Genomic DNA, 57671 nt, shown 5'->3' with positions numbered 1-57671 from the left:
AAGCGGACTGCGAAGTAGAACAACGGCATCAGCGCCAGCCCCTGAAGGCTGTAGCGGGCGGTCTCCCGGAACACCGCATCACGGTAGACCAGCGAGACCAGCAGCGCCGCCGCGGCGACGGCCAGCAGCGCCCATTGCGCCGCCGACATCCGCCCCGAGGCAGAGCGCTGCCGCACCGGGTTCATGACCAGCGCCAGAATGCAGCCATAGGCGATCGAGTCGATGCGGGTGTCCGAGGCGTAATAGGTGCGGTCGGAGAAGAACCCAGGCGCATGCACGAGATGGATGCGCCAGGCGAGGACGCCGAGGCAGACGAGCCCGAGCAGCGCGCCGATGGTGCGCGGCCGCAGCGCCGATCCGAGCAGCAGCGTCATCAGCAGGGGATAGACGATGTAGAAGTGCTCCTCGACCGCGAGCGACCAGAGAATGCCGGTGCCGTCGGGCACCGTATTGCCGGGATCGAAGAACAGACCGTAATAGTTGGCGAAATACAGCACCTGGGCCGCCAGGCCCTTGACGGTCATCCCGCCGTCCAGCAGGCCGGCGGCGGTGAGGCCGTAGGCGATCGCCAACGACAGCAGCAGAGGCGGCATCAGCCGGAACACGCGCCGCGCATAGAAGCTGGGAACGTCGAGCGCGCCGGTGCGCTGATGCTCGGCCAGCATCAGCGTGGAGATCAGGAAGCCGCTCAGGAAAAAGAAGATGGTGACGCCGAAGCCGCCGGGGACCAGGGCCTGAAGTCCGGAATGACCCAGGACCACGATCAGCACCGACAGCGCGCGGATGCCGTCGAGTGATGGAATGAGCGGGGATGCGCTGCCCGGGGCGTTCGTGCTGCGGGACGCTGCTGGCGCGGTCGCCTCGCCGCCAGGCGCCGTTATCGGCGGCACGGCGGAAGCGGCACGAAGGCGGCTGAGCTCGAGAATCTTGGCCATGCTGTCCAGACGGGGTCGGAGAAACACGTAGCTTCGTCGTCGTCGTGTCAGTGCCGCGGCGATCGGCCGCCGAGCGTCATCGCGTGTCTGCCGCGGCGTGGCTGGCCCGCCAGAGTTGCGCCCGCTCCGCGTTGATCCGGGCCGTGGCGGCGCGCTTGCCCAGGCGCAGGCAGGCATGCTGATAGGCGCGGAGGAAGCGGCGGAATTCGAGATCGTCGTAGCGCGGCAGGCCCGTCAGCCAGCTCCGGAAATAGCCCCACAGCATCGCGGTGCTGCCGATCAGGGCGGGATAGGCCGGCAGGTGATAGACCGCCACCGCGAGCTGATACAGCGGCGACGTTCCCATGAAGTACTGGCCGAAACCCTTGCGCAGCCGTCCGGTCCAGATGCCCTTGTGACTGGCGCCCTGCGGCCGCAGATGGATGAAGCGCAGCGCTTCGGTGTCGATGCTCTCGGCGATCCAGCCGAGCATGCGGCAGCGGTGGCAGTCGATGCCGTCCCACATGACCTGGCGCACGAAGCCGCCGATCTCCTGGAAGCAGGCGACGCGGTAGAACTTGGTCATCCCGACCGACATCTCGTCGCCGCAGACCTCCGGCTCCAAGGCGCCGGTCTGCGGGTGGACGAACCACGGCTTGCCCGAGGTGGTCCCGACCCGCGGATCGCTCTCCATCCGCTCCATCAGCAGCTCGAAGTAGCGCGCGGGCAGATCGAGGTCCATGTCGAGCTTGCAGAGATAGTCGAAATCCTCCAGCCGCACGCTCTCCAGGCCGGCATAGAATGCCTCGATCACGCCGGGTCCGACCTTGCGTCCGCCGCGGTCGGCGCGGCGGATCACGCGCAGATAGGGCAGGCGCTGGGCGTACTCGTCGAGAATGGCCGGGGTGTCATCGGTCGATCCGTCATCCACCACGATCCACAGCGCCGGCGGCGCCGATTGCGCAGCGACGCTGTCGAGAGTCCGGCGGAGATATTGGGCCTCGTCCCGGCAGGGCGAGATGAGCAGGTAGCGGCGCGATGGCGTCACGTATCAAATCCCTTGCCGAAGGCGGAAGATTGGGACGAAGCTCTGCCGAGCAGGGCGTCGCCGGCCGCCTTTCAATAAATTAAATCGTGAATTAATATTATGTCATGGCGCGTGTCAAAGTCATGGTGTTTTTAAATCGGCGCCCGTTTTGGCTGTGTGACCGGTCCTGCGAGAGGTTCCCATGGATGACATCGGCCTCGTGATCCCCGGCTGCACCCAGGCTTCGTCCCGGCCGGTCGCGCGCGTGACGCGCCGGATCGACGCCGCCTGCATCCGGGCGCTGTTCACGGCAGCGCTTGCCCTGCTGTTCCTTCGCGGCGTTGCCGCGGCCGCCGAGCCGACCGCGTCCACCGGGCCGTCACTGGCCGGCAATCTGCTGCCGGTGGAGCGTCTCGCCGCCTGGAATCCCGGGCTGATGTCAGCCGGCGGTATTCCGAACCGGACCATCATTTACCGCACGCTGTCTCCGAGTGGGAGAGACGACAGCAGCGCGATTCAGGCTGCCTTGACCGCTGCACCCGCCGGCCAGGTGGTGATGCTCGGCCCCGGGACGTTCATCGTCAACGAGCCGCTCCTGATCAGCCGGCCAGTGACGCTGCGCGGCGCCGGCGCAGGCGCGACCAGGCTGGTGAAAACCAACGGTGCGCGGGCACGAACGCCGGTCGTGATTGCCGGCACCAAGGGAATCCTGACGCCGGTCGACCCGAGCTCGTACAGCTACGACGCCAAGCCTGTCATCATCGTCGGACCTTCGCGCTGGAACAATGGCCCCGACAGCAGCGCGTCGCAGGACCTGTTGGCGGACGGCGATCAGGGGACGTCGACCGTCGCCCTCGCCAGTGCCGCGGCCTTGAAGCCGGGCGATTTCGTTCTGCTCGACGAGGTCTCAGGCGCATCGTGGCAGGCGACGCCGGCGGGTTTTCCAGCGGGAGCGAAGGTCTGGCAAGGCGACCGCGTCGCCTGGAACATGCACTATCCGGTTCAGCCGGGCGACGACAATGCCGGTGCCAATGCCGGAGGTCCCTATGACCAGGCTCCCGGCGTGTTGCCGAAGTCGATGTCGTGGTTTGCCCGGACCGACCGGGCGACCGCCGAGATCAAGGAGATCGCCTCGGTGACCGGCAGCACGGTGACATTCACCTCGCCGCTCACGATCAGCTATCGCCGGGATCACCAAGCGCAGCTCACGCCTTATAGCACCGACCCGAACAGCGGTCGCCACGCCGCCAACAATCGCGACATCCACGTTGCCAAGGTGGGCGTCGAAGATCTGAGCATCGTCGGCGGGGCGGACGGCGCGTTGCGGTTCGAAGCCGCTGCTTATTCCTGGGCCAGATCCGTCGAGGTGACGCAATGGCTCGGCGAGGGCGTGGCGATCGACAATTCGTTCCGGGTCGAGCTCCGCGACTCCTACATCCACGCCGGCTCGTGGCCGCAGCCGGGCGGCGCCGGATACGCGATCAGCCTGGCGACGGGCTCCTCGGAGGTCCTGATCGAGAACAACATCCTCGTCGACGTCTGCAAGAACATGGTGTTCCGGTCGTCCGGCGCCGGCAGCGTCGTCGGCTATAACTATGCCGACGACTCGTTCGATTTCGACAATCCCGGCTGGGTCGAGGTCGGCATCAACGCGTCGCACATGGCCGGCGCCCATCACGTCCTGTTCGAAGGCAATCTGTCCCACAATGCCGACAGCGACTACACCCATGGCAACGCGATCTATCTGACCTTCTTCCGCAACCATCTCACCGGCCAACGCCAGCGCTTCGTCGATCGTTCGGGCGTTCGAGCCGTCGGTCTCGCCTATGGCTCGTGGTGGGATTCGTTCGCCGGCAATGTGCTGGGCCGACCTGGACGCATGAGCGGTTGGAGCTACGACGATCCATCGATGCGGGCCGGAACGGCGGTTTGGGGGCAGGGCGGTGTCGGCAACGTCTGGGTGCTTGGCTACGACCCGGAGCGATGGACCATGGCGCCTGATCCGAAGACGCTGACCACGGTGATCCGCGGCGGCAATTTCGACTATCTCACCGGCAAGGTGGTCTGGACGGACGCTCTCGCGGCGCAGCCGCTGCCGGCGTCGCTGTATCTGAGAGCCAAGCCCGGCTTTTTCGGCAGTCATCCGTGGCCCTGGGTGGACCCAACCGGGGATACCAAGCTGCATACGTTACCGGCCAAGGCGAGATTCGATGCGGGCGCGCCATTCGCGGCGGCGCCGGGATCAACGCAATAGCGCTGGCGTGACGCTTCAACGGGCCTCCCGTCAGGTGCGGACGCCGAGCCGTGGCCGCCAAGCCGGCCGTGTACGGCTCCAACGAGCCGACCGCCTGTTCGCCGGCTGAGCGGCGGGCATGCTCTGTTGCGACCTCCGCCAGTATCGCGCGGCCTCGACCGTGACGAGCACGAATACCACCCAGGTCACGTCGAACGCGCGCAGCCACAGGGTTTCGAGCAGGTTATAGAGCATGACGAACAGCGCGACGGATAGCAGGATCCACGCCCGCTTGTAGTCGTGCTTCATCACGCGGCCGATGACGTGAACGGTGGCCGCCAGAAACACGAGGAGAAAGGCAAAACCGACATAGCCCAGTTCCAGCATCGCATCGTAGTAGCCGTTGTGGGAGTTCGGCATGGCCTTCACCCAGCCGGGTGCATCGGTGATGCTTGGTGCGTCGGCACCGACCAGCCAGAAGCTCTGATAGCCCCATCCCAGGAGCGGCCTCTTCGCGATCTCCAAGTTAGAGAAGGCCCATATGGTGGTTCGGCCGGTGAAGCTGGAATCACCCGTCAGCAGATAGGCGATGCGGCTGGTCGTGAAGCCCGCGAGCTCGCCGACCACGAAGTAGCCGAGGATGATCGCCACCAGGATCAGAAGCGGTGCAACCCGCAGCGTTCTCGCAAGCGCCAGCGTCAGGATGGCCAGGATCGGGGCGACCAGAGCGAGGCCGAGCGCGGTCTTCGAGCTCGAGAAGAAGATCAGGACGATGGCACCGACGGCAACGACGATCCCGAGCGCGCGGCGCGTTCCGGGATAGAGCAACTCGTGAACCGAGAGCAGGAACGCAATGGCGGCAAACTCGCCCAGCAGGTTCTTGCCCGAGAAGTAGCCCTGGTAACCGATGTCGACCAGCGCGTTGCCGTACTGCGCGTAGGTCGCGTAACCGCCGGGGATCAGCAGAACATTGAGGATCACCCCTGCTGCAAAGCAGAGGAACACGCCGCGCAGGATGTCGGCGCTCGGCCTCGATAGCAGGGCGGGCAGCACGATGGCGGTGAGGACCATCGCTTCCTGGACGAAACGGACGAAGGCGAATTCGGGTTTGAATGCCCACGCGATGCTGGCGCCGGCCAATCCAAAATAGACGCAGAGACTGATGATGTTGGGCGCAGCGGCAAGCCGCTCGCCGCGGGCGAGGCGTTGCATCGCAACGACGATGGCGATGGCCGCGAGGACAGGCCAGAAGATCCGGTTCTCGATCCGGCTCTCGAGCAGGCCCTGGAGCCCGGGCGACGGCGGGAAGCCAAAATAGATCAGCGGCTGAATGAGGGACGAGTAGGCGAAGGCGAGGACCGGAATCAGCGCACAGACATCGAACGTCCCCGCGGAGGCGCGCGGCCCGGCCGACATCGACGTCGTCGCTGAAATTCTCGGCATCGATCTCACCAGGATATTCGAACGGCGCGGCCCCGGCAGCCGCCGGGAATACCGTCCGTGAACATTATCCGGAGATGCAATTAAATAAAAGGACTTCGACGTGCGCCGGGAAGATATTGCTGCAGCCGCGCCGCAAATCTGCCCTGGCATTTACAAATAAACCGTATTAAATAAATGGTATGATTTAAAATTAAATAGTGGCTTTTGGGTCGCACGTTATTCGGTCGGGGAGGTGCGGCAGGGATCCGCAACCCGGAATCCTCGTGCGGCGGGCAGATTGAGGGAGAGCGGCGGATGCTGACCACGCATGAATTGCAGGAGCCGGGATCCCCCCTTTATCGCGTGGGGCGCTCCGGGGCGGGTCGCGATCGGCCGGAGGTCGATGCTGCCGCCCTGGCCGACGCCGCGATTCCCGACGACCTCGCGCGCGACGTCTATTGCGTCCTCGGAATACCGGTCGATGCCATCGGCATGCGCGGCGTACTGCGCCGCATCCGCGACGCTGCCCGACGCAGGACCCGGCTTCTCATCTCGACTCCCAATCTCAACTTCCTGGTCGCCAGCCAGTCGAACAGGAGCTTCAGGGAGTCGCTGATCCTGAGCGATCTTTGCACGGTGGACGGCATGCCGGTGGTCTGGATCGCTAGGCTGCTTGGGATTCCGATCAAGAGCCGGACGGCCGGCGCCGATATCTTCGACGCGCTGAAGTCGGAGGCCGCGCCGGCAAACGCGCTGAAGCTCTTTCTTTTCGGTGGCCCGGAGGGGGCCGCCGAACGGGCCGCCCGGACGCTGAACGGCCAGTCGGCGGGATTGCAGTGCGTGGGCTGGTTGAACCCCGGCTATTTGTCGGCCGAGGAGTTGAGCCGGGATCACATCATCGACGAGATCAATGCCAGCGGGGCGGACTTCCTGGTTGCCTCGCTCAGCAGCGTGAAGGGACAATCATGGCTGCAGCGCAATCATGAGTGCCTCGAGATTCCAGTTCGCGCCCACCTCGGCGCCGCGCTCAACTTCCAGGCCGGGACGGTGAAGCGCGCACCGGCGATCCTGCGCCAATCAGGCTTCGAGTGGCTGTGGCGCATCAAGGAGGAGCCCTATCTCTGGCGCCGCTATTGGAACGATGGCACGGCGATGCTCGGCCTCATGCTCACCCACGTGTTGCCGTTCGTGGTGTGGACCTGGTGGATGCGCCGCACGCATGAGCGGGGTGAGGCGCTGACCATCACGCAGGACTATGGGACGCGCGCGGTCACGCTCAGCCTGTCGGGGCCCGCCGATGCGCGCCACGTAGACCGGGCCATTCCGGTGTTCCGCGCCGCTTCGGCGTCCCGCAAGCCGGTCACGATCGATTTCTCGAACGTCTGCGCCATGGATGCGCGCTTCCTCGGATTGCTGCTGATGCTGAGGAAGCAATTGGAAGCCCAGGGCTGTACCGCGACCTTCGTGGGCGTTTCGCCGCTGATGGCCCGCATCTTCCGCTTCGGCGGTCTGGACCAGCAATGAGAGGGGGAGGCCTGTCATCGGTCGCATCACGGCTTCAGCAGTCGGTGGTTCGATGATCGCCGCCGCGACGCTTGCCCGCGTTGCGAAGGATTGCCTGAGCCGTCAGTCCGACCGGCGCCCATCGGCTGACCGTCGCCCATGGAGCGACGTGTATTCGGAGATTGAGCGGTGAGCGCAGCAGGCCAGAAGAGGCGCGAGCTTCTGATCGACTTCTATCGAAGCTGCGCGATGTTGTTCGTATTCTATCATCACACGGCCAACGTCTTTCCGGACTCCGTCGATCTGTTCACGAAATTCAACCCCTTCGCCGAACTGTTCGTCGTGATCTCGGGGTTCATGGTCGGGTACGTCTATCTGCACAAGGAGAGGCACGGAGAGCTCCTCGCCCGCGGCTTGAAGGTGCTCGCCGCCTATTTCGTCATCTCGGTGCCGGTCGCGGTCGGCATGGCTGTTCTGGGGAACAAGCGAGAGCCGGTGGGGCAGGCGATTTTCGACGTGCTGACGTTTCAGTCCGAGCCGACCGCCATCACAATCCTCAAGTTCTACGGGCTGATGTTCCTGCTGCTGCCGGTGATCCTGCCGATGTTCAAGCGCGGCAGGCTCCTGGTGCTCGCGTCGTCGGCTGCGATCTTCGTGGCCTCCACCTGGTTCAGCAACACGAGCACGGCAGCCAAGCTCGAGAGTCCCGCCATCATTCTGTTGCTGTTCTCGCTCCAGGCGCAGATGTTCTTCGTGATCGGTATCTGGCTCGGAGATCTCCATCGGTCCAACCGCTTGATCGGACCCGCGTTCTATACGGCGCTGGCGGGGATCTTCACCTTCGGGCTGCTGCTCGATTACAGCCTCGGCTTTCCCAGCAACGGCGAAAAATACCCCTATCGGTTCGACAAGCTCCTCAACCTGCTTTGGACATTGCCGCTGCTGTTGGCGCTGCTGTGGGCGGTGTTCGCGCGCACCCGGCGATCGCCGGCGGTCTCGCTCATCCTCAACGTCGGCCAGAACTCGCTGATCGCGTTCCTCGGGTCGGAGGTGGTGCGGCAATCGGTCAAGCTCGCGCTCCTCCTGGGCGGCGTCCACCCGCAGGTTTACGGCCAGACCGTGATGGGCCTGTTCGATGTCGTCCTGGTCACCGCGGTGCTTTGGCTCTACCGGGCGCACTGGCTGAACCGCCAGACAATGCTGCACCCGCTCAGCGGGCCGTAGCCGCATCTTTCGCCTGAAAGTGTTGCCCTGATGCGCTTGTTCGAATCCTCCCGGGCGGCTTAGCTCATCGCTAACCAATGGCCGCTAGCCTCTCGAAACGCCCGAGGAGGCATGAACTGATGTGGGTGATCGCGCTTCATTTTACAGCCGGGGTGGTTGCCGGGACGATGTTCACGGTTCGCACGCTGCTGGCGCTCGCCGCGATCGTCTTCATGGAGTGCATCGCGGCGTCGATCATCAGCGGGCTGCCGGCCGTGCTCTATGCCGGCGCCGGTCTGATTGCAGTCCAGGTGGGCTATCTCTCGGGCGTCTATGTCCGCAGCGCTCTGGAGCGTGCCGGCATCGCCCATCCCTCCATTCGCCCCGAGCACCAGCGCTGACCGTCGATCGATTTCCGTTGCCGGCCGCGGCCCATGGCGCGCACCGGCCGGCGCGCGCTGATCGACCTACTCGGCCATCACGCTCCCGTAACGGGCGTAATATTTGTGGTTGTAGTAGTCGCCGAAATGATTGGCGTAGCGCTTCAGCGCCTTCATGTTCGTCTTGTTGAGCACGACGCCGAACAGAGCATCGTAGACGTTGGGAGCCGTGTTCAGCGCGTGCTCGACCACCTCGGCCGGCGTGCGCCCCCATTCCACGACGAGGACGAAGCTGTCGAGCAGCGCGGAGATGGCGCGCGCGTCGACAACGGGCGCGAGCGGCGGAAGATCGACGATGACGTAGTCATAGGCTGCCCGCAGCTGCTCGAACAGCTTGCGCATCTGCTCGTTGCCGAGGATGTCGCTGGTGTCGCGCTGCATGGCACCCGTTCCCGGCAGGAAATCCAGGCGCGTCAGCGGGTCGGTCCAGACTGCGTCTGCGAGCTGGCATCCTCCCAGGACGATGTCGGCGATCCCAGTGCTGGCATCGGGGGCCAGCATGGCGGAAAGCGACGGATTCCTGAGGTCGCAATCGACCACGATCACACGCTTGCCTGAATTTGCGATGAGCTGAGCCAGCGACGCGGCGATGATCGACTTGCCTTCGTTGGGCAGGGCGGACGTCAGTCCGAAGACCTTCCGCGACGTCGGGCTTGGATCCTGGTCGATGGCGACTTTCAACGAGCGGATGGATTCGGCGAAGCGCGATGTGGGCATGGCGGATGCGGCCCAGCAGGTTCCGGGGCCTCTCGTCACCATTCGCGGGCTGGAATCGGGTTCGACCTTGGAAACGGCGTTGACTGTCGCCTTCTTGGTGAACCGGTCGACCTCGCCTCGTTTGAGCAGAGGGACGACCGAGAGGCAGGGCAGGCGCAGGCGATCCTCGACCTGGTCGGTCGTCCGAAAGCTGCGGTCCTTGACTTCTGCGAGCAGGCCGAGGCCGCCGCCGAGCGCCAGGCCCCCGAACAGGCCGAGCGCCATCAGCACGATGGACTTCGGCTTGATCTTCTTCTTCGGCGGCGTGGCCGCTGAGATCACCCGCGCCTTCGCAATCGGGAAGGAGCCCTGCTGGACTGAGCCCATGTAGCGCTGAAGAAAGGTGTCGTAGAGCGTGCGATAGCTCTTGGCGCTGGTCTCCAGCTCGCGGAGGCTGAGCTCGGCCGCCCTGGTATCCTGCGACCGGACAACGGCCTGTGCAAGCTGCTTCTCGATCTCCTGCTGCTGCTGCTTGGACTCCTCGTAATCGTGCTTGGCGACGTCGGCAAGGCGCCGCACCTCGTCGACGATAGCCTGGCGGATGCTCTTCATCGTCGCGCGAATATTGACGACCGCGATATGATCCTTGCCATATTTGGCGGAATACTCGTACTCGCGCTTGGCGTTATCGAGGTATTGCTGACGCAAGCTGTTGATGATGAGCGTGCTGTTCGAATTGCTCAAGGAGAGACCGTCGGGCGGATTGACATTGCCGCTGAGCTCTGCCGGGGAGAAGTCGGAGACCGCGGCTACGCGGTCGATCGTCATATCGGCACTGCTCGTCGCGAGCATGTCGTCGAACCGATTGAGCCGGGTCATCAGCGAGGCGGTACGCGTGCGCACTGCCACCAGACGGTTGGTGAGCTCGGTGACCTGCTGCTGGTCCATGAACCTGCCGTCGGCCGAGACGATGTTGTACCGGCTTTTCAGCTCGTTCACGGAACGTTCGGTCGCGGTCGCGTCGTTGCCGAGATCCTGCAGGCGGTCGTGAAGCCAGGCGGTGATTGTGCGGTGCTCGTTCGCGTCCGCCTTCAACTGCTGATCGAAATACTCCTTGACGATGGCGTTGGCGATCATCGCCGCCCGATTGGGGTCGCTGGCGCTGAAATCGACCTCGACGACCGTGCTCGTGCCAATTCTGAAGGCGTTCATTCTGCGCTGGAATTCGTCGAGGAGATCGTCCATCGAGGGCGCGTTCGGCTGCGGCGCCGAACCCACGAGACGGCGAACCGCATCAACCGCACCATGCAGCGGGCTGGCTTTGCCGTTGAAGTCGGGATCGTCCGCCAGATTGAGCTTGTCGATGACCGCTGTCGCGATCGACTTCGATTTGAGAATCTCGATCTGCGATTCCATGTCGAGCGGCGGCTCGTCCTGAACGGGCGGTTGCGGCTGGACGACTGCGGCCTTCGAGGTGGTGCCCAGCATGATCTTGACGTCGGCCGAGTAGGTGGGCGGCAGGATTTTCAGCAGGGCGAAGCTCGCCAGGAGCGAAAGCACGGTGGTGATCGCAATCACCAGATAGTGCCGGCGCAGGAATCCCAGCGCCATGTCGAACGGTCCGGGTCCGCTACGTTCCCAACCTTGCTCCTGTGGGGAGGGGTAGGTAACCGTGCTCGCGTTGGGATTGTGCAGCATGTTTGTGGGGCTTTTCAGTTGCGCTTCGGACGTCAGAGCCGCCCGGTTTGCCTGCGAGAACGAGGATCTTGTTTTATAACCATTAAATGATCTGGGAGTGCCGCGCGATTTAATTTATATTAAATCTGATTTTGCTCAGCAAGTGGCTCTGCAAAATTAAATGTCGCCGGCGTGCAGGACATGCCTTGCGCCTGCGGCGGCCTTCTCGGCCGGCCAATGCCGGCGCCGCGGTCGGCCGCATACCGGTATTTGGCTGCCGCGTAACGGCTTGTAACAGTCGCTCCCGGCCCATTGCCAAGCTACGGGTTTTGGGCATCAGTCCTGGCGATGAGCATGCCTGCGGCCACGCTTTTGATGGTGGAGGACGACCCGGAGATCAGCCGGCTCGTCAGCGATTTCATGCGCCGGGAAGGGTTCGAGATCGAGGTCGCCGCCACGGCGCCGGCGATGGATGCCGTGCTGCGGCGGCTGCGGCCCGATCTCATCATTCTCGACCTGATGCTGCCGGGAGAGGACGGGCTTTCGATCTGCCGCCGGCTGCGGCAGAGCGACGACATTCCCATCCTGATGCTGTCGGCCAAGAGCGACGAGATCGATCGCGTGGTCGGGCTGGAGCTCGGCGCCGATGATTACATGGTCAAGCCGTTCGGGCCGCGCGAGCTATTGGCCCGCGTTCGGGCGCTGCTGCGGCGCACCCAGGCGAGCCCACCGCGTGACGCGAGCCGGCGTTTCGGTTTCGACCGGTTCGTACTCGACGTCGATGCCCGCAGCATCGAGATCGTGGATGCGCAGGCCGCGCCGATCCAGCTGACCTCGGCGGAGTTCGACCTGCTCGCCTGCTTCGTGCAGCGGCCACGGCGGGTGTTGAGCCGCGACCAGATCCTGGACTGGACGCGCGGCCGCTCCGCCGAGCCGTTCGACCGCACCGTCGACATGCTGATCTCGCGGCTGCGGCGCAAGCTCGATGCCGCAAGCCCGGGAACGAACCTGATCACCACCGTCCGCAACGGCGGATACCTGTTCACGGCGACGGTGAGGCCGGTGGCGTGATGATGCGGCTGACGCTTGCGATGCGTATCGGCCTCATCGTCATCATTGGTCTGCTCGCGATCTGGATCGTCACCCTGGCGCGATTCTACCGCGCCCGGACCGCGGACCTCGAAGGCGCGACGCCGCCGCCGACGCGGCTGGCCGCGCTCGCCGAACTGATCGAACGAACACCCGGGGCTGAGCGGGGCAGGGTCGTCGATGCCGTGTCCTCTGACCGCTTCGAGGTCCGGCTGGTCGGACCCGACGCGGCGGTCCGCCTTCCGCGCACCGAGCCCGCGCCGGTCCGGTCCGGATTGCGCGACGCCTATGCCGGTGCGCTCGGTGCGCGCCCGCTGACAATCACCTTTGTGCCGGAGCCGGAGGGACGGTGGTTGCCCAGGCTCGCGCGGACGCCGCAGAATGCCCTGGAGTTTCGCATTGGCCTGAACGGCGGCGATGTTCTCGTCGTGGACTCGCGCGCGTCGCTGGTGCTGACCCAGCAGGGGCTGCCGATCGGCTTCGGCGCGGGCCTGTTCGGTACGCTGGTCGCGCTGTTTGCGCTCCTGATCATGCAGCGTGAGACGCGGCCGCTGGCGCGCTTGGCGGCCGCCGTCGACCGGGTCGACCCCGGCGGGGCGGCGGTGCCGCTGCCGGACGTTCGCCGCAATGCGCCCGAGGTTCGCGCCGTGGTGACGGCGTTCGGGCGACTGCAGGACCGGCTTGCCGATCTGATGCAGGCGCGCATGGCGCTGGTCGGCGGCATTGCTCACGACGTTCGCACCTTTGCCACGCGGCTGCGGCTGCGCGTCGACCAGATCCCGGATGACGCCGAGCGGCAGCGCGCCGTGATCGATATCTCCGACATGATCCGCCTGCTCGACGACGCGCTGCTTGCGAGCCGGGCGGGTGCCGGCGAACTGCCGCAGGAGCTCGTTGCCTTCGACGAACTGGTGCGCGCGGAGGTCGAGGATCGCCGCGCGCATCAGGCGCGGGTGCGCTTCGACCATGCAGGCGACGGGCGCGAGCAGCTGATGCTGGGCGACCGCGTCGCGCTGCGTCGTATCGTCGCCAACATCATCGACAACGCGCTCAAATATGGCGAGGCGGCGCATGTCTCGCTGCAACGCCAGCCGGAGCACGCCGTGCTGACGGTCGACGACGAAGGGCCGGGGATTCCCCGCGACCAGCGCAAGGCCATGCTGGAGCCGTTCACGCGCCTGGACACGTCGCGCAATCGCGGCACCGGCGGAGCCGGGCTCGGACTGGCGGTGGTGCGGACGCTGGTGGAGGCCCATCGCGGCAGCATCGCGATCACCGACGCGCCGCGCGGCGCCCGCATCGTCGTGCGGCTGCCGCTGTTTCTCGACGGGCCCGGCGACGTGCATTCCGATCTGACGTGATCGACGGCAGCGTCGCGATCGGGGCGCTGTCCTTAAGTGGTGGCGGCCCGTCATTCTTCTCGTAAAAGTTGAGATGACGACGTAGCCGGCGGGAACGATGCGGCGGCCTCGTCTTCGCCTGACGCGATGTCGACGATGCGCCCGCTTGATGATCGCGTGGAGATTGTGATAGGTATTCGATGCATCCTCATTGCATCGCCACGCGGATTGAACTGGGCGTGGCGCCGATTTTGTAAACCCATAGTACCGAATGTCATTCAACCGCACGGGCCGCGCGGACCGCGGACCTGTGCGCCGATGGACGACGTCGTTCCGGCTCGCCCGGGCGAGAACGTCCGAGGTCAGGGCAGGATCATCGACATGGCAGCAACAAAGACCCGCGTGGCGATATTGGGCGGCGGCATCGGCGCGTTGAGCGCGGCCTTCGCCTTGAGCGAGATCGATCCGCGCGGCGAGCGCTACGAGATCACTCTCTATCAGCTCGGTTGGCGTCTCGGGGGCAAGACCGCCAGCGGACGCAACGCCAAGCAGGGCCAGCGCATCGAGGAGCACGGACTGCATATCTGGGCCGGCTTCTACGAGAATGCCTTCACCATCCTGCGTGCCGCGCTGAAGGCACTCGATGCACCGCCGAGCGATCCGATCAGGACGATCGATGATGCGTTCAAGCGGCAGAACGAGATCTTCTACGCCGAGTATACCGACGGCCAATGGCTGCCCTGGCCGTTCTGGTTTCAGCCGGATGTCGATGAATCGGTCTATCCCGGCAGGGATAGCCTGTGGGCGCCCGCCGACAACATCGTGCCACCGCTCTCGACCCTGCTGCTGCGGACCATCGCGAGCATCATCTTCAACCTGAACTACTATATCGAGGACTGGCCGGGCGACCAGAATGCCGAGCTGGCGAAGGCGATCGCCGCCATGCCCGCCGAGCGGCGGGCCCGGCTGGCGGCCGTCTCGCCTGATGGCAAGGGCCATCCGCTGCTGCTGCTGGCCCACCGCGTCGGCGAGAAGCTGCACAGTGACGTCGAAGCGATCCGCCGCGATGCCCAGGGCGACATGGCGGCGCTGCTCCATGCGTTTCGCGGCATCGCCAAGGAGCACCAGACGATCGACGGCCTCGAGGAAGGCCTGCGCCGGCTGTTGATCCTCGCCAATCTCGGCATCTGCATGCTGCTCGGCATCATCGAGAACGACTGCCTGACGGACGGGCTGGAGGTTCTCGACAGATACGAATTCCGAAGCTTTCTGGCGCAGCAGGATGAAGAGGCCGCCAACAACGCCATCGTGACCGCTCTCTACGAATACATCTTCGCCTTTCGCAACGGCTCCCGCGAGCCGTCGCAGCAGCAGGTGTCGGCCTGCTCGGCCGTTCAGGGACTGCTGCGGCTGTTCTTCACCTACAAGGGGGCGTTCTTCTATAAATCCGTCGTCGGAATGGGGGATACGATCTGCACGCCGATCTACCAGCTCCTGGCGCGGCGCGGCGTGAACTTCAAGTTCTTTCACAAGGTCACGAGTCTCGAGCCGACCAAGGACGGCAACAAAATCGCGACCATCCACATCGACAAGCAGGTCGAGTTCGTCGATGGCAGATATGATCCGCTGGTCCTGGTGAAGGACTACTGGTGCTGGCCGTCCGAGCCCAAATGGCAGGAGATCGAGAATGGCGAGTACTACGCGCTGAAGGGCTACAATTTCGAGAACGCCTATGGTCCCCCCAACCCGCCGCAGCCGCCCCCGGCGGCCCGGCTCAGCCTGCAGCTCGGCGAGGATTTCGACCAGGTGGTCCTCGGCATCTCGGTCGGCGCGCTCGATGAGATCTGCCGGCCATTGACGCAGCAGAAGCCGGCCTGGGCCGACATGGTCGGCAATCTCCCAACCGTGCGCACGATGGCGCTGCAACTCTGGCTCGATTGCGCGGTCGGAGATCTCGGAGGTCCCTATGTGGCGCCTGGACCGTCGCTCGAGACGATGGGACCGATCGTCACCACCTGCAAGCCGCCGCTCGACACCTATTCCGACATGTCGCAATTGCTGCCGGCCGAGGACTGGCCGGCGCCGGGGCCACGCTCGATCGCTTATTACTGCGCCATCATGAGTGACGACAGCGCGCCGAACGACGAGCAGCTTGCCGCGGACTATGTGAAGAACGCATCCAAGGACTGGATGACGTCCTGGCTCGATACGCTGTGGACCAACATCGGCAGCGGCAGCACGTTCCGCTGGGATCTCCTGCACGCGCCGAGCGACATCAGCGGATCGGCGCGGCTCGACTTCCAGTTCTGGCGTGCCAACATCAATCCGAGCGAGCGCTATGTGCTGAGCCTGCCGGGCACGCTGCGGCATCGCATGGAGCCCGGCAAGTCCGGCTACGACAATCTCTTCCTCGCCGGCGACTGGACCCGTGTGCCCGAGATCAACGCCGGATGCGTGGAGGTCGCGGCGATGTCCGGCCTTGCCGCTGCCTCGGCGCTGTCGGGCGTCTACATTCCGATCGTCTCGACCAGCCCCGAGCCGTACATCACCAACGCCTACGTCAACTACGCCGGATGGATCACGCTTCCGCCAGCGCCCTATATCTGCAACGACTCGACCTTCTACGGCTTCGCCGTACCGGCCGACCTCGGCGCGTGCCAGCGTTTCCTCGACCGCTCCTTCAACCGCGTCGCGGGCCGCGACCAGTTCCGCGTGATGCTGGACATGGCCTTCGTCAACGTCATCCAGGTGCGCAAGAGCCAGGCGGCCACGCCGCCGTTCGCGGAGCAGGGCACGATGTCCGAGACCGATGTCGGGCTGTGGCTCCTGGTCGGCAGCTATGAGCGCGGCGCGGTGCTGCCGAAAACGATCGGCTTCGTGCCGGCCTATCTGTTCGTCGACAATGCCTGGTCGGTGGTTGCGGGGCAGGAGGTCTGGGGCTTTCCCAAATATCACGCGACCATCGTTCAGCCGATCAGCGCGCCATCGAACGATCCGTTCGACGTCTCGGGACTGGTGATTGCCAGCTACGGGCCGGAGGCCCATGCCTCCCAGCAGCGCATCATCCGAATCGAAGGCACGGCGGGATCGACCCCGACCGCGGCGGCCTCTCCGGCGGATGCATTCCGGCAGCTCTGTGCCGGGGCCGACCAAGAGCGAATGAAGCAGCTCACGACCGGGCCGGGCATGGCGTCGTTCCTGGGCGGCGTCTGGGGCCTGCCTATCCCCGTGTTCTATCTCAAGCAGGCGCGGTCGGCGGACAGTCTCACCGCGGCGAGCTACAAGACGCTGTTGAACGGCGCGCTCGACCTGACGGGGCTGCGCGGCTGGCAATTGCAGTCGGGCAACTGGTCGATCGAGATGAGCGCGCTCGATAGCCTGCCGTTCATTCGCGATCTCGGGCTCGGCACGCCCGTCGACGGCAAGCTCGTGCTGACCGCGACCACGCGCATCTGGGCCGAGATCGATTTCACCGTCGCCAGGGCCTGCCCCATGGCCTGAGCAGGTCGTCACGCCGATTGTCGCCTCGGCGCGTCATCGTCGATGGCGGCGAGTCGCGCCGCCGCGCGGCGCAGGAACGCCGACGCGCCCTGCGCCTCGGCGACCGTGACGGCCTCGCGTAGCGCGGCCGTCACCTGGCCCGGTGCGGTGTCGGGGAGGGCGGCCAGGATCTCGGCGCGCCGCCGATGCAGCGGCGACAGGAAATAGCCGTCGCCATAGCGCCGCGCGGCGTCGATCGCCGCGTCGATCGTCTGCATCGCTTCGGCCGTCTTGCCGACGATCAGTTGCAGACCGGCGACCTCGCCGAGATAGAAGCAGGAGAAATGCATCATGCCGAGCGTCTGGAACGCCGGCAACGCCTCAGATGCCGCCGCCAGCGCCTCGTCTGGAGTCCTGCCGAGATGGCCGCGGGCATGCGCCTGCAGGCTGCCCGCCACCAGCTGATAGAGCGGATAGCCATGGTCACGGCAGATGCGCAGGGCCTCCTCGGTGGCGAGGAGGACATCCTCGTAGTCGCCGCGTGCGAGCTGATAGAAGGCGAGCCACGACAGCGCCCAGGCGAGGTCGAACGGACGTCCGAGCCGGCGCGCATGTGCGATGAGATCGCTGGCGACGGCGGCCGCGCCGGCATCGTCGCCCATCGCATGCAGCACCTGCAGCAGCGAGGCCTGGCCGGCGACCAGCGGATCCTGAGAGGACAGTTGCGGCAGCCGCGCGCCGTCCGATGCCTGATAGAGCTGCACCGCGGCGGCCAGCAGCCGGCGCGCGGCGGGGAGGTCGCCTCTGGCGAAGAGAATGTAGCCCAACGCAACGCCGCTCTCGATGCGATGCTCGGGAAGGCCGGTCTGCTCGCCGATTCCCAGGCACAGATGCGCCATCTCCTCGGCACCATCGAGATCGCCCGCGATGATCAGGAAACTGCAGATGCCGCGCAGCACGGCGAACAGGCCGGCGGTGTTGCCGAGTGCGTCGCAAATCGCCCGTGCTTCGGACAGCGCCTTGCCGACCTCGGGCACGGTGTAGCCGCGCGAGGCAGCGAGGCTGACGGCAAGCCCGATCAGGAGCTCGAGCTCCAAGTCGGCGCGCTCGCCGTCGGCGGATTGATGACGCAGCAGGTCGAGCGCCGTTTGCAGATGTCGCGCCGCTTCGACATGCGCGGCGCGCGAGGCGGCGCGCCGGCCCGCGTCCGCCCATAGCGGGATGGCTTCGGCGATCGCGCCACTCTCGGTGAAATGATAGGCCAGCAACTCCGGCTCGGTGTCCCGCGTCTCGGGAAAGCGATCGCGCAGCACCGCGGCGATCCTGCCGTGCAATGTCTGGCGTTCGCGCCGGAGCAGGGACTCGTAGGCGGCGTCGCGGATCAACGCGTGCTTGAACGTGTAGAGGCTGTCGGGCGGCGCGCCGCTGCTCTCCACGAGGCCGGACTTGACGAGCTGATCCAGGCTCTCGCCGAGCCTGGCTTCGGGCTCCGCCACGATGGCCGACAACAGATCGTAGCTGAAGCGGCGGCCGATGGCGGCACCGAGATTGGCAATCCGGCGCGCCGGCCCCAATCGGTCGAGCCGCGCAACCAGGGAGTCCTGCAGCGAGGCGGGAATGGCCACGCTCGCATGGCCGTCCCGTGCGGGCGCCGCGGAGGCTTCGACGACGTACTTCGCCAGCTCCTCCAGGAACAGCGGAATGCCTTCGCCACGGTTGACGATCTGGCGTAGCGTCGCTGCCGGCAGCGCGGCCGAAGCGGCCACATGGGTGCAGATCCGCTCGGCGTCGCCGTGACTCAATCGCCCGAGCGGGAGCCGCGTGACCTTCGGGCTCGCGGCCCAGGGCGGCTCATATTCGAGCCGGGCCGTGACCACGATCAGCCAGCGGCGTTGTGCGGCGCGCTGGATCGCCCGATCGAGCAGCTCGAGCGTGGTCGTGTCGCTCCAATGCGCGTCTTCCAGCACCAGCAGCGCAGGCCCGGTCGGCACCATCATGTCGATCAGCCGGAGCAGCGTCTCCCGCGTGACCTCCGAGCGCTTCTCGACGGTCATCGTCTGCAGCGGATTGTCCGGTTCGGGCGCGACGCCAAGGACGTCGGCGAGCACGGCGCGCGCGGTGGTGTCGGTGACGCCGTGCGCGTTCATGAAGCGATCGAGCTTGTCGCGACGCGTCGCTGCGCCGTCGGTGCGGTCGAAGCCGGCGATGAGCGCGAGCTGTTCCGAGATCGGATACAGCACGCTGTCACAACGGGTGGGGCTGCAGTGCCAGATCATCTGCAGCTGGGAGACGTCGGCCACGCGCCGCCGCAGCTCCTCGACCAGCCGCGACTTGCCGATGCCCGGCTCGCCATGGAGCAGCACCACCTGTCCGCTGCCGAACCGCGCCGCCGCCCAGCAATCGAACAGACGCGCCAGCTCCTGGTCGCGTCCGACCAGGGGGGAGCTTTCGCCGCGAATGCGGGCGTGAAAACGGCTCGCGACGGCGGCTTCTTCCAGCACCTCGAACGCCTCGACCGGTGCGGCGAATCCCTTCAGCGCGAACGTGCCGAGATCGCGGAAGTCGAACATGCCGCGCGCGATGCGCTCGGTCGTCCGGGCCACGACGATGCTGTCGGGGGCGGCGATCGATTGCAGCCGCGCCGCGAGATTCGGCGTCTCGCCGACGATGTCGACCGGGCGGCCGTCGGCGCGGGGCATGAGGTCGCTGACCACGACGAGGCCGGTGGCAATGCCGATGCGCAGACGCAGTGGTTGGCCTTGCGCGGCATCGAGCCGGCCGACGGCGTCGCGCAGCGCGATGGCGGCGCGGATCGCGGTGGCCGCATCGTCTTCCCCCGCACGCGGATAGCCGAAATAAGCGAGCACGCCGTCGCCGGCATATTGCGTGATGGCGCCGCCATGGCGGCCGATGACGTTTTCGCAGGTCGTCAGGAAGGCGTCGATGACGCTGGTCATATCTTCCGGATCGAGCCTGACGGTGAGCGAGACGGAGCCGACGAGATCGCAGATCAGCGCCGTCACCTGCCGCCGCTCGGCGCGATGCATGCCGAGCAGGCGCGAACTCGTCGTCGTATCGGATGACGGCTGTCGCAACACCCCGCCACACCCGCCGCAGACATCCGAGCCCGGTGGATTGGGCCGGCCACAGGTTTCACAATCCATCTGCGTTCGGGCTCCCGGACACGGCTACGGAATGCGAATGAGCGCGAAGCGCGGAGCTGGCGATGCGGGCGCGATCGCGGCGCCCGTATCGACCGACGTCGCGCGCCGAGCGCGAAGCATCGGTTTGCGGTACTGGCATTTCGCGTGCGACCAGGACCGGCTGATCATATTCAACTCATAGCGCATTCGTGGCAGGGTAGCAACGGTGCCGCCATACTCGCGATGGCTCCGGGGAGCGGGGACGATATCGGACGGCTCCCCCGGGTGTCCTCGATGCTGGCGGGACCGTTCAAGCCTGCGACGATTTGACATCAATGTGAAACATCAGGTCGCCTCCCTTGCGGACAGGCGCGCGTGATCGCGCGATCCCGCGGCGGGCGACCCGTCCGGGTGATGCATCGTGAAGCCCTCGCGACGCGTGAGGGCGCAGGGAAGGCCGGACCTCGACTGAGGCCCGTGGCCCGCCTGCGAAAAAAATGCAGGCGGCAGGTACCACAGGTCAGCCGGAAACCCGGCCCTCCCTGCGCGATGGCTGAACGGCTGCTTCGCGTTCTCCCTGGTGCGCCGGGCTTTCTGGCCACCATCCCCACGCGAAGCGAAGCCTCAACGTGAGTTGATATCAGCATCGGGATATCAGGACCGCGCGACTTGACCGTGCGTGGCGAATTGTTCGTCGGCGCGAGCAACCCGCGCTGCAATCCACCACGCCCACCGCTCCTCGCCTCGCGTCTCGTGACGACCGCGATACGCCCCTCAGCTCGAGACGGGATGCGGGAATAGAACCATGATTTCCGGAAAAACGAAAGAGAAATATTTTCGGCGCGGGGACTGGACAGGCCAAATCAGCTTGATCGCGCAGCGGAAATCAGTTTCCCGGCGCACTGAGCATCCAGCGGTTGCGCCGCCCGTCCGAACTCGGGATTTGCTGGTCCGACGCTGACACGTCGTCCTGGACTGACAAAGAGGATGACCGAGGCGCTTGGCCGCGCCGCACCGTCACGGCCAGTCGGCGAAGTTGAGCATGGTCCGTGACTGGCCTTTGGTCCGCTGCGACGAAACACCCTTGCGCCAGGCGCCCGGTGATTGACCGGTGTGCCTGACGAAGAAGCGGTTGAAATAGGCGCTGTCCTTGAAGCCGAGCGCGAAGGCGATCTGCTTGATCGTCGCGGTGGTGGTTTCGAGCCGGGTCGCCGCCTCCTGAATGACGCGCTGCTGAATCAGCGCGCTCGGTGACCGCTGCAGCACCCGGGTGCACAGCGCGTGCAGGCGATCCGGCGTGACGCCGAGCAGCGCAGCGTAGTCGGCGACCCGCAACTGCTGATGAAAGCGTTCCTCGACGAGCCGGCGAAAGCGGCTCAGGATCTCGGCGCTGGAGCCTTGTGCCTCGCCGGCGCTCTCGTCGGCAAACAGCCGCCAGAAGCGCAGCACGCACAGGGTCAGCTCCGATGACATGATCGAGGCCGCGCCGCGCCGTGAGGGATTTTCGATCTCCGCTGCAATCGCCGCCATCGAGCGCGCGATGACCGCGGCGAACTCAGCCGTGACGGAGAAGGCCAGGACGGCCTCGGTGCCTGCGAGGTCGAGATAGGCGGGCTCGGCCGAGGAGGGCAGGTGGCGGTGCCAGAGCCCGGAGCGCAGCCGCAGGAGATGCCCGGCGGAACCTGCCGCGACGTCGAGATGCTCGGCCCCTCCCGCCGGTACCCAGACCAGCGCCGCACCGGCCCAGATCTGGATTTCTTCTTCGGCGAAGCGCACCGAGGCCGTTCCGGCGGTCAGGCAGAGCAGGTGGACGAACGGCCGCGCGGCATCCGAGCGCAGGGCCCAGCGCCGTGCCTCGAAATGCGAGGGGATGGCTTCGGCCCCGAGCGCTGCCGGGGTGCCACGGGCCGCCGGCGGCAGCGTCCGAGGCGCGGCGTTACGCGCGGTCGTCGCCCCAGAAAAGTGCACTCTTTTACCGGAACTGTCCATTGCGCCACCCAAGCCTGCGGTGTTTCCCTCGTCAAGTCCCGACGACCGCAAACAAAAAACCGCGGACGACGCCGGGGCAGAGGAACGTCACCGATTCACCCGCGCGGTCCGCGCGCGTGAACATGGGAGGAGGACAGAGAGATGACTTCGACCAACCGTCGTCAGGTGTTGCGGATCGCGGGGGCGGCGATCGCAGCCGGCTTTGCCGTATCGGCCGCCCAGGCCCAGCAGGACAAGATCCGCATCGGTTATGCGATCTCGAAGACCGGCCCCTATGCCGGCGGCGCCGGCATCACCACGCTGCCCAACTATCAGCTCTGGGTGAAGGACGTGAACGCGGCCGGCGGCATCAAGCTCGGCGACAAGCGGCTGCCGATCGAGATCGTCGAATATGACGACCGCAGCTCGTCGGAAGAGGCGGTGAAGGCGATCGAGCGCCTCGCCAACCAGGACAAGGTCGACTTCATCCTGCCGCCCTGGGGCACCGGTCTCAACCTTGCGGTCGGTCCGACCTTGAACCGGCTCGGCTATCCGCATCTCGCGGTGACGTCGGTGACCGACAAGGCGCCAGAACTCGCCAAGCGCTGGGCCAATGCCACCTTCTGGCTCGGCACGTCGGCGCAGATCTCCAATGGGCTCGCCGAACTGCTCGGCAAGCTGAAGAGCGAAGGCAAGATCGGCGGCACCGTCGCGATGGTCAGCGTGGCCGACCAGTTCGGCATCGAGCTGGCCGCCGCCGGGCGCGAGGCCTTCAAGAAGGCCGGACTGACCGTCGCCTACGACAAGACCTATCCGATGGGCTCGCAGGACCTGCAGCCGCTGCTCAAGGATGCGATCGCGAGCAAAGCCGATGCCTTCGTCGCCTTCAGCTATCCGCCGGATACGATCGGGCTGACCGAGCAGGCGCAACTGCTCAAGTACAATCCGAAGGTCTTCTATGTCGGCGTCGGCACGGCGTTCCCGCTGTTCAAGGGCAAGTTCGGCGCGGGCAGCGACGGCGTGATGGGCATCGGCGGCTGGAACGCCGACTCGCCCGCGCTCAAGGACTATCTCGCCCGCCACAAGGCGGCGACCGGGCAGGAGCCGGATCGCTGGGCGAGCCCGATCACCTATACCAGCCTGCAGGTGCTGCAGCAGGCGATCGAGAAGGTCGGCAAGGTCGACCGTGCCGCGGTCGCCAAGGAGATCCGCGAGGGCTCTTTCGACACCATCATCGGCAAGGTGAAGCTGAAGGACGGCCTGCTGCAGGAGGTCTGGAGCGTCGGCCAGTGGCAGAACGGCGAGTTCTACGCCGTGGCGCCGGCCTCGCTGCCCGGCGCACGCGCCGCGGTCGTGCCGAAGCCCGAGTGGAAATAGCCGGAACGAGGTCGTGAGCTTGCGGACGCGCGTCAAGGCGCGCGCGTCCGCGGGCCTCGCGCAAGAGGCACCATCCCATGCTGCTGTTCGACATCCTGCTGCCCGGTCTGGTGCTGGGGGGCATGTATGCCCTGATCGCGCTCGGCCTGACGCTGCAATATGGCGTGGCGCGCATCATGAACCTGTCCTATGGCGAGTCGCTGGTCGCGGCCGCGTTCGGCACGCTGTCGCTCTATTCCGGGCTGCAACTGAGTCCGCTGCTGGCGCTGCTGCTCGCGATGCCCGCCGCGGGACTGCTGAACTGGCTGCTCTACAGGCTGTTGCTGCAGCGCCTGATCCGCCGCGGCAAGGACGCCGGCGCCCAGGAGGTCGACAGTATCCTCGTCACCTTCGGCGTGCTGTTCGTGATCCAGGGCATCATGCTGGTCGCTTTCGGCGGGCAGTACTACAGCTATAGCTATCTCTCCATTCCCGTCACAGTGCTCGGCTCGACGCTCGCGGTGAACCGGCTGGTCGCGCTTGGTTTCGCCGCACTGATCGGCACCGGCGTCTATCTCGCGCTGACGCGGACAAGGATCGGCACGGCCGTGCGCGCCGTCGCGGTCGATGCCAATGCCGCGCGGCTGGTCGGCATCGATGTCGCTTGGCTCGCAGGACTGGCGTTTGCGTTCGGCGGTGGACTGGTCGCGGCCGGCGGCGTGCTCGTCAGCATGTTCCTCACCTTCAATGCCTCGATGGGCGTCGTATTCACGATGAAGGCGCTGGTGGTCGTGATCATGGGGGGCGTCGGCAACGTCATGGGCGCGCTCGCTGCAGGGCTGCTGCTCGGCGTCGTCGAGACCGCGGTGGCCCGGCTGGTCGATCCCGGGCTGACCTTGGCCGCGACGTTTGCGATGTTTCTCGCCGTGCTGCTGATCCGGCCGACCGGACTGTTCGGAAAGGCGGCGTCGTGATCAGCCCCGGCAAGATTCTGGCCTGGTGCATCGGGCTCGTCGGCGTTGCCGCGGCGGTCACGCTGCCGCTCTATGCCAACGGCTACTATCTCGCGCTCGGCATCAGCATTCTCTATTTCACCGTGCTGGCAACCGCCTGGGCCATGTTCTCCGGGCCGACCCGCTACGTCTCGCTGGCGACGGCTGCGTTCTTCGGCATCGGCGCCTATACGGCGGCGGTGACCGGCGAGACGCTGAGCTGGCCGCTGCAACTGATGACCGCTGCGGGTGTCGGCGCTGTCGTCGCGGCCATCACCGGCCTGTCGACGCTGCGGCTGTCCGGCATCTACTTCATCATCTTCTCGTTCGGCCTGGCCGAGCTGATCCGCCAGCTCGTGATCTGGTACGAGGTCAACATCCACAAATCGGTCGGCCGCTATCTGTTCAGCGACATCACCCAGGAGATGCTGTACTGGCAACTCTGCGCGCTGACGGCGCTGGTCTTCCTCGCCGGCTTTCTGCTGACGCGCTCGCGCTATGGCCTCGCGCTGCGCGCGATCGGCGCCGACGAGACCGCCGCGCGCCATTCCGGCATCGATGCGACCGCGGTGAAGCTCGGGGTCTTCATCCTCAGCGCGGTGTTCATGTCGGTGACCGGCGCGATCATGGCGCCGCGCTGGACCTATATCGATCCGGCGATCGCGTTCAACCCGATGATCTCGTTCCAGGTCGTGATCATGGCGCTGCTCGGCGGTGCCGGCTCGCTGATCGGCCCGGTGCTCGGCGTCATCCCGCTTGTGCTGCTGTTCGAGGTGCTGACAGCCGCGCTGCCCAACCATTTCAGCATCGTGCTCGGCCTCATCTTCATCGGCATCGTGATGGTGCTGCCGAGGGGCGTGATCGGGTTGGTCGATCGGGTCTGGCGGCGCGAGCCCAAGGTGGTCGGCGCCAAACCGGAGCAGGGCGGAACGCTGCTCACGGCCGAGACTGTCGGCAAATCCTTCGGCGGCCTGCGCGCCGTCGACCAGGTCAGCCTGGACGTCCGCGCCGGCGAGATCCTCGGCGTCATCGGCCCCAACGGCTCGGGCAAGACGACGCTGCTCAACATGCTCTCGGGCGCGCTCGTGCCCTCGGCCGGCACGATCCGCTTCGGCGGCACCGTCATCAGCGGCCTCGCGGCGCACCGGATCGCGCGGCTCGGGCTTGCCCGCACCTTCCAGTTGGTGCGGGTGATGCCGGACCTGACGGTCGCCGAGAATGTCGCGGCGGCGGCGTTGTTCCGCACGCGCCAGACCGGTGCGGCCGCAGAATCGATCCATGAGCTGCTCGCCCTGGTCGGCCTCGATGGCATGGCGGAGATGCCGGCGGGCGATCTCACTTACATCGACCAGAAGCGGCTGGAGCTCGCCCGCGCGCTGGCGCTGCATCCGCGGCTTGTGCTGCTCGACGAATGGCTGGCTGGGCTCAATCCGACCGAGCTGGAGACCGGCATCAGGCTGATCGCCTCGCTGCGCGACCGCGGCATCACCATCGTGATGGTCGAGCATGTGATGGATGCGATCCGCGCGCTGTGCGACCGCTGCGTCGTCATGAGCGCGGGCGTCGTGATCGCGCGCGGCACGCCGGACGAGGTGCTCGCCGATCCCGCGGTGATCACAGCCTATCTCGGAGAGCCCGATGCTTGAGATCAAGCGGCTGTCGCACGCCTATGGCAAGCACCAGGCGCTCACCGATGTCGCGCTCGAGGTCGCGCGCGGCGAGATCGTCGCCATCCTCGGCGCCAATGGCGCCGGCAAGTCGACGTTGCTGAAGGCGATCGCGGGACTGATCCAGCCGTCGCCCGGAGCCGTGATCCGGCTCGGCGGGACGGACATCGGCTCGCTCGCGCCGCATCTGATCGTCGAGCGCGGCATCGCGCTGGTGCCGGAAGGCCGCGGCGTGTTCGGCGATCTCACCGTCGCCGAGAACCTCCAGCTCGGCGCTTATCCTTCGCGCGCCCGCGACGGCGAGGCCGCGCGGCTGGCGCACGTGCTCGCGCTGTTTCCGCGTCTTACCGAGCGCATGGGGCAGGCGGTGCGCACCATGAGCGGCGGCGAGCAGCAGATGGTCGCGATCGGCCGCGCGCTGATGTCGCGGCCCGATCTGCTGCTGCTCGACGAGCCGTCGCTCGGCCTGTCGCCGCTCTTGAGCCGCGAGGTGTTCCGGGCGCTGAGGACGATCCGCGGCGACGGCGTCGGCATCCTGATGGTCGAGCAGAACGCCCGCGCCAGCCTCGACATCGCCGACCGCGTCTACCTGATCGAGCAGGGACGCAATGCCGGCGAGGGGCCGGCGCCCGAGATGAAGAACAATCCCGACATCCAGCGCGCCTATCTCGGCCAGTCGCGCGCCCCGGCTTCCGCAACCGCAACAACCCCATCGACCTAGGAGCGCCCATGAACGCGATCAATCTCCTGATTGGCGGCAAGGACCAGTCCGCCACCAATCAGCGCACCTTCCAGCGGCTCAATCCGATCAGCGGCGAGATCGCAACCATCGTTGCGGCGGCGTCGATCGATGACGCGCTGCGCGCCGCCGATGCCGCCGCGGCGGCGTTTCCGGCGTGGTCCCGGCTCGGCCCGGGCGAGCGCCGCAAGCGGCTCAATGCGGCTGCGGATGCGCTGGCGCGCAACGCCCCGGAGTTCATCGCGCTGATGATGGCCGAGACCGGCGCCACCGCGGGCTGGGCCGGCTTCAACGTGCATCTCGCCGAGGGCATGCTGCGCGAGGCCGCGGCGATGACGACGCAGATCGCGGGCGAGGTGATCCCGACCGACGTGCCCGACAACATTGCGCTGGCGCATCGCCAGCCGGTCGGCGTCGTACTCGGCATCGCGCCGTGGAACGCGCCGGTCATCCTCGGTGTCCGCTCGGTGGCGATGCCGCTCGCCTGCGGCAACACCGTGGTGCTGAAGGCCTCGGAGATGAGTCCGGGCGTGCACCGGCTGATCGGCGCGTGCCTGGCCGAAGGCGGTCTCGGTGACGGCGTCGTCAACGTCGTGACCAACGCGCCCGAGGATGCGCAGGCCGTGGTCGAGGCGCTGATCGCCCATCCCGCGATCCGGCGCGTCAACTTCACCGGCTCGACCCGCGTCGGCCGTCTCATCGCCATGGCCTGTGCCAGGCAATTGAAGCGCGCGCTGCTCGAGCTCGGCGGCAAGGCGCCGCTGGTCATTCTCGACGATGCCGATCTCGACGCCGCGGTGAATGCCGCCGCGTTCGGCGCCTTCATGAACCAGGGCCAGATCTGCATGTCGACCGAGCGCATCGTGGTCGACGACAAGGTGGCGGATGAATTCGTCGCAAAGTTCGCCGCCAAGGCCAACAGCCTGCCTTACGGAGATCCGCGCAAGGGCGATGTGGTGCTGGGCTCGCTGGTCAGCGCCGCCGCCTGCGACCGTGTCGGCGGCCTGATCGAGGACGCGGTGGCCAAGGGTGCCGTGTTGGCCGCCGGCGGCCGCGGCAGCGGGACGATCATGCCCGCGACCATCGTCGATCACGTCACGCCGGCGATGCGCATCTATGGCGAGGAGAGCTTCGGTCCCGTCGTCACCATCGTGCGCGTCAGCGGCGTCGACGAGGCCGTGCGCGTCGCCAACGACACCGAATATGGCCTGTCGTCGGCGGTGTTCGGCCGCGACATCGCCCGCGCGCTCGCTGTCGCCAAGCGAATCGAGTCCGGCATCTGCCACGTCAACGCGCCGACGGTGCATGACGAGCCGCAGATGCCGTTCGGCGGCGTCAAGGCCTCCGGCTATGGCCGCTTCGGTGGCAAGGCCGCGATCGACGAGTTCACCGAGCTGCGCTGGATCACGGTGCAGACTGGCGAACGGCACTATCCATTCTGAGACGGCGTTTGCGGCCCGGCCCTGGCGCATCGTCGGATGCAGCCAGAGCCGGTCGTATTCCGCGCGGCCACGCGGAAGCGATTCCATATGTATCCGGGCATCGCGCGGTGCGAGGTGCGATCGAAATTCACGTTGCAGCTCCGCTGGTTGCGGCGGACAGGCGCGCTACCTTAAAGAAATTCCAACGGCTTTAGACCGATTCAGTTTGCTGCGGCCCTTCTCTTGCCGGACGTTCGGCTCATCACGTGCAACGTCGATGACGAAGGGTGGGTTCGGGCGCATGCGGCTGTGGGTTCAGGTTCACACGTGGACGTCGCTGATCAGCATGATCTTTCTGCTGATGCTGTGCCTGACCGGGCTTCCGCTGATCTTCCATGAGGAGATCGATCATCTCTTCGAGGATGAGATCGCCGCGCCGGCGATGCCGGCCGACACGCCGCTGTTGCCGCTCGACCGCCTGATCGCGGCGGCCAAGCAGCAGTTGCCGGAGCAGCATGCGCTGTTCGTGAGCCTGAAGCAGGCGGAGCCGCTGATCGTGGTCGCGATGTCGCCGACCGCCATTCCGGTGCCTGGGCAGTTTCATCGGCTCACCGTGGATGCGCGCACCGGCGTCGTTCTCGGCGAGGAAGCGCCGCATCAGGACGTCATGGACGTGATCCTGCGCATCCACCGCGACATGTTCACCGGCCTGCCGGGCGAGCTCTTTCTCGGACTGATGGGACTGGTGTTCTCAGCGTCCATCGTCTCGGGCGTCGTCGTATACTGGCCGTTCATGCGTCGCCTGCAGTTCGGCACGGTGCGGGATCGCTCGGCGCGGCTCAAATGGCTCGACCTGCACAATCTGCTCGGTATCGTCACGGTGAGCTGGGCGCTCGCGGTCGGCTTGACCGGCACCATCAACACGCTGGCGGTGCCGCTGTTCGACCTCTGGCGCGCGAAGACCATGCCGGCACTGCTCGCGCCCTATCAGGGCAAGCCGCTGGCGGAAGCGAAATCGGTCGAGGCCGCCGTTGGCGCCGTCCGCACCGCGTTTCCGGACCGGCTGGTGACGTCCATCACCTTGCCGACGACGACGCGGTTCGGCAGCCCGCAGCATCTGATGATCTGGACCAAGGGCCGCACGCCGTTTACTGCGCGCATGTTCAAGCCGGTCCTGGTCGACGCCCAGGACAGCAGCAAGATGGTCGCGCCCGAGCTCGCCTGGTATCTCACCGCGTTGCAGGTATCGCGGCCGCTGCATTTCGGTGACTATGGCGGGTTGCCGCTGAAGATCATCTGGGCCGTTCTCGATCTCATCACGATCGTCGTGCTGTGCAGCGGACTCTATCTGTGGGCCGCCAAGCGGCGGGGCTTCCGCAGGAAGGTGTCCGGCGTCGTGACATCGGCAGCGCCTGCGGTGGTGTCGCCATGAGCTCCTCCGCGGCATCGGCGAGGCCATCTGCCCGCGCCGCGCAACTCTCGACCTGGCAGGTGTTTCGTGCGCCGCTGCTGATCGGTCTGGTTGCCGCAGCCGGGCTCGCCTTCGGACTGTTCGGCGACGGGCTCTGGGACGCGCTGTGCTGGCTCGGACTGTCGATTCCGATTCTGCTGTCGCTCGCCTACGGCACGAGACGGAGCCGCGGCGCGAAGGCCGAAGCGCAAGGCGCTCGGGCCGGGACGCAGGATAGGCCGCTCTGAGCGCTGACGTCCGCCGCCGGCCGGCGGAAGATAGCCCGCATCATTGATCTCGATCCGCGCTGCTGGACTACGCGCTCGGCTCGACGGCAACGACGCGCTCGGCCAGCCAACGATCCCACGCATCTCTTGTCTTACGTGTCTTCTCTCGCGCGACGCGTCATCGCGATGGCAGCACGCTGCGTCGGCGGTGCGTGATCGGTCTCGCACAGCGAGCGCCGACGCGAGCGGCGTCGCTCCGGCCTGGAAACAAGCAGATACAAATGTCTCGATGCCTTCTCCGATCTGCGCGTGGCGCGGCGGAGATGTGGCGCATTTGAAAGCAAAGATTGATTCAAAAGTGGCAATGTGATTAGTTGTCATCGTACGATTGATCGAAATTGTTTCGATGAGTTCGAGGCGATCGGTGTCGTGAGTTGCATCAGCCGACGCGATCGCATCGCTCTTCCCCGCGACATGCGCTTCTTTTGAAGGCTTCAAAGAAGCGGAGGGAAAAGAATCTCGTAGTAGCGACAATCTGTTGAGTCGATCGATTCGGCGAAGCTGTCGCTCGTTAGACGAGTTCTACGTCGCGCGGCGCCATCCTCAAATACCTGTGTGTTAGGACCACCGACGAGCCGAGTTGGAACTTGGAATGATCGGGGTGTCAGGATGGTCTGTCGCATTTGGGATAAAGACATTGGATTGACGATGTCGTTGGGACTTGTGAGCTCATTGGCGCTCACGCTGAATGTCGGAGGCGTTCAATCGGCCTTCGCGCAGACCAAGCTCCCCGATGTGACCGTCGACGCGCCGAAGCCGAAAGTCCGGCAGACCGCCTCGAGACCGCAGACGACCGCAACGCGGACCGCTCAGCAGCGCCGCGTCGCTCCGCGCAACCTGCCGCCGACCGCCCCGGTGGCCTACGTGACGCCGTCGACGGGAACGGTCGGCGCGCCGCCGTCGCCCTATGCCGGCGGCCAGGTCGCGAGCGGCGGAGGCCTCGGACTCCTCGGCAACCGCGGCGTCATGAACACGCCCTTCAACCAGACGAGCTTCACCTCGCAGCTGATCCAGAACCAGCAGGCGCGCACGATCCGCGACGTGCTGATCAATGATCCCTCGGTGCGCACGATCCAAGCCGCCGGCGGCGGCGCCGACAGCCTGTTCATCCGCGGCTTCTACTACGACAGCGGCGACTACGCCCTGAATGGCCTCGCCGGCATCGCGCCGTATTATTCGACGGGCGCCAATTTCATCGAACGGGTCGAATTGCTGAAGGGGCCGGCGGCTCTGCTCAACGGCATGACGGTCGGCGGCACTGGCGCCTCAAGCGGCGGCGCGGTCGGCGGTAGCGTCAATCTCGTCACCAAGCACGCGCTCGACACCGACATCACGCAGCTAACGGCGACCTATGCGTCCAAGACGCAATTCGGCGAGCAGATCGACGTCGGCCGCCGCTATGGCGAGCACAAGGAGTGGGGCGTACGGCTGAACAGCAAGTATTCGAACGGCGATACCCCCTGGAACCGGCAGACCGACGAGTTCGGCAACGCCCATCTCGCCGTCGACTATCATGGCGAGAATGTCCGAATCGACGCCGATGTCGGCTATCAGGCGGACAAGCTGAATCCGCCGCTGCGATTCTTCGGCGTGGGTACTGCTGTCACCAGCATTCCATCGCCACCGTCGTCCGGCACCAATTTCCAGGTGCCGTGGGCGTATTATGCGCCGACCGATTTCTTCTCGACGGTGAAAGGCGAAGTCGATCTCAACGATCGTATCACCGCCTATGCCGGATTCGGCTATCACGACAGCAACATCAACTACCGTTATCCGTCGCCGGTGCTCTCGAGCAACGCTGGCTTGTTGTCCGGGACTCCTGGAACGGGAAGCGAGACGTACAAGACGTACGCCGGGGAGGCTGGCCTGCGCATGACCGCCGATACCGGCCCGATCAACCATGCCGTCAATGTCGGCTACTCCATCACCGACCGCACCTATACCCAGCAGGTGGTCTCCGGCAAGATGCCCAACTGGAGCCTTTACAGCGAGCCGACCAACATCGCGTTGCCAAGCTTTCCGACGCTCCAGGCCAATCAGACCGTCGGCGCAAATCTCTGGAGCATCGGCGTCTCCGACACGATGTCGCTGCTGAACAAGCGGATTCAACTGACCGTCGGTGTGCGCAGACAAACTGCGGGAACGGAAGTCACGAATCTCGTTACTCCAGCATCGAGCCGCCCGTTCGAGGACACCTCGGTGTGGACGCCAGCCTATGCGCTCGTGGTCAAGCCCGTCGAGTTTGTGTCGCTGTATGCCAACTACATCGAAGGCCTGCAGACCCCGACCGTCGTTGCCGCCGGCTATGCCAACAGCGGCACGGTCTTCCCGCCAGGGCAGACCAAGCAGGTCGAGACCGGCATCAAGGTCGACTTCGGCCGAATCACGACCACGGTCAGCGCATTCGATATCTCACGCCCGAGCGTGATTACCACGAGTTCAGGGGGAGTGCTGACTCAAGAGCTGAATGGCCGGCAGCGAAATACGGGCGCCGAGTTCAACGTATTCGGCGAGGTCACTCCGACGCTGCGGCTGTTGGGGGGCGTGGCGTATATTCACGGCGTACAGGAGAAGACTTCGGGCGGCCTGACGGACGGCAAGCGGGCGATCGGCGTGCCCGAGCTCACAGTGAATCTCGGCGCCGAGTGGGATACACCGTTCGTGCGGGATCTGACGCTGACGGGGCGAGTCGTCTACACCGGTGCACAATATGTCGACGCGGCCAACAAACTCTCGCTGCCGGATTGGACACGCGTCGATCTGGGCGCCCGCTACACCTTCACCTCGCCCTGGAACGGCAAGCCGATCGTGCTGCGGGCGAGCGTCGAGAATGTATTCGACAAGGCGTATTGGGCGTCGGCCTATAGCGGTGTGATCACCCTGGGGGCGCCGCGCACCTATCTCGTTTCCACGACGTTCAATTTCTAGGACGTCGATACGCGTTGGCGATGATGAGGCCGCCGCACGGCCATTGTGCGGCGGCCTTGTTAGTCTGAGCGATGCGGACGGCGTTCAATTCCAATCTGATAAGGATTTGCGTAACTCATCGATCGCGTTGAGGCGTGATCATATCCGCGGTGACAACGCGATCGGGTCAGCAAATCATCTCGTTGGAGCCGATGCATCCTGATGTTGAATCGTCACCTACGTGTCACCTTGGAGAGATTAAAAACTTCGATCGGCGGTATCCTTTTGACTGTCATTATCAACTGCATTACTCGTAGTTCATCAACGTCGTTTGTTAGTAGGAGTAGCCGGGCATGATGGTCTTCGACAGAGAGGACGTCACCTTCACCGTCGTCGTGAATCACGAAGAACAATATTCGATCTGGCCGACGTTCAAGGACATCCCGAACGGGTGGACGGCCGTCGGCGTGACCGGGAGCAAGAAGGAGTGTCTGGACCATATCGAACAGGTGTGGACCGACATGCGGCCGCTCTCGCTGCGGAAATTCATGCAGGAGAACGCCCAGGCCTCTGCCGAATCCTGAAGCGAAGGAGGCTGGCTGCCATGCGGCTGATCTGTTTGCCCTATGCCGGCGGCAGCGCCATGGTCTATGCGCGCTGGAGGAGAGCTCTTCCGTCCTGGATCGAAATCGTGCCGCTGGAGCTGCCCGGACGGGGCGCGCGGATGGACGAGCCGCTGCAAACGGACGCGGCAGCATTGGCCGATCAGCTCGCGTCCGAACTGATCGGGACGCCGTTGGCGGAGCCTTACGTCCTGTTCGGGCACAGCCTCGGCGGCTTGCTCGCCTTCGAGCTGGCGCACAGGCTGCTCGCGCTCGGCGCGCCAAAGCCGCAGATGCTGCTCGTGTCCGGAACGGAGGCGCCGGCCGTGCGCGACGGCAGCCGCTGGCGCGAGCCGCTCGGTGACGACGCATTGCGCGAGGAGCTTCTCAGGCTGAACGGCACGCCGCCGGAGGCGTTGCAGAGCATGGAGATCATGCGCGGCACGCTGCCGATCCTGCGAGCCGATTTCCTGATGTGCGGAAACTACGTCTATCGGCGGCGCCGGCCCTTGCCGTGTCCGCTGCACGTGTTCGGCGGAGATCTCGACGAGACGCGTGCCGAGGCACTGGAGGCGTGGCGGGCCGAGACCTCCGGCGCGTTCGGTCGCGACATGCTGCCGGGCGACCACTTCTTCATCCATAGCCGACAGGCGGATCTGCTGAAGCTCGTTGCCGCATTGCTGGCACGTCGGGCATGGCCGGGACTCGCCGTTGCTCGCGCGGGGCCTTGAGCGGCGTGCCGAAAGCACGACCCAGCCGGAAAAGCCGGCCGGTGAAGAAACTTCGATGCTGAAATCGACGGGAGACGGGGAGAAGTCATGTTCGCAATACAATCTAAAATAGAACAAGAATCGCTACCGTTCCTTCTGCGGGCCAGCCGCACGCAGCAGCCGCTGATGGAGGCCGTCAGCGAGGTCCGCGACATGATCGAGCGCCAGCTCTATGCGTGCGGCGGAATTCTCTTCCGTGGCTTCCATCTCGACGGCGCCGAGGCGTTCAGGAGCTTCGCCGCGAGCTTCGGCCATCCGCTGCTGTCCTATGAATTCGGCTCGACGCCCCGATCGCAGGTCAGCGCCGGCGTCTACACCTCGACCGAATATCCGCCGCACCAGAGCATCCCGCTGCACAACGAGCAGGCCTATACGCGCGACTGGCCGATGAAGATCTGGTTCTATTGCGAGCAGGCGGCACAGCAGGGCGGTGAGACGCCGGTCGCCGACAGCCGGTCGATCCATCGCGACATGCCGGCCGCGATCCGTAACCGCTTCGCCGAGCGGGGCGTCATGTATGTCCGCAACTACGGCAGTGGACTCGATGTCGACTGGCGACAGGTGTTCGGCACGGAGTCGAAGGCCGAGGTCGAGGCCTATTGCGCCTCCCATGCAATCGCCTGCGAATGGAAGGATGGCGACGAGCTACGGACGCGGCAGGTCTGCCAGGGGACGGCGGTGCATCCCGTGACCGGGGACATGGTGTGGTTCAATCAGGCGCATCTGTTCCACGTCTCCAGCCTCGCGCCCGAGGTTCGGGAAAGTCTTCTCGACATCGTCGGCGATCCGCTCGAGCTGCCGCGCAATGCGTTCTACGGCGACGGCGCGCCGATCGAGGACGAGACGCTGGCCACGGTCAGAGCCGTGCTCGACCGGCACAAGATCGTCTTTCCCTGGCAGACCGGCGACGTCGTCATGCTCGACAACATGCTGACGGCGCACGCGCGCGAGCCATTCAAGGGGCCGCGCAGGGTGATCGTCGCGATGGCGCAAGCCCATCGCGTCAATTGAGCCTGCGGCATCGATCCTCACGTTGTCATCGGACCTTTGGAAAATGCCGACACAGACCCTCGTCGAACGACTCCGCGAGCATGCCGCCTCGCGCGCCGGCCATCCGGCACTGCGCTTCATCGAAGGCGACGATGTCGTCGACGAATTGACATTCGCTGCGTTGGACCGGCGCATCCGCGCGCTTGCGGCGCATCTGCAGGAGCGCGCGCGTGCCGGCGAGCGCGCCGTGATTCTGCTGCCGAACGGTCCGGACTATGCCGTCGCATTCTACGCGTGCCTCTATGCCGGGGTCATTGCCGTGCCGGCCTATCCGCCGGAGACCGGCAAGGAGCGCTACGCCAGCCGCCTCGATGGCATCCTGCGCGATGCGGCGCCACGACTCATTCTCACCCAGGCGCGGCTTCGCGACGCCGTCGTCGCTTCGGTCGGCGAGACCGATGCTCATGTTATTGCCGTCGACGAGGTGCCGGTCGATGCCGCCGCATCCTGGCGCGAGACGGACTTGCACGGCGATGCGATCGCCTTCCTCCAATATACGTCGGGTTCGACGTCGCAGCCGAAGGGAGTCTGCGTCACTCACCGGAACCTGGTCGCCAATGAGATCGCAATCGAAGCGGCGCTCGGCGGGACCAGGGACGACGTCTTCGTCAGCTGGCTGCCGCTCTATCACGACATGGGATTGATGGGCGGATTGCTGAATCCGCTGTTCACGGGCTTCACGGCGGTGCTGATGTCGCCGCGCAATTTCCTCGAGCAGCCGCGACGCTGGCTCGACGCCATCCATCGCCACGGCGGCACCTGCAGCGGCGGGCCGGACTTCGCGTTCGCGCTCTGTGCGGACCGGATCTCGGACGAAGCGATCGCGCGCCTGGACCTCAGCCGATGGCGGTTCGCGTTCTCCGGCTCGGAGTTCGTGCGCCGCGCGACGCTGGATCGATTTGCCGCGCGCTTCCGGCCGGCGGGCCTCGATCCTCGCGCGCTGACGCCGTGCTACGGCCTGGCCGAGGCGACCTTGCTGGTGACGGCGGGCGACCGCGCGAGCCGGGCGGTTTGTCACACGCTCGATCCCGCGGCGCTCGCGGGTGGCCGCGTTGCGGAGGCCGGCGAGGGCACGGACCTGATGGCGTGCGGCGCCGTGGCAGACGGCCATGCCGTGCGCATCATGAGGGTCGATGCGTCCGCCGACGCCGGGACGAACGAGGTCGGCGAAATCTGGGTCGCAGGTCCGAGCGTCGCGCAGGGCTATTGGAACAATCCCGAGGCGACGCAGCAGACATTCGTCCTTCGCGATGGCGCGCGCTGGCTGCGGACGGGCGATCTCGGCTTCGTCCGCGACGGCGATCTCGTCGTCACCGGCAGGCTCAAGGATCTGCTGATCGTCCGCGGCCAGAACATCTATCCGTTCGATCTGGAGCAGGCCGTCGAGACCGAGGTGGCCTCGGTGCGGAAGGGACGTGTCGCGGCCTTCCCGGTCGAGATCGATGGCGTCGAAGGCATCGGCGTCGCCGCCGAGTTCGGCAGGGCGGTACTGCGGCGAACGCCGGCCGACGTGCTGATCAAGGCGATCGGCGATTCGGTCATGCGGCAGACGCAGGAATATCCGGCGGTGGTCGTGCTGCTGAACCCGCAAGGCATGCCGCTGACCACCAGCGGCAAGCTGCAGCGGTCCGCCTGCCGCGCCAGGTGGGCGCAGGGCACGCTCGACAGCTTCATGGTGTTCGAACGGCGACGCGAGGCGACGGACCCCTCGCCGTCACCGGAGCTTGCGACGGCGACCGAACGCCGTCTTGCGCTGATCTGGCGGGATGTGCTGCGGCGCGCGACCGTCGACCGCAACGACGACTTTTTCATGCTCGGCGGCAATTCGGTCGCGGCCGCTCAGATCGCGGCGATGGTGCGCGAGCAGTTCGGGGTCGAGCTCGCGCTGCGCGGCTTCTTCGATGCGCCGACGCTCGTCGCGCTCGCAGCGCTCATCGATGCGGCCGGCGCGGACGCGAAAGTGCTCCCGCCGCTGCAGCCCGCACCAGCGGGGCTGCGCGAGCTGCTGTCACCCGCGCAGGAGCGGCTGTGGTTTCTCTGGAGCATGGATCCGGCCGGCACGGCCTACACCATCGCTTGCACGGTTCATTTCGACGGCCCGCTCGATCAAGCACGGCTGGTGCAGGCGCTGACCGAAATCGTCGCCCGCCACGAGACGCTGCGCACCACCTTCTCTGCCCCGGATGGCCGCGTCGTGCAGGTCATCCATGCGTCGCCGGACATTCCCGTCGCGGTCGAGGATCTGCGGCGCAGCCCGGCGGCGGAGCGCGCGTCGCGCGTCGCGGCGCGAACACGCGAGGAGCTGGCGCGGCCGTTCGATCTCGTCAATGGCCCGCTGCTGCGCGCCGTGCTGATGCAGCTCGCGGACGACCGCCACGAACTGCTGCTGTCGGCGCATCACATCGTCGCCGACGGGCTCTCGCTCGACGTGCTGCTGGCCGAGATCGCCGCGCTTTATGACGGGCTCCGGCGCGGGGCAGGGGCGCTGCCGCCGCCGTCCGCGATCCAATATGCCGACTACGCCGCATGGCAGCGGGATTGGCTCTCCGGCCCCGAGGCCGCGCAGCAGCTCTCCTACTGGCGCGAGCGGCTCGGTGATGCGGATACGCCGCTTGCATTGCCGTTCGACCGGCCGCGGCCGCCCGTACAGAGCTATCGCGGCGACACCATCCACGTGGAGATCGCGCCAGATCTGGTGCTGAGGCTCCGCGCGCTCGCCAGGGAGCATCGCGTCAGCATGTTCATGCTGCTGCTCGCCGCCTATCAGCTGCTGCTGTTCCGCTACTCCGGTCGCTCCGACCTGCGCGTCGGTGTGCCCGTCGCCGGGCGCCGCCAGGCCGAGCTGGCGTCGCTGATCGGCTGCTTCGTCAATACGCTGGTGCTGCGCGCCGACGTGACCGACGGCATGAGCTTCGCCGAGCTGCTGGCGCGGGCGAAGGAGGAGGTCATTTCCGGGCTGGCGCATCAGGATCTGCCGTTCGACCGTCTCGTCGACGCGCTGAAGCCGACTCGCTCCGGCGGCCACAATCCGCTGTTCCAGGTCAAGTTCAACTACATGGCCGCGCCTGCCGGACTTGCGCTCGGCGACGGCCTGCACGCCCAGCCGCGCATCGTCGATCTCGCCGGCTCGCATTTCGATCTCGCGCTCGACATCGTCGACGGCCCGACGGGCATGAATGCGAGCCTGAATTTCGCAACCGATCTGTTCGACGTGACGACGGTCGCGCGGATCGGGAACCAGCTCGTCGATTTCCTGCGGCAGATCGCGGCCGCCACCGACCGGCCGCTGCGCGACTTCGCGATCGCGCGCGGCGTCGAGCAGACCGTCGTGGCGGAGGCGACGAGCTTCCCCGCGACCGACATCCTCGATCTGATCGGTGTTGCGCTCGCGCGCCGCGATGATCGGATCGCGCTGCGCCAGGGACGGGACACCGTCAGCGCAGCCGAGCTCGTGCGCTGGTCGGACCACATCGCGGGTGTGCTCGTCGCGGCCGGCATCACGCGCGAGGCGCCGGTGGCGCTGTGGATCGAGCGGTCGCCGGCCTTCGTCGCGGCGCTGCTCGGCGTCCTCAAGGCGGGCGGCTCCGCAGTGCCGCTCGATCCGGCATGGCCGGTGGCGCGCGTCGATCGCATCCTTCGTGGCGGCGGCATCGGCACGCTGGTCGCAACCGGCGAGCACTTGGCTGCGGCGAGGGCGCTGGAGTGTCATACGCTCGACGGTGAACTGCGCGGCGATGCGTCCTCCGGCGCGTTCGATGCCCCGCGGCCGCATCCGGCGCAGACCGCCTACATCATCTACACGTCGGGCTCGACCGGTGCGCCCAAGGGCGTCGCCGTGTCGCACGGCGCGCTCGCCAACTACGTTCAGGCGCTGTTGTCCCGGCTGCAGCCGCGCGCCGGCGCCGGCATGGCGATGGTCTCGACGGTCGCCGCCGATCTCGGCCATACCGTGCTGTTCGGCGCGCTCGCGAGCGGCGTGACCTTGAATCTGCTGCCGGCCGATGCCGCCTTCGATGCGGATGCGTTTGCGCAAGCGATGCGCGACGGCGAGATCGGCGTCCTCAAGATCGTGCCGAGCCATCTGCGCGGCCTGTTGCGGGCGCGGCGCTCGGCCGACGTTCTGCCGCGCGACGTGCTGATCCTTGGCGGCGAGGCCTGCGATCCCGGCTTGATCGAAGAGGTCCGCCGGCTGCGGCCGCACTGCCGGATCGTCAATCACTACGGCCCGACCGAGACGACGGTCGGCGTGACGACCCATGAGTGGACGGACGCCGAAGCCAAAGGCGTGCTGCCGGTCGGATTGCCGCTTGCGAACCTGCGCGCCTACGTTCTCGACGATGCGTTGAATATCGTCCCGGCCGGAGTCGCCGGTGAACTCTATGTGGGCGGCGCCGGGCTGGCGCGCGGCTATCGCGGTGCGCCTGGACAGACGGCCGAGCGCTTCATTCCCGATCCGTTCGGACCTGCAGGCGAACGCCTCTACCGGACCGGCGATTTGGTGCGCTGTGATCGAGCGGGCCGGATCGTGTTCCTGGGCCGGCGCGATGATCAGGTGAAGCTGCGCGGCTACCGCGTCGAACCCGCCGAGATCAGCCGCGCCGTCTCCTCGTTGAACGGCGTCGCCGATGCCGCCGTCGTGGCCCGCGCCGTCGACGCCGAGCAGGAACGCCAGGAGCTCGTGGCTTATTGCGTCGCCGCGGCCGGCGTCGTGTTGCAGCCGGAGGCGCTGCGGCAGCAACTCTCGGCGATGCTGCCGGACTACATGGTGCCGTCGCGCATCGTCGTGCTCGAGCGGCTGCCGCTGACCGCCAATGGCAAGCTCGACCGCGCGGCGCTGCCGCAGCCGGACGAGGACGCCGTGCTGTCGTATGTCGCCCCGGTCGGCGCGGTGGAGCAGGCCATCGCCGCCGTCTGGCAGGACGTGCTGGGCCGCGAGCGGATCGGCCGCAATGACAATTTCTTCGAGCTCGGCGGCGACTCCATCCTCAGCCTGCAGATCATTGCACGGCTGCGCAAGCGCGGCGTCATGCTGACGCCGAAGCAGATGTTCGCGCAGCAGACGATAGCGGCGCTGGCCGGCGTGGTTGCGACCACCTCCGCGCCGGCCATGACGCCGCCGGCAGCAGCACGCAACGCAATGAACGCCTGCGCTGCGGAGCTGCTGCCGATCCAATTGCGCTTCTTTGCCGAGGAAATCTCCAACCGCGATCACTTCAACCAGGCGGTGCTGCTGATCCCGCGGGACCGGATCGACTGGAGCGTGCTGCAGCGGGCGCTCGCTGCCGTCGTGAGGCATCACGATGCGCTTCGCATGACGTATCGGCGGATCGCGGGTGAATGGCAGGCGGTGCCGGCCGACCTGCCTGCTGCGCCTGAGCTGCTTTGGCTCCGCACGGCAGTCGAGCCGGCCGACGTCAGCGCGATCGCGTCGGCGGCGCAGGCGAGCCTGTCATTGGCATCGGGATCTCTGCTGCGCGCCGTCGGATTCGACATGCGCGACGGCAGCCAGCGGCTGCTGGTCGCCATCCATCATCTCGCCGTCGATGGCGTGTCATGGCGGATCCTGCTCGAGGACATCGCGTCGGCCTACGAACAGGTGGCGGGGCAGGCGGCCGCCGTCAGCCTGCCGCCCACGAGCTCCGCGCCGTCTTCCTGGGCGCAGCGACTGCGCGCGCATGCGGCCTCCGATCGGCTCGCAGGCGGACTGCCGTTCTGGCTCGCGTCCTCCCGCGGCAGCGAGTTGCCCTGTGACGACGCTCATGGTGGCACCGACGCCGAGGCCGACGCCGAGGAGGTCGTGCTGAACCTCGAGGCGGAGCTGACTGAACGGCTGCTCGATGCCGCGCCTGCGGCCTATCGCACGCAGGTCAACGACCTGCTGCTGGCCGCGCTGGCACGCGCGCTCTGGAGCTGGAGCGGGATCGAAGGCGTCGTGATCGAGCTGGAGGGCCACGGCCGCGAGGATGTCTTCGCGGACGTCGATCTCACGCGGACGGTGGGCTGGTTCACGAGCGCATTCCCGGTGCGTCTCGACGGCGGCAGCGAGACCGATCGTGCGCTCATCACCCGCGTCAAGGAGACGCTGCGCGCCATGCCCGATCGCGGGCTCGGCTATGGCGTCCTGCGTTATCTCGGCGCGAAAGAACATCGCGACGCGCTGGCAGCGACGCCGAACCCCCGTATCGTCTTCAACTATCTCGGCCGCTTCGACGGCCAGCTCGGTGCGGCCGCGCCGTACCGGATCGCGGCGGAGAATCCGGGACCGATGCGGGCCGCCGACACGCCGTTGCGGGCCTGGCTCAGCATCAACGGCGAGGTGCGTGACGGGCGGCTGCGGCTCGGCTTCCGCTATGGAAGCCGGCGGTATCGGCGCGCGACCGTGGAACGGCTCGCCGAGCTCTATCGCGCGGCGCTGCATGGTCTCGTCGATCATTGCCTCGGCGGCGCCGGCGGTCTCACGCCGTCCGACGTTCCGCTCGCGGGGCTCGATCAGGCGGCGCTCGACCGGCTCTGCGCGACCGTCGACTGTCGCTCCGTCGAGGACATCTACCCGCTGTCGCCGATGCAGCAGGGCTTGCTGTTCCATGCGCTGCGCGATGGCGCTGATGACGTCTATGTCAACCAGCTCTCGGTCGAGCTTCGGGGCGTGACGCCGGCGCGGTTGCGTGCGGCATGGCAGACGGCGAGTGCGCGGCATGCGGTGCTGCGGACCGGGTTCGCCTGGCAACAATTGTCCGGAGCAGCCCAGCAGATCGTCTACCGGCAGCTCGACGTGCCCGTCGTCGACGAGGATTGGCGCAGCCGTATCACGGGCGGGGCTGCGGCGGCGGAGATCGATGCGGCGCTTGCGCAGGCGGCACGGCGCGAGCGCGAACTCGGCTTCGACATTACCCGGCCGCCGCTGCAGCGGCTGCGGCTGATCCGGCTCGGCGAAGACAGGCTGTGGCTGATCTGGACGCATCATCACATCGTGATCGATGGCTGGAGCTCGGCGCGGCTGCTCGCCGATGTGCTGCAGCAGATCAGCGGCGCCGCGCCGTCGGCGGCGCAAGGCGGCTACCGCGACTACATCGCCTGGCTGCAGACGCGCGACCAGGCGGCAGCCGCTGATTTCTGGCGCGAGACGCTGCGCGATTTCGAGCCCACGCCGCTCGCCGACGCCTTGCGTGCGAGCCGCGCGATCGACGCTGCGAGCGGCCATGGCCGGCTGACGCTGCGCGTGGACGGTGATCTCGCGGTTCGCCTGCGGCGGTTCGCGACGCAGCAGCGCATCACGATGAATACGCTGCTGCAGGGGACCTGGGCCCAATTGCTGCGGCAATATACCGGGCAAAGCGCGGTCTGCTTTGGCGTCACGGTCTCGGGCCGTCCGGCCGAGCTTGCCGGCGCCGAGCACATGGTCGGCCTCTTCATCAACACGCTGCCGCTGATCGATCGCGCGCATCCGCAGACCGCGACCGGCGACTGGCTGCGCGCCCTTCAGGCGCAGAGCGTCGCGGCGCGCGACTATGAGTGGCTGCCGCTGCACGAGATCCAGCGCCTGGCCGGCAGGGCCGGGCAGCCGCTGTTCGACAGCCTGATGGTATTCGAGAACTATCCGATCGATCAGTCGCTCACCGCGCGCGACGGTGCCGGGCCGCAGATCGGGCGGGTCGAACACGTGACGCCGACCAACTATCCGATCGCGGTCATCGTGTTCGATGGACCCGAGGGCCTGCGCCTCGACTTCAACTACGATCGCGCGCAACTGGACGACCATGCGGTTCGCCGGGTGAGCGCGTCGTTGCGAGACTGGCTGACGCGGATTTCGGCGGATGCCACCCGTCCGACCGGCAGCCTTCGCATGGTCGACGGAGAGGCGCTGGCGTACGTCCTGCGCTGGAGCGGAGCTGCGATCGGCGAGACGTCACCCCGACCGTTGTCGATCGGCGCGGCGCCTGGCCTCGTGGCGCAGATCGAGGCGCGGGCGAAGGCCGTCCCGGACGCGGTTGCGATCGTCTGCGGCGACCGCCGGATCAGCTACGGCGAACTGAATGCGCGGGCAAACCGGCTGGCGCGGCGACTGCGCGCGCGCGCGATCGGCGCCGATGTCGTGGTTGGACTGGCGCTGGAGCGCGACGCCGAGATGATCGTGGCGCTGCTCGCCGTGCTGAAGGCCGGCGCCGCCTACCTGCCGCTCGATCCGGACTATCCGGCCGAGCGTCTTGCCCACATGCTCGGCGACAGCGGCGCAAGACTGCTGCTCACGCAAGCCGAGCTGCAAGATCGGTTCACGCCCGCGCTGGCCGACAGCGGAGCCGAAGCCTGGCTGCTCGATCGCATCGACGATGGAGGCGACGCCGGCAACCTCGACCTCGCCAGTCATCCGGAGAGCCTCGCCTACGTCATCTATACCTCGGGCTCAACCGGCCTGCCCAAGGGCGTGATGGTGCGTCACGGCGCAGTGACGAATTTTCTGGCGACGATGGCCGAGCAGCCGGGGATCGCATCGGACGACCGCGTGCTGGCATTGACCTCGCTGTCGTTCGACATCGCGGTGCTGGAGCTGTGGCTGCCGCTGACCCGGGGAGGCCGGATCGTGCTGGCCGACCGCGCCTCCGCGCAGGATCCGACGGCGCTGAAGGCGATCGTGGCCAGGCACGGCGTGACCTTGATCCAGGCGACACCGTCGAGCTGGCGCATGCTGCTCGATCATGACGGGGCCGCCGCGCTGCCTCGTCGCTGTCGCGTGCTCAGCGGCGGCGAGGCGCTGGCTCCCGATCTGGCACGGCGGCTCGTCGCGCTGAGCGGCGAGGCCTGGAACATGTATGGGCCGACAGAGACCACGGTGTGGTCTGCGCGCCACCGGCTCGATGCCAATGATCCCATGCCGGTGCTCGGCGGTCCGATCGGCAATACCACACTCTATGTGCTCGACGCCAATCTCAATCTGGCGCCGCCCGGCGTGGCCGGCGAACTGTTCATCGGCGGCGAGGGACTGGCGCGCGGCTATTGGAAGCGGCCCGGGCTCAGCGCGGAACGGTTCATTCCGGATCCGTTCGGCGGCCCCGGTGCACGGCTGTACCGGACCGGCGACCTGGCGCGTTGGCGTGCCGATGGCGCGCTCGACTATGTCGGCCGCGCCGATCACCAGGTCAAGATACGGGGGCATCGCATCGAGCTCGGCGAGATCGAGGCGCGGCTGCGCGCGCTGCCCGGCGTCCGCGACAGCGTCGTGGTCGCGCAGGATGTCGGTGGCAGTAGCAACCTGATCGGCTATGTCGGCAGTGAGTGCGCGCTCGATGGCGGCGAGCTGCGCGCGGCGCTCGCGACGGCGCTGCCGGACTACATGGTGCCGTTGCGCGTCATCGTGCTGCCGCGGCTGCCGCTGACGCCGAACGGCAAGGTCGACCGCAAGGCGCTGCCGCTGGCCTCACAAGGCGAAGCGGGGGCCGACTATCAAGCTCCGGTCGGCGAGATCGAGATCACGCTGGCCGGCATCTGGGCGGAGCTGCTCGGCCTCGACCGCGTCGGGCGGGGCGATCACTTCTTCAATCTCGGCGGCCACTCTCTGCTGGCGGTACGGCTGCTCAGCCGTGTCGCGCAGGAGTTCGGCACATCGATGCGATTGTCCGAGCTGTTCGCTCATCCGGAATTGGCGGAGTTCGCGCGCGTCCTCTCCATCAGACTGATCGAGCAGCAGTTCGCCGAAGGTGAACTCGAGGACCTGATGACAGCGGAGCTATCATGAGCGGACAATCAGGACAGCCTCTTCTGCACAACCTCGATCCGGAGGCGCTGCGCCGGTTGGCATCGCGCGCGCGACAGCGCGGCCGCAATGTCCCCAGACGCGATACAAACACGATCCCGATCGCCGATCGCGGGGGCTCGCTGCCGCTCTCCTTCGCGCAGCAGCAGCTCTGGCTGCTGGCCCAGCTCGAGAATGGAAGTACCAACTATCACATCGATGTGGCGCTGCGGCTGCGCGGCCGGCTCGACATCGGCGCATGGCGCCGCAGCCTCGACCGGCTGTTCTCCCGCCACGAGGCGCTGCGGACGGTCTTCGTCGCCGAGCAGGGCGAGCCGCGGGTCGCGCTGTTGCCGCCGGACACCAGCCTGCCGCTGGAGGTGCACGATCTTCGCGGGCGGCCGGACCGCGAAACGCGGCTGGCCGATCTGCTGAATGAGTGTACGCGCGCGCCGTTCGACCTTGCGCGGGGTCCATTGATCCGCAGCCATTTGATCGACCTGGGCGATGATGATCATGTCCTTCTGCTCAGCCAGCATCACATCATCTCCGACGGATGGTCGATGGGCGTCATCGTCCGCGAGCTCTCGGCGCTGTATGCCGCCTTCGTTGCAGGCGGCAATGATCCGTTGCCGCCGCTGGCGATTCAGTATCCGGACTATGCAGCATGGCAGCGCCATTCGCTGACGGCAGATCGGCTGCAGCGGCAGCTCGATCATTGGACCGCCGTGCTGCGCGACGCGCCGTCCTTGCTGGCACTGCCGACGGACCGGGCGCGATCTGCACCGCGATCCAACGCCGGCGCCGCGGTGCCTGTCGAGATCGACGACGGTCTTTCGGCCGATATCAGGCAATTGAGCATCGCGCTCGGCGCCACCCCGTTCGTCATCGTGCTGGCCGCCTGGGCCCTCGTGCTGTCGCGGTTGGCCGGCCAGCAGGATCTCGTCATCGGCACGCCGACCGCCAATCGGATGCGTTCGGAGCTCGAAGGCCTGGCCGGCTTCTTCGTCAACATGCTGGCGCTGCGGCTCGACCTCTCGGGCGGTCCTGCTGTGGCCGAGTTGATCGAGCGGGTGAAGACGGCCGTCCTTGCGGCGCAGGATCATCAGGACCTGCCGTTCGAGCATCTTGTCGAGGCGCTCCAGCCCCCGCGGCATCCGGAATACACGCCCGTGTTCCAGGTGGTGTTCGCATGGCAGAGCGATGATATCGGCTCATTGGCGCTGCCCGGCCTGGCGGTCGAGCGCCTTGCGACCGAGCAGCACAAGATCAAGTTCGATCTCGAGCTCGATCTCAGTGAGAGCGGTGGACGCATCTCCGGCAAGATCAACTACGCGACGGCGCTGTTCGACGCCGAGACCGTGCAGCGCTATCGCACCTATCTGCTGGCGGTGCTGCGCGCCATGGTCGCCGACACCAGCCAGCCGGTCGATCGCATCGAGCTGCTGCCAGCCGAGGAACGTGCGCTGCTGCTGGATGTCTGGAACCGCACGCGCTCGTTCACGCCGCCTGACTGCTGCATTCAGGATCTCGTTGCCGAGCAGGCGCGCCGCCGGCCGTCGGCGGTGGCGCTGGTCCATGACAAGGTCAACCTGACCTATCGCGAGCTCGAGTTGCGCGCTAATCGCCTCGCGCATCATCTCGTCGCGCTGGGCGCTGGTCCGGACCGGCTGATCGCGATCTGCCAGCAGCGCGGCATCGATGCGATCGTCAGCGTGCTCGCGGTCCTCAAAGCGGGAGCGGCCTATCTGCCGCTGGACCCCACCTATCCGCCGCAGCGGCTGCGCGAGACCGTGACCGATGCCCGGCCGACGCTGCTGCTCTGTGACGGCGCGAGCGCCAGTACGCTCGGCAGCGTGGCATGTCCGGTTGTGGATGTGGAGAGCGATGCGCCGGCCTGGAGCGGGCTGCCGGAGGGCGCACCGGATGTTGTTGCCCGTGGCCTGACGCCGCGCAGCCTCGCCTATGTCATCTATACCTCGGGCTCGACCGGACAGCCGAAGGGCGTGATGATCGAGCACCACGGCCTGGTCAATCTCGCGCAGGCCCAGATCGGGCTGTTCGACACCGGTCCGCACAGCCGGATCGCGCAATTCGCCTCCTTCAGCTTCGACGCGAGCGTGTGGGACATCGTCATGGCGCTTTGCGCCGGCGCCGAACTGCATCTGCTCGGAAGCCGCGAGCACCGCGATGCGGCGGAGCTGGTGAACTATCTCGCCGAACATCGCATCACCCATGCCACGTTGCCGCCGGCGATGCTGCAGGGCCGCTCGGACCTCGCGCGGCTCTCCGGGCTCGACGTGCTCGTTCTCGCTGGCGAGTTGCCAAAGCCGGAGCTGTTCGAGGCCCTGCCGTCGGAGATCGCGGTCTTCAACGCCTACGGCCCGACGGAAACAACCGTCTGCGCCACCGCATGGCGCCGTCCGCCCGGCTTCGCCGGCGGTGTCGTCCCAATCGGTCGCCCGATCGCCAACGCGCGGATCTATCTGCTCGACGCCCAGGGCATGCCGGTGCCGCGCGGTGCCGTCGGCGAGATCTGGATCGGCGGGGCAGGGGTTGCCCGCGGCTATCTCAACCGTCCCGATTTGTCGGCGCAGCGCTTTGCCGTGGATCCGTTCGGGCTGTCGTCCGACGCGCGGATGTATCGAACCGGTGACCTCGGCCGCCATCTCGCCGACGGCAACATCGAATTCCTGGGCCGCAACGACCATCAGGTGAAGATCCGCGGCTTCCGCATCGAGCTCGGCGAGATCGAGCATCGGCTGAATGCGCAGGCCGGAGTGCGGGACTCGGCGGTGCTGGCGCGGCGCGATGCGCAGGGCGATCTCACGCTCGTCGCCTATGTGGTGCCGGCGGACGATGCAGGTGATCCCAGCGCATGGGCTGCGCGCCTGCGCACGCATTTGCAGGCGTGTCTTCCGGACTACATGGTTCCCTCGGCGATCGTTCGCCTCGATGCGTTTCCGCTGACACCCAACGGCAAGGTCGACCGGCAGGCGCTGCCGGCGCCGGACGACGAGGCGTTCGGCCGTGGCGCCTATGATCCGCCCCACGGCGAGATCGAGCAGGTCCTCGCTGCTATCTGGCGCGAGCTGCTGGGCATCGAGCGCGTCGGTCGCAACGATCATTTCTTCGAGCTCGGCGGCCATTCGCTGCTCGTCGTCCGCATGCTGGACCGGCTGAAGCGCCATGCGCTGACGATCGATGCGCAGATGGTGTTCGCCAAGCCGGTGCTGCGCGATCTCGCGGCCAGCCTGCGGCAAAGCGAGGAGACCGCAATTCCTGACAACCCGATCACGGCGCAGAGCCCGGTCATCACGCCGGACATGCTGCCGCTGATCGCGCTGAGCCAGGGCGAGATCGACCGCGTGGTGGGCCGTGTGCCGGGCGGCGTCGCCAACGTCCAGGACATCTACGCGCTGTCGCCGTTGCAGGAGGGAATCCTGTTCCATCATCTGCTCGCGACCGAGGGCGACCCCTACGTGCTGGTCGCGCAGATGGCATTTGCGGGCCGTGATCTGCTGGATCGCTATCTTGCGGCCGTTCAGGACGTGATCGACCGGCATGACGTCCTGCGGACGTCGTTCCTCTGGGATGGGCTGTCGGTGCCGGCGCAGGTGGTCTGGCGCCAGGCACCGCTAAGCGTCACCGAAGTTGAGCTCGAAGGCAACGAGCCGGCCCAGGTCGAGCTGGCGCGCCGCTTCGATCCGAGGTCCTGCCGGCTCGACCTGACCCAGGCGCCATTGCTGCGTCTCATTGTCGCCCGCGACCCACGAAATGATCGCCTGCTGCTGCTGGTCCTGCTGCATCACATGGTCGGCGACCATACCACTCTGCAGGCGCTGCACGAGGAAGTGCAACTGATCCTGGCGGGCCGCCGCAGCGCTCTCCCTCCACCGATTCCGTTCCGTAACCTCGTGGCCGAGACCCGCAAGGCCGGCGGGCAGGATGCGCAGCAGCGCTTCTTCCGCAGCATGCTCGCCGACATCGATGCGCCGACGGCACCATTCGGATTGATGGAGGTGCGCAGCAACGGCGACGGCGCGAGCGAGGCGAGGCTGCCCGTGCCGGCTACGCTCGACGCGCGGCTGCGCGCGCAGGCGCGGCGCCTTGGCGCGAGCCTCGCCAGCCTCTGTCATGTCGCCTGGGGCCAGGTGCTGGCGCGCAGCAGCGGACGTGATCAGGTCGTGTTCGGCACCGTGCTGCTCGGCCGCATGCAGGCCGGCCACGATACCGGCCGCAGCCTGGGCCTGTTCATCAACACGCTGCCGTTGCGGCTCGATCTCGACGGCACGTCGGTTGAGGACAGCGTTCGCGCAGCGCATGGGCGGCTGGCGGAGCTGATGGCGCATGAGCATGCCTCGCTGGCAATGGCCCAGCGCTGCAGCGGCGTCGCGCCGCCGACGCCGCTGTTCTCCGCGATCCTGAACTATCGGCACGGCCGGAGGCAGGATGCGCGGACAGATGCAGAGTCCCTGCAAGGCGTCGAATGGCTCGGTGGCGAGGAGCGCACCAACTATCCGCTGATGCTGGCGGTAGACGACGACGGCCATGGGCTTCACCTGACGGTCCAGGCCGTGGCGCCGGTCGCGCCCGAGCGGGTCGGCGCGATGATGCAGCACTCGCTCGAGCAGCTGGCGCTGGCGCTGGAAGCGGCGCCGCATACGCCGGTGCGCAGGATCGACGTCGTTCCGGACGAAGATCGCGCGCGGCTGCTGCAGGCCTGGAACGCGACGGCGACCAACGATGCAAATGCGCTCTGCGTGCACCGGCAGTTCGAGGCCCATGCGGCGCGAGCTCCCGATGCGGTCGCACTGGTGCATGGGCAGGAGATGATCAGCTACGGTGCGCTCAATGCGCGGGCGAACCGGCTGGCGCGGCGGCTCCGGGATCGCGGCGTCGGGCCGGATGTGGTGGTCGGGCTGGCGCTGGAGCGCGGCGTCACGATGATGGTGGCGCTGCTCGCGGTGCTCAAGGCGGGCGCGGCCTATCTGCCGCTCGATCCGGACTATCCGTCCGAGCGTCTCGCGCACATGCTGAACGACAGCGGCGCCAAACTGCTGCTGACACAGGCCACGCTGCATGACCGGTTCGCGCCGGTGCTGGCCCGGAGCGATGCCGAGGCCTGGCTGCTCGACGTAGCGGCCGGCGATGGCCTCGGCCAGACCGATGATCTTTCCGTCGATGGGCATGCGGAGAGCCTCGCCTACGTCATCTACACTTCCGGCTCGACCGGGCTCCCCAAGGGCGTGATGGTGCGCCACGCCGCGGTGACGAACTTCCTGGCGACGATGGCCGGACAGCCGGGCATCGCGGCCGACGACCGCGTGCTGGCGCTGACCTCGTTGTCCTTCGACATCGCCGTGCTGGAGCTGTGGCTGCCGCTGGCCCATGGCGCCCGGATCGTGCTCGCCGATCGCGCCGCGGCCCATGATCCGGCGGCGCTCAAGGCGCTGGTCGCACGGCACGGCGTGACCATGATCCAGGCGACGCCGTCGAGCTGGCGCATGCTGCTCGATCACGATGCGGCCAATACCAGCGAAACCGCTCCATGGCTGCCGAAAGCCTGCCGCCTGCTGAGCGGCGGGGAGGCGCTGGCCTCGGATCTGGCGCGGCGGCTCAGCGCGCTGAGCAGCGAGGTCTGGAACCTGTATGGGCCGACCGAGACCACGGTATGGTCGGCGCGTCACCGCCTCGATGCGACGAATCCCGTGCCGTTGCTCGGCAGCCCGATCGGCAACACCCGGTTGTACGTGCTCGACGGCGATCTCAACCTTGCGCCGATGGGCGTCACTGGCGAGCTCTTCGTCGGCGGTGACGGACTCGCGCGCGGCTATTGGAAACGCGCGGCGCTGAGTGCCGAGCGCTTCATTCCGGATCCGTTCGGCAGCGACGGCGCGCGGCTGTACCGGACCGGCGACCTCGCGCGCTGGCGAGCCGACGGTGTGCTCGACTATGTCGGCCGCGCCGATCATCAGGTGAAGATCCGCGGACATCGGATCGAGCTCGGCGAGATCGAGGTGCGGCTGCGGGAGCTGCCGGGCGTGCGCGACAGCGTCGTCGTCGCGCAGGAGCTCGGCGGCGGCCGTCAGTTGGTCGGTTATGTCAGCGGCGAGGCCTCGCTCGATGGCAGTAACCTCCGCGCCGCGCTCGCAACGGCGCTGCCGGACTACATGGTGCCGTCGCGCGTGATCGTGCTGCCGGAGCTGCCGCTGACCCCGAACGGCAAGATCGACCGCAAGGCGCTGCCGCGGCCGGACGCGAAGCCGCCGGGGGCGCACAGAGTCGGCCCGCGCAATCCGACCGAGGCGGCGCTCGCGACGATCTGGGCCGAGCTGCTGCACAGGCCGGAGGTCGGCGTCACCGACAACTTCTTCGAGCTCGGCGGCGACTCGCTGGTGGCCGTCCAGCTCGTCGGCCGCATCAAGCGCGATCTTGCGCGGGAGCTGCCGCTGAAACGGTTGTTCGAGCTGACCACGGTCGAGGCCATGGCGTCCGCGCTCGCCGCGGACCCGCCGACGAGCAGGCGCAGCGACGACATCGCCGCCATGTTCGATCTGCTTGAGGAAGTCGAGTTCGCCAATGAATGATCAGTCGGGACTTCAGACCCAGCAGCTCAGCGAGATCGCGCGCCGGTTGGCGCGTCTCGATGCGCCGAAGCAGCGGGCCTTCCTCACGCAGTTGGCGGCCAAGGGCATCGATCTGTCGATTTTGCCGATCGCGCGCCAGCATCTGCAGCGCGCGCCGTTGTCGTTCGCGCAGGCCCGCCTCTGGTTCCTGTGGCGGATGGATCCGGGCGGCTCCGCCTACAACATGCCGGTCGCGATCCGCCTGCGGGGCCGTCTCGACGCCGCTGCGCTTCAGAAGGCGCTCGACGGACTCGTCATGCGCCATGCCGCGCTCCGCACCACGTTCCGGCAGGACGGCGGCGAGCCGGAGCAGATCGTAGGCCAGCCGGCGCCGGTCGCGCTTCGCCGTATCGAGATTGCGGGCGACGATCGCGAGCAGCAGGCGCGCCGGCTGCTGCGTGAGGAAGCGGCACTGCCGTTCGATCTCGAATCCGGACCGCTGCTGCGCGCGGCGCTGCTCGGTCTTGGCGAGCACGAGCATATCCTCTCGGTCACGCTGCACCACATCGTCGCCGATGGCTGGTCGATGCAGGTCCTTACCGAGGAGTTCTGGCAGCTCTATCGCGCTGCCGTCCGCGGCGAAACCGCCTCACTGCCGGCGCTCGAGATCGACTACGCCGATTTCGCCGCCTGGCAGCGACTGTGGCTCGGTGCCGTGGAGGAGGAGCGGCAGCTCCGGTACTGGACCGACCGGCTGCACGGCACGGCCATGCTGCAACTGCCGCTCGATCGCCCCCGATCGGCCCAGACCGACCAATCCGGCGATGCCATACGCCTGTCGCTCGGCGCCGAGCTTTCCGATCGTCTGCGCGGGCTCGCCCGACAGCATCACACGACGCTGTTCGTCGTGCTGCTCGCGGCGCTCAAGCTGGTGCTCTATCGCTACAGTGGGCAGGGCGACATCTGCGTCGGCGTTCCGCTCGCCAATCGCGACCGGTCGGAAACGCGGCGGCTGATCGGGCTGCTGGTCAACACCCAGGTGCTGCGCACGCGCATCGACAGCCGGAGCACGATCGCCGACGTCATTCACGCCCTGCGCGAAGCCTCGCTCGAGGCCAGGGATCACCAGGATCTTCCGTTCGAGCGGCTGCTGGACGTGCTGCAGCCGCAGCGCAGCCAGAGCCAGACGCCCCTGTTCCAGGTGCTCTACAACCATCAGCATCGGCGCGAGGCGGCACATGCGCCGGCTGCGTCCGAACTGCAGATCGAGACGATCGCGGCAGAGATCGAGACGGTGAAATTCGACCTCGCGCTCGACAGCGAGGAAGCGCCGTCGGGAGACGTCTCGGCGCTGTTCTCCTTTGCCACCGCGCTGTTCGACCGGTCGACCATCGCACGGCTCGCGGGGCATTGGCTGACGATCCTGCGGGCAACGGTCGCGGATCCCACGCAGCGGATCGCGGCGCTGGAGCTGTTGTCGGACCGGCAGCGCGACGACGTCAGGCAGTGGAATGCCTGCGCGCCCGCACTCGCGGGGTTCCAGCCGGTGCACCGGATGCTCGCGCGGCACGCAAAGGAGAGGCCGGGCGCGACAGCCCTGGTGTTCGGGGCCGAGACGATCAGCTATCAGGCGCTCGATCGCCGCGCCAATGCCATCGCGCAGCATCTGTTGGCGCTCGGCGTGCGACCCGGCGAGCTCGTCGGGCTCTCGATGCAGCGCTCGCCCGATCTCGTCGCAAGTCTTGTTGCCGTCCTGAAGGCCGGCGCGGCCTATCTGCCGCTCGATCCCGATCATCCGCCGGCGCGGCTCGCCGCCACCGTTCGGGATGCCGGCGCGCGCGTCGTGCTGGTCGATGCGGCGGGACGATCGCAATGGCCGCCGATGCCGGGCATCGCGGTCGTCGATCCCGGCGCGATGGCGGCCGAGACGACGGAGAGCGACCCGGCGGTCGATGTCCATCCCTCGAGCCTCGCCTACGTGATCTATACGTCCGGCTCCACCGGCGTGCCGAAGGGCGTCGCGGTCGCGCATGGACCGTTCGCGATGCATTGCGACGCCACCGCCGGTCTCTACGAGATGGACCGGCAGTCGCGCGAGCTGCACTTCCTCTCCTTCACCTTCGACGGCGCGCATGAGCGGTTGTGGACCGCGCTGAGCTGCGGCGCGACCTTGGTGATGCGTGACGCCGATCTCTGGTCGGCGGAGAAGACGCTCGACGTGATGGGCGCGGAGCGCGTGACCAATGCCGGCTTTCCGCCGGCCTATCTGCAGCAACTCGCCGACTTCGCGGCGTGGCGCGGCGATCCGCCGCCCGTGTCGTTGTATTCGTTCGGCGGCGAGGCCATGCCCAAATCGGGCTTCGACAAGGTCAGGCAGGCGCTGCGGCCGCGCAAGCTGATCAACGGCTATGGTCCGACGGAGACAGTGGTCACGCCGCTGGTCTGGAAGGTCGACGTCGATGCCGAGATCGACTGCGCCTATGCGCCGATCGGCCGCCCGGTCGGCCGGCGCTCGGCCTATGTTCTCGACGGCGATCTCAACATCGTTCCGGTCGGCGTCACCGGCGAGCTTCATATCGGCGGCGAGGGGCTCGCGGCCGGCTATCGGAATCGGCCGGCGTTGACGGCGGAGCGCTTCATCCCCGATCCGTTCGGCGCACCGGGCACGCGGCTGTATCGCACCGGCGATCTGGCGCGCTGGCGCGCCGATGGCGTCATCGACTATGTCGGCCGGTCCGACCACCAGCTCAAGATCCGCGGCTTCCGCATCGAGCCGGGCGAGGTCGAGGCGCGGCTGACGCGGCAGGCGGGTGTTCAGTCGGCGGTGGTGGTGGCACGCGAGATCGGCGGACGCCAGCAGCTCATCGGCTACGCCTGCGGCGAGGATGGCCTCGACGAGACCGGGCTGCGCGCGGCGTTGTCCGAGGAACTGCCGGACTACATGGTTCCGGCGCGCATCGTACTGATGTCGCGGATGCCGCTCACGGCGCATGGCAAGGTCGATCGCGACGCCTTGCCGGCGCCCGAGCAGTTGTCTGCTGAGGCCGACTACGTCGCACCGCAATCCCCGGCTGAACTGGAGCTGGCGGCGATCTGGGCTGAATTGCTCGGCCATTCGCGGGTCGGGCTGACCGACAACTTCTTCGAGCTCGGCGGCGATTCCATCATTTCATTGCAGGTGGTCGGACGTGCGCGCCAGCGCGGGCTTGCCATCGAGCCGCGCGACCTGTTCCGGCATCAGACGCTGCAAGGGCTGGCGCGGGTCGCGCGCCGCGATCGGGCGGCGGTCGTCTCCGCCGAGCCGCTCGCGCGCGATGGCGATCCGGTGCCGCTGTTGCCGATCCAGCGCCGCTTCTTTGCCGAGGACGCCGGCGAACGGCATCACTGGAATCAGGCGTTGATGCTGGTGCCGTCGGCACGGCTCGACTGGCGGGTGTTGGCGCCGGCGGTCGAGGCCGTGGTGGCGCATCACGAGTCCCTGCGACTGCAATTCCTCCAGAGCGACGGCGCGTGGCAGGCGAGATATGGCGCGATGCCGGCGAGCGCCGATCTGCTCTGGATCCGCGCTGTTCAGGATGCGGCGGAGATCACCTCGGTTGCCGCCGCCGCGCAGGCAAGCCTGTCCCTGCAGGGGCCGTTGCTGCGCTTCGTCGGCATGGACGTCGCGGACGGCAGCCAGAGGCTTCTCATCGTCGTGCATCACCTCGTCGTCGACGGCGTATCCTGGCGTGTGCTGCTCGAAGACATCATGTCGGCGCATCGACAGGCGGCGCAGGGCGCGGTTGCGATTGCGTTGCCCCCCAAGAGCCAGTCCATGGCGTCGTGGAGCCGGAGGCTTGAAGACTACGCGGCGAGCGAGGAGCTGGCCGATCAGCTCGACTATTGGAGACAGCGCAGTGCCGCCGGCGGCCTGCCATGCGACGACGATCAAGGTGAGACCGATCGTGTCGCCGATGGCGAAGACGTCGTCGTGTCGTTCGATGCCGACATGACCGGGCAGCTGCTCAAGCAGGCACCCGCTGCCTACAGGACCCAGGTCAATGATCTGCTGTTGGCGGCGCTGGCCCGCGCCGTCAACCGCTGGTGCGGACTCGATGAATGCCTGGTCGAGCTCGAAGGCCATGGCCGTGAGGATCTGTTCGAAGGCATCGACCTGTCGCGCACGGTCGGCTGGTTCACGACCGCATTTCCGCTTCGCCTCTCCGGTGGCGCGAGCGACGATGCCACGCTCATCAAGTCGATCAAGGAGGAACTAAGGGCCATCCCGGCGCGTGGGCTCGGCTATGGCGTGCTGCGCTACTGCGGAAGCCCTGAGCAGCGCGCCGCCCTGGCGGGCGGCGCCGAGCCGCGGATCGTGTTCAACTATCTCGGCCAGTTCGGCGCCGGCCCTGACCCTGCCTTCGCGCTCGCGCCGGAAGGCGCGGGTCCGTCACGCAGCGCCGGCGCACCGCTTGGCCGCTGGCTCAGCATCAACGGCCAGGTGCTCGACGGCCAGCTGAGGCTGACATTCAGCTTCGGCCGCCGACGCTATCGCCGCGCGACGATCGAGCGGCTGGCCGCGTGCTATTCCGCGGCGCTGCGCGAACTCGTCGCGCATTGCACGAGCGGCGTACATGGCCTCACGCCGTCGGACGTTCCGCTGTCGGGCCTCAGCCAGCCGGAGCTCGACCTGCTCGGAGCCTCGCGCGATTGGCGCGATATCGAGGACATCTATCCGCTGTCGCCGATGCAGCAGGGCATGCTGTTCCACGCGCTGCGCGACGGCGACAGCGGCAACTATGTCAGTCAGATCGCCGTCGACGTCAGCGGCGCCGATGCGGCGCGTTTACGCGCGGCGTGGCAGGCGGTGACCGCGAGACACGCGGTGCTGCGGACCGCGTTCGTGTGGAAAGAATTGTCGGGCGCACCGCAGCAGGTCGTCCATCGGCAGGCTCCTGTTCCCTTCGTCGAGGAGGATTGGCGCGACCGTGTGGACTCGATGGATCAGGCCGCGCGTGACGCGGCGCTGGCCGAGGTGGCGGCAGCCGAATGGCGCGCCGGTTTCGACCTGTCACGGCTGCCGCTGCAGCGGGTCCGTCTCATCGATCTCGACGGCGGCGTTTTCCGCCTGATCTGGACCCATCATCACATCCTGCTCGACGGCTGGAGCGCAGCAAGGCTCATCGGCGAGATCATGCAGCATGTCGGCGGCGCGTCGCTGGGCGCACCGCGCGGCCGCTATCGTGATTACATTGCCTGGCTGCAGCGGCAGGATCGCGAGGCGTCGGGCATGTTCTGGTCGCGCTCGCTCTCGACGCTCGGCGAGCCGAGCCTGCTGGCCGATGCGCTGGGCGGGCCGGCCGCACCTGCCGACGGCCATGCCTCGATCGATCTCGTGATCGATGCGGTGAAGACCGAGCGGCTGCAGGTCGCGGCACGGCGCGAGCGGGTGACGTTGAACACGCTTCTGCAGGGGGCGTGGGGCCAGTTGCTGCGGCGCCTGACCGGCCAGGATGTCGTCTGCTTCGGCGCCACGATCTCCGGCCGGCCGCCCGAGATCGCGGGCGTGGAAGAGGCGGTCGGCCTGTTCATCAACACCGTGCCCGTGCTCGAGGACGCGAGACCTCAAACGCCGGTCGGCGCGTGGCTGCGCAGCCTGCAGGATCGCAACGTCGACCTGCGCGAGCATGGCTGGATGCCGCTGCACGAGATCCAGCGCCTTGCCGGCCGCGCCGGCCGGCCGCTGTTCGATACCATCTTCGTGTTCGAGAATTATCCGGTCGACGCGGCGCTGCGCGTTCAGGCCGGCGAGGGACCGCGCGCCAGCCGCGCCGAGCAGATCTCGATCACCAACTATGCGCTGACGGTCGCGGTGTTCGTGACCGACGCCGGCATCCGGCTCGGCTTCCGTTACGATCGCAGCCGGTTCGACCAGGTGCAGATCGAGCGGATACAGGCGGCGTTCGCCTGCCTGCTCGGGCGCATCGCCGACGACAGCAGCCGCCCGGTCGCGGAGCTGC

The 57671-nt window shown here is 67.0% G+C and carries 27 protein-coding genes (2 of these 27 only partly in view); 21 read left to right on the top strand and 6 right to left on the bottom strand.

The window, feature by feature from the left end:
* Window positions 1-935 carry the 5' portion of an acyltransferase family protein gene (locus ACQR13_RS26840; RefSeq protein ID WP_316170936.1) on the bottom strand. Its footprint begins 337 nt before the window's first position, so 935 of the gene's 1272 nt are visible here — the first part of the coding sequence; it begins with the start codon at window positions 933-935; its stop codon lies off the left edge, out of view.
* A 76-nt stretch (window positions 936-1011) separates the two neighbouring features.
* Window positions 1012-1962: a glycosyltransferase gene (locus tag ACQR13_RS26835; RefSeq protein WP_316170935.1), complete on the bottom strand. Its 951-nt coding sequence runs from the start codon at window positions 1960-1962 to the stop codon at window positions 1012-1014.
* A 181-nt stretch (window positions 1963-2143) separates the two neighbouring features.
* Here ACQR13_RS26835 and ACQR13_RS26830 point away from each other — a divergent pair, with 181 nt between their 5' ends.
* Window positions 2144-4195 (top strand): right-handed parallel beta-helix repeat-containing protein, encoded by a 2052-nt coding sequence (locus ACQR13_RS26830; RefSeq protein WP_316193680.1) that lies wholly within the window; start codon window positions 2144-2146, stop codon window positions 4193-4195.
* A 30-nt stretch (window positions 4196-4225) separates the two neighbouring features.
* Here ACQR13_RS26830 and ACQR13_RS26825 read toward each other — a convergent pair whose 3' ends face one another.
* A complete protein-coding gene (locus tag ACQR13_RS26825) occupies window positions 4226-5617 on the bottom strand; it encodes an O-antigen ligase family protein (RefSeq protein WP_315729371.1) in 1392 nt (463 codons plus the stop codon).
* Between the two features lie 294 nt (window positions 5618-5911).
* Between ACQR13_RS26825 and ACQR13_RS26820 the strand changes: the two genes are divergently transcribed.
* From ACQR13_RS26820 to ACQR13_RS26810, 3 genes are all read left to right on the top strand, one after another.
* Window positions 5912-7120: a WecB/TagA/CpsF family glycosyltransferase gene (locus tag ACQR13_RS26820; RefSeq protein WP_315752503.1), complete on the top strand. Its 1209-nt coding sequence runs from the start codon at window positions 5912-5914 to the stop codon at window positions 7118-7120.
* 168 nt (window positions 7121-7288) lie between these two features.
* The gene (gene opgC / locus ACQR13_RS26815; protein ID WP_315717407.1) at window positions 7289-8323 is read left to right on the top strand and encodes an OpgC domain-containing protein; all 1035 of its coding nucleotides are present in this window, start codon (window positions 7289-7291) and stop codon (window positions 8321-8323) included.
* A 119-nt stretch (window positions 8324-8442) separates the two neighbouring features.
* On the top strand, window positions 8443-8703 hold the full coding sequence (locus tag ACQR13_RS26810) for a hypothetical protein (RefSeq protein WP_315717408.1): 261 nt from the start codon (window positions 8443-8445) through the stop codon (window positions 8701-8703).
* A 66-nt stretch (window positions 8704-8769) separates the two neighbouring features.
* Here ACQR13_RS26810 and ACQR13_RS26805 read toward each other — a convergent pair whose 3' ends face one another.
* Window positions 8770-11049 (bottom strand): polysaccharide biosynthesis tyrosine autokinase, encoded by a 2280-nt coding sequence (locus ACQR13_RS26805; RefSeq protein ID WP_315717409.1) that lies wholly within the window; start codon window positions 11047-11049, stop codon window positions 8770-8772.
* A gap of 414 nt (window positions 11050-11463) precedes the next feature.
* Here ACQR13_RS26805 and ACQR13_RS26800 point away from each other — a divergent pair, with 414 nt between their 5' ends.
* The 3 genes from ACQR13_RS26800 (at window position 11464) to ACQR13_RS26790 (ending at window position 17045) form a co-directional block, all read left to right on the top strand.
* Window positions 11464-12186 carry a response regulator transcription factor gene (locus ACQR13_RS26800; RefSeq protein ID WP_315752505.1) on the top strand — a complete coding sequence of 241 codons (723 nt, stop codon included), beginning with the start codon at window positions 11464-11466 and terminating at the stop codon, window positions 12184-12186.
* The gene (locus ACQR13_RS26795) at window positions 12186-13565 is read left to right on the top strand and encodes a sensor histidine kinase (protein WP_315752601.1); all 1380 of its coding nucleotides are present in this window, start codon (window positions 12186-12188) and stop codon (window positions 13563-13565) included. The genes ACQR13_RS26800 and ACQR13_RS26795 overlap by 1 nt, the downstream gene beginning before the upstream one ends.
* Window positions 13566-13925: 360 nt before the next feature.
* Window positions 13926-17045 carry an NAD(P)-binding protein gene (locus tag ACQR13_RS26790; RefSeq protein ID WP_315752507.1) on the top strand — a complete coding sequence of 1040 codons (3120 nt, stop codon included), beginning with the start codon at window positions 13926-13928 and terminating at the stop codon, window positions 17043-17045.
* Window positions 17046-17053: 8 nt separating this feature from the next.
* Here the strand turns inward: ACQR13_RS26790 and ACQR13_RS26785 are convergent, their stop codons facing one another.
* Both ACQR13_RS26785 and ACQR13_RS26780 read right to left on the bottom strand, forming a co-directional pair.
* Window positions 17054-20122: an ATP-binding protein gene (locus tag ACQR13_RS26785; protein WP_434863409.1), complete on the bottom strand. Its 3069-nt coding sequence runs from the start codon at window positions 20120-20122 to the stop codon at window positions 17054-17056.
* A 1062-nt stretch (window positions 20123-21184) separates the two neighbouring features.
* A complete protein-coding gene (locus ACQR13_RS26780) occupies window positions 21185-22135 on the bottom strand; it encodes a helix-turn-helix domain-containing protein (RefSeq protein WP_315752509.1) in 951 nt (316 codons plus the stop codon).
* A 162-nt stretch (window positions 22136-22297) separates the two neighbouring features.
* Between ACQR13_RS26780 and ACQR13_RS26775 the strand changes: the two genes are divergently transcribed.
* From ACQR13_RS26775 to ACQR13_RS26710, 14 genes are all read left to right on the top strand, one after another.
* Window positions 22298-23512, top strand: a complete 1215-nt coding sequence (locus tag ACQR13_RS26775; RefSeq protein ID WP_316202734.1) for an amino acid ABC transporter substrate-binding protein — start codon at window positions 22298-22300, stop codon at window positions 23510-23512.
* A gap of 77 nt (window positions 23513-23589) precedes the next feature.
* Complete coding sequence (locus ACQR13_RS26770) at window positions 23590-24465, top strand: branched-chain amino acid ABC transporter permease (RefSeq protein WP_315752511.1); 876 nt, start codon at window positions 23590-23592, stop codon at window positions 24463-24465.
* The gene (locus tag ACQR13_RS26765; protein WP_315752512.1) at window positions 24462-26129 is read left to right on the top strand and encodes a branched-chain amino acid ABC transporter ATP-binding protein/permease; all 1668 of its coding nucleotides are present in this window, start codon (window positions 24462-24464) and stop codon (window positions 26127-26129) included. The genes ACQR13_RS26770 and ACQR13_RS26765 overlap by 4 nt, the downstream gene beginning before the upstream one ends.
* Window positions 26122-26871, top strand: coding sequence for an ABC transporter ATP-binding protein (locus ACQR13_RS26760; protein WP_315717418.1), 750 nt, complete (start codon window positions 26122-26124; stop codon window positions 26869-26871). Before ACQR13_RS26765 ends, ACQR13_RS26760 begins: the two co-directional genes overlap by 8 nt.
* Window positions 26872-26879: 8 nt before the next feature.
* Window positions 26880-28331 (top strand): aldehyde dehydrogenase, encoded by a 1452-nt coding sequence (locus ACQR13_RS26755; RefSeq protein WP_316164874.1) that lies wholly within the window; start codon window positions 26880-26882, stop codon window positions 28329-28331.
* Window positions 28332-28611: 280 nt separating this feature from the next.
* A complete protein-coding gene (locus tag ACQR13_RS26750) occupies window positions 28612-29742 on the top strand; it encodes a PepSY-associated TM helix domain-containing protein (RefSeq protein ID WP_316195268.1) in 1131 nt (376 codons plus the stop codon).
* Window positions 29739-30008, top strand: coding sequence for a hypothetical protein (locus ACQR13_RS26745; RefSeq protein ID WP_316202738.1), 270 nt, complete (start codon window positions 29739-29741; stop codon window positions 30006-30008). The genes ACQR13_RS26750 and ACQR13_RS26745 overlap by 4 nt, the downstream gene beginning before the upstream one ends.
* Before the next feature lie 687 nt (window positions 30009-30695).
* The gene (locus ACQR13_RS26740) at window positions 30696-32975 is read left to right on the top strand and encodes a TonB-dependent receptor (RefSeq protein WP_315717421.1); all 2280 of its coding nucleotides are present in this window, start codon (window positions 30696-30698) and stop codon (window positions 32973-32975) included.
* A gap of 332 nt (window positions 32976-33307) precedes the next feature.
* A complete protein-coding gene (locus tag ACQR13_RS26735) occupies window positions 33308-33538 on the top strand; it encodes an MbtH family protein (protein ID WP_315752514.1) in 231 nt (76 codons plus the stop codon).
* Between the two features lie 20 nt (window positions 33539-33558).
* Window positions 33559-34287 carry a thioesterase II family protein gene (locus ACQR13_RS26730; protein WP_315752515.1) on the top strand — a complete coding sequence of 243 codons (729 nt, stop codon included), beginning with the start codon at window positions 33559-33561 and terminating at the stop codon, window positions 34285-34287.
* A 165-nt stretch (window positions 34288-34452) separates the two neighbouring features.
* Window positions 34453-35337, top strand: a complete 885-nt coding sequence (locus ACQR13_RS26725; RefSeq protein WP_315827776.1) for a TauD/TfdA family dioxygenase — start codon at window positions 34453-34455, stop codon at window positions 35335-35337.
* Window positions 35338-35380: 43 nt separating this feature from the next.
* Window positions 35381-45106, top strand: a complete 9726-nt coding sequence (locus ACQR13_RS26720; protein ID WP_434863408.1) for an amino acid adenylation domain-containing protein — start codon at window positions 35381-35383, stop codon at window positions 45104-45106.
* A complete protein-coding gene (locus tag ACQR13_RS26715) occupies window positions 45103-51693 on the top strand; it encodes an amino acid adenylation domain-containing protein (RefSeq protein WP_434863407.1) in 6591 nt (2196 codons plus the stop codon). The genes ACQR13_RS26720 and ACQR13_RS26715 overlap by 4 nt, the downstream gene beginning before the upstream one ends.
* Window positions 51686-57671, top strand: partial view of a non-ribosomal peptide synthase/polyketide synthase gene (locus ACQR13_RS26710; protein ID WP_434863406.1) — the start only. It continues 10415 nt past the right edge of the window; 5986 of the gene's 16401 nt are visible here — the first part of the coding sequence; it begins with the start codon at window positions 51686-51688; its stop codon lies beyond the right edge, outside the window. Before ACQR13_RS26715 ends, ACQR13_RS26710 begins: the two co-directional genes overlap by 8 nt.

This window comes from Bradyrhizobium sp. HKCCYLRH3059 (genome assembly GCF_051168035.1).
Classification (GTDB): domain Bacteria; phylum Pseudomonadota; class Alphaproteobacteria; order Rhizobiales; family Xanthobacteraceae; genus Bradyrhizobium.
Note: the sequence above shows the minus strand (reverse complement) of the source record. Positions and strands in the feature narration are given on the sequence as shown.

What these genes read in the sequence shown, in the direction of transcription:
- ACQR13_RS26830 (WP_316193680.1), top strand. Translation starts at nt 2,144, where the DNA reads ATGGATGACATCGGCCTCGTGATCCCCGGCTGCACCCAGGCTTCGTCC.
- ACQR13_RS26825 (WP_315729371.1), bottom strand. Translation starts at nt 5,617, where the DNA reads ATGCCGAGAATTTCAGCGACGACGTCGATGTCGGCCGGGCCGCGCGCC.
- ACQR13_RS26820 (WP_315752503.1), top strand. Translation starts at nt 5,912, where the DNA reads ATGCTGACCACGCATGAATTGCAGGAGCCGGGATCCCCCCTTTATCGC.
- ACQR13_RS26810 (WP_315717408.1), top strand. Translation starts at nt 8,443, where the DNA reads ATGTGGGTGATCGCGCTTCATTTTACAGCCGGGGTGGTTGCCGGGACG.
- ACQR13_RS26805 (WP_315717409.1), bottom strand. Translation starts at nt 11,049, where the DNA reads ATGGCGCTGGGATTCCTGCGCCGGCACTATCTGGTGATTGCGATCACC.
- ACQR13_RS26800 (WP_315752505.1), top strand. Translation starts at nt 11,464, where the DNA reads ATGAGCATGCCTGCGGCCACGCTTTTGATGGTGGAGGACGACCCGGAG.
- ACQR13_RS26795 (WP_315752601.1), top strand. Translation starts at nt 12,186, where the DNA reads ATGATGCGGCTGACGCTTGCGATGCGTATCGGCCTCATCGTCATCATT.
- ACQR13_RS26790 (WP_315752507.1), top strand. Translation starts at nt 13,926, where the DNA reads ATGGCAGCAACAAAGACCCGCGTGGCGATATTGGGCGGCGGCATCGGC.
- ACQR13_RS26775 (WP_316202734.1), top strand. Translation starts at nt 22,298, where the DNA reads ATGACTTCGACCAACCGTCGTCAGGTGTTGCGGATCGCGGGGGCGGCG.
- ACQR13_RS26770 (WP_315752511.1), top strand. Translation starts at nt 23,590, where the DNA reads ATGCTGCTGTTCGACATCCTGCTGCCCGGTCTGGTGCTGGGGGGCATG.
- ACQR13_RS26760 (WP_315717418.1), top strand. Translation starts at nt 26,122, where the DNA reads ATGCTTGAGATCAAGCGGCTGTCGCACGCCTATGGCAAGCACCAGGCG.
- ACQR13_RS26755 (WP_316164874.1), top strand. Translation starts at nt 26,880, where the DNA reads ATGAACGCGATCAATCTCCTGATTGGCGGCAAGGACCAGTCCGCCACC.
- ACQR13_RS26750 (WP_316195268.1), top strand. Translation starts at nt 28,612, where the DNA reads ATGCGGCTGTGGGTTCAGGTTCACACGTGGACGTCGCTGATCAGCATG.
- ACQR13_RS26745 (WP_316202738.1), top strand. Translation starts at nt 29,739, where the DNA reads ATGAGCTCCTCCGCGGCATCGGCGAGGCCATCTGCCCGCGCCGCGCAA.
- ACQR13_RS26740 (WP_315717421.1), top strand. Translation starts at nt 30,696, where the DNA reads ATGTCGTTGGGACTTGTGAGCTCATTGGCGCTCACGCTGAATGTCGGA.
- ACQR13_RS26735 (WP_315752514.1), top strand. Translation starts at nt 33,308, where the DNA reads ATGATGGTCTTCGACAGAGAGGACGTCACCTTCACCGTCGTCGTGAAT.
- ACQR13_RS26730 (WP_315752515.1), top strand. Translation starts at nt 33,559, where the DNA reads ATGCGGCTGATCTGTTTGCCCTATGCCGGCGGCAGCGCCATGGTCTAT.
- ACQR13_RS26725 (WP_315827776.1), top strand. Translation starts at nt 34,453, where the DNA reads ATGGAGGCCGTCAGCGAGGTCCGCGACATGATCGAGCGCCAGCTCTAT.
- ACQR13_RS26720 (WP_434863408.1), top strand. Translation starts at nt 35,381, where the DNA reads ATGCCGACACAGACCCTCGTCGAACGACTCCGCGAGCATGCCGCCTCG.
- ACQR13_RS26715 (WP_434863407.1), top strand. Translation starts at nt 45,103, where the DNA reads ATGAGCGGACAATCAGGACAGCCTCTTCTGCACAACCTCGATCCGGAG.